This is a genomic window from Vagococcus changpingensis (genome assembly GCF_058211775.1).
Map to the genome: position 1 here is coordinate 57672 of NZ_JBYVZB010000004.1, position 57671 is coordinate 115342.

Annotated in this window: 48 protein-coding genes, 11 tRNA genes, 1 rRNA gene and 1 pseudogene (1 of these 61 only partly in view); 5 read left to right on the forward strand and 56 right to left on the reverse strand. The window is 34.5% G+C overall.

Translation table 11 applies throughout. The features are described 5' to 3' along the window. From recG to AC37UB_RS08635, 3 genes are all read right to left on the reverse strand, one after another. Positions 1 to 887, reverse strand: the beginning of a protein-coding gene (gene recG, locus AC37UB_RS08625; RefSeq protein WP_490685614.1) for an ATP-dependent DNA helicase RecG. It extends 1153 nt beyond the left edge of the window; 887 of the gene's 2040 nt are visible here — the first part of the coding sequence; it begins with the start codon at positions 885 to 887; its stop codon lies beyond the left edge, outside the window. Between the two features lie 58 nt (positions 888 to 945). Further along, on the reverse strand, positions 946 to 2583 hold the full coding sequence (locus tag AC37UB_RS08630) for a DAK2 domain-containing protein (protein ID WP_490685623.1): 1638 nt from the start codon (positions 2581 to 2583) through the stop codon (positions 946 to 948). An 84-nt stretch (positions 2584 to 2667) separates the two neighbouring features. Continuing rightward, positions 2668 to 3030, reverse strand: a complete 363-nt coding sequence (locus AC37UB_RS08635) for an Asp23/Gls24 family envelope stress response protein (protein WP_071456054.1) — start codon at positions 3028 to 3030, stop codon at positions 2668 to 2670. Between the two features lie 218 nt (positions 3031 to 3248). On the opposite strand from AC37UB_RS08635, the gene rpmB reads away from it, so the two are divergent. Beyond that, positions 3249 to 3437: a 50S ribosomal protein L28 gene (gene rpmB / locus AC37UB_RS08640; protein WP_071456053.1), complete on the forward strand. Its 189-nt coding sequence runs from the start codon at positions 3249 to 3251 to the stop codon at positions 3435 to 3437. A gap of 44 nt (positions 3438 to 3481) precedes the next feature. Here the strand turns inward: rpmB and AC37UB_RS08645 are convergent, their stop codons facing one another. The 14 genes from AC37UB_RS08645 to AC37UB_RS08710 all read right to left on the reverse strand — a co-directional run bounded on the left by AC37UB_RS08645 (position 3482) and on the right by AC37UB_RS08710 (position 17770). Continuing rightward, on the reverse strand, positions 3482 to 4132 hold the full coding sequence (locus tag AC37UB_RS08645; protein WP_117973489.1) for a thiamine diphosphokinase: 651 nt from the start codon (positions 4130 to 4132) through the stop codon (positions 3482 to 3484). Then, complete coding sequence (rpe, locus tag AC37UB_RS08650) at positions 4132 to 4785, reverse strand: ribulose-phosphate 3-epimerase (protein ID WP_233519198.1); 654 nt, start codon at positions 4783 to 4785, stop codon at positions 4132 to 4134. Before rpe ends, AC37UB_RS08645 begins: the two co-directional genes overlap by 1 nt. 16 nt (positions 4786 to 4801) lie before the next feature. Continuing rightward, a complete protein-coding gene (gene rsgA, locus AC37UB_RS08655; RefSeq protein ID WP_117973490.1) occupies positions 4802 to 5686 on the reverse strand; it encodes a ribosome small subunit-dependent GTPase A in 885 nt (294 codons plus the stop codon). A 344-nt stretch (positions 5687 to 6030) separates the two neighbouring features. Next, a complete protein-coding gene (pknB, locus tag AC37UB_RS08660) occupies positions 6031 to 7890 on the reverse strand; it encodes a Stk1 family PASTA domain-containing Ser/Thr kinase (protein ID WP_117973491.1) in 1860 nt (619 codons plus the stop codon). Further along, positions 7887 to 8639 carry a Stp1/IreP family PP2C-type Ser/Thr phosphatase gene (locus tag AC37UB_RS08665; protein WP_117973492.1) on the reverse strand — a complete coding sequence of 251 codons (753 nt, stop codon included), beginning with the start codon at positions 8637 to 8639 and terminating at the stop codon, positions 7887 to 7889. The genes pknB and AC37UB_RS08665 overlap by 4 nt, the downstream gene beginning before the upstream one ends. A gap of 17 nt (positions 8640 to 8656) precedes the next feature. After that, positions 8657 to 10027, reverse strand: coding sequence for a 16S rRNA (cytosine(967)-C(5))-methyltransferase RsmB (rsmB, locus tag AC37UB_RS08670; protein ID WP_233519199.1), 1371 nt, complete (start codon positions 10025 to 10027; stop codon positions 8657 to 8659). Further along, on the reverse strand, positions 10020 to 10964 hold the full coding sequence (fmt, locus tag AC37UB_RS08675) for a methionyl-tRNA formyltransferase (protein WP_117973493.1): 945 nt from the start codon (positions 10962 to 10964) through the stop codon (positions 10020 to 10022). The genes rsmB and fmt overlap by 8 nt, the downstream gene beginning before the upstream one ends. Next, complete coding sequence (gene def, locus AC37UB_RS08680; protein ID WP_117973494.1) at positions 10957 to 11448, reverse strand: peptide deformylase; 492 nt, start codon at positions 11446 to 11448, stop codon at positions 10957 to 10959. Before def ends, fmt begins: the two co-directional genes overlap by 8 nt. 23 nt (positions 11449 to 11471) lie before the next feature. Continuing rightward, positions 11472 to 13886, reverse strand: a complete 2415-nt coding sequence (gene priA, locus AC37UB_RS08685) for a primosomal protein N' (RefSeq protein WP_241699573.1) — start codon at positions 13884 to 13886, stop codon at positions 11472 to 11474. A gap of 72 nt (positions 13887 to 13958) precedes the next feature. Next, positions 13959 to 14267, reverse strand: coding sequence for a DNA-directed RNA polymerase subunit omega (gene rpoZ, locus AC37UB_RS08690; protein ID WP_071456043.1), 309 nt, complete (start codon positions 14265 to 14267; stop codon positions 13959 to 13961). A 3-nt stretch (positions 14268 to 14270) separates the two neighbouring features. Next, positions 14271 to 14885, reverse strand: coding sequence for a guanylate kinase (gene gmk, locus AC37UB_RS08695; RefSeq protein ID WP_117973496.1), 615 nt, complete (start codon positions 14883 to 14885; stop codon positions 14271 to 14273). A 93-nt stretch (positions 14886 to 14978) separates the two neighbouring features. Then, complete coding sequence (locus AC37UB_RS08700) at positions 14979 to 15866, reverse strand: YicC/YloC family endoribonuclease (RefSeq protein ID WP_490685615.1); 888 nt, start codon at positions 15864 to 15866, stop codon at positions 14979 to 14981. A gap of 9 nt (positions 15867 to 15875) precedes the next feature. Beyond that, positions 15876 to 16094 (reverse strand): YdbC family protein, encoded by a 219-nt coding sequence (locus AC37UB_RS08705; RefSeq protein ID WP_071456040.1) that lies wholly within the window; start codon positions 16092 to 16094, stop codon positions 15876 to 15878. After that, on the reverse strand, positions 16091 to 17770 hold the full coding sequence (locus AC37UB_RS08710) for a patatin-like phospholipase family protein (RefSeq protein WP_490685616.1): 1680 nt from the start codon (positions 17768 to 17770) through the stop codon (positions 16091 to 16093). The genes AC37UB_RS08705 and AC37UB_RS08710 overlap by 4 nt, the downstream gene beginning before the upstream one ends. Positions 17771 to 17894: 124 nt before the next feature. Between AC37UB_RS08710 and AC37UB_RS08715 the strand changes: the two genes are divergently transcribed. Next, positions 17895 to 18278 (forward strand): hypothetical protein, encoded by a 384-nt coding sequence (locus AC37UB_RS08715; RefSeq protein WP_071456038.1) that lies wholly within the window; start codon positions 17895 to 17897, stop codon positions 18276 to 18278. A 29-nt stretch (positions 18279 to 18307) separates the two neighbouring features. Here AC37UB_RS08715 and acpS read toward each other — a convergent pair whose 3' ends face one another. The 5 genes from acpS to AC37UB_RS08740 form a co-directional block, all read right to left on the reverse strand. Further along, positions 18308 to 18658, reverse strand: a complete 351-nt coding sequence (acpS, locus tag AC37UB_RS08720) for a holo-ACP synthase (RefSeq protein WP_490685617.1) — start codon at positions 18656 to 18658, stop codon at positions 18308 to 18310. 118 nt (positions 18659 to 18776) lie between these two features. Beyond that, the gene (gene cshA, locus AC37UB_RS08725) at positions 18777 to 20324 is read right to left on the reverse strand and encodes a degradosome RNA helicase CshA (RefSeq protein ID WP_117973500.1); all 1548 of its coding nucleotides are present in this window, start codon (positions 20322 to 20324) and stop codon (positions 18777 to 18779) included. A 121-nt stretch (positions 20325 to 20445) separates the two neighbouring features. Continuing rightward, entirely contained in the window at positions 20446 to 21819 is a 1374-nt protein-coding gene (locus AC37UB_RS08730) for a UDP-N-acetylmuramoyl-tripeptide--D-alanyl-D-alanine ligase (RefSeq protein ID WP_117973501.1), read from the reverse strand. A 51-nt stretch (positions 21820 to 21870) separates the two neighbouring features. Beyond that, complete coding sequence (locus tag AC37UB_RS08735) at positions 21871 to 22920, reverse strand: D-alanine--D-alanine ligase (RefSeq protein ID WP_241699576.1); 1050 nt, start codon at positions 22918 to 22920, stop codon at positions 21871 to 21873. 98 nt (positions 22921 to 23018) lie between these two features. After that, positions 23019 to 23783, reverse strand: coding sequence for a hypothetical protein (locus AC37UB_RS08740; RefSeq protein ID WP_117973503.1), 765 nt, complete (start codon positions 23781 to 23783; stop codon positions 23019 to 23021). A gap of 217 nt (positions 23784 to 24000) precedes the next feature. Here AC37UB_RS08740 and AC37UB_RS08745 point away from each other — a divergent pair, with 217 nt between their 5' ends. Beyond that, positions 24001 to 24792, forward strand: a complete 792-nt coding sequence (locus AC37UB_RS08745; RefSeq protein ID WP_117973504.1) for a class A sortase — start codon at positions 24001 to 24003, stop codon at positions 24790 to 24792. A gap of 49 nt (positions 24793 to 24841) precedes the next feature. On the opposite strand, the gene AC37UB_RS08750 is transcribed toward AC37UB_RS08745, so the two are convergent. The 5 genes from AC37UB_RS08750 to AC37UB_RS08770 all read right to left on the reverse strand — a co-directional run bounded on the left by AC37UB_RS08750 (position 24842) and on the right by AC37UB_RS08770 (position 32435). Then, a complete protein-coding gene (locus tag AC37UB_RS08750) occupies positions 24842 to 25783 on the reverse strand; it encodes a 3'-5' exoribonuclease YhaM family protein (protein ID WP_241699577.1) in 942 nt (313 codons plus the stop codon). Beyond that, positions 25780 to 28548 (reverse strand): AAA family ATPase, encoded by a 2769-nt coding sequence (locus AC37UB_RS08755; protein WP_490685618.1) that lies wholly within the window; start codon positions 28546 to 28548, stop codon positions 25780 to 25782. Before AC37UB_RS08755 ends, AC37UB_RS08750 begins: the two co-directional genes overlap by 4 nt. Further along, on the reverse strand, positions 28545 to 29759 hold the full coding sequence (locus AC37UB_RS08760) for a metallophosphoesterase family protein (protein WP_241699579.1): 1215 nt from the start codon (positions 29757 to 29759) through the stop codon (positions 28545 to 28547). Before AC37UB_RS08760 ends, AC37UB_RS08755 begins: the two co-directional genes overlap by 4 nt. A gap of 102 nt (positions 29760 to 29861) precedes the next feature. Further along, positions 29862 to 30209 carry a YlbF/YmcA family competence regulator gene (locus AC37UB_RS08765; protein WP_241699580.1) on the reverse strand — a complete coding sequence of 116 codons (348 nt, stop codon included), beginning with the start codon at positions 30207 to 30209 and terminating at the stop codon, positions 29862 to 29864. A 69-nt stretch (positions 30210 to 30278) separates the two neighbouring features. Beyond that, positions 30279 to 32435, reverse strand: a complete 2157-nt coding sequence (locus tag AC37UB_RS08770; protein WP_490685619.1) for a PBP1A family penicillin-binding protein — start codon at positions 32433 to 32435, stop codon at positions 30279 to 30281. Between the two features lie 169 nt (positions 32436 to 32604). Between AC37UB_RS08770 and AC37UB_RS08775 the strand changes: the two genes are divergently transcribed. Then, complete coding sequence (locus AC37UB_RS08775; RefSeq protein ID WP_490685620.1) at positions 32605 to 33468, forward strand: RluA family pseudouridine synthase; 864 nt, start codon at positions 32605 to 32607, stop codon at positions 33466 to 33468. A gap of 50 nt (positions 33469 to 33518) precedes the next feature. Further along, positions 33519 to 34082, forward strand: a pseudogene (locus AC37UB_RS08780) (histidine phosphatase family protein). Between the two features lie 40 nt (positions 34083 to 34122). On the opposite strand, the gene proS reads toward AC37UB_RS08780, so the two are convergent. The 29 genes from proS to rrf all read right to left on the reverse strand — a co-directional run bounded on the left by proS (position 34123) and on the right by rrf (position 57643). After that, a complete protein-coding gene (gene proS / locus AC37UB_RS08785; protein ID WP_117973511.1) occupies positions 34123 to 35568 on the reverse strand; it encodes a proline--tRNA ligase in 1446 nt (481 codons plus the stop codon). Positions 35569 to 36295: 727 nt separating this feature from the next. Beyond that, a complete protein-coding gene (locus AC37UB_RS08790; protein WP_117973512.1) occupies positions 36296 to 36841 on the reverse strand; it encodes a hypothetical protein in 546 nt (181 codons plus the stop codon). 70 nt (positions 36842 to 36911) lie between these two features. Next, a complete protein-coding gene (locus AC37UB_RS08795) occupies positions 36912 to 37223 on the reverse strand; it encodes a nucleotide pyrophosphohydrolase (protein ID WP_117973513.1) in 312 nt (103 codons plus the stop codon). A 62-nt stretch (positions 37224 to 37285) separates the two neighbouring features. Continuing rightward, the gene (locus tag AC37UB_RS08800) at positions 37286 to 37570 is read right to left on the reverse strand and encodes a hypothetical protein (protein WP_117973514.1); all 285 of its coding nucleotides are present in this window, start codon (positions 37568 to 37570) and stop codon (positions 37286 to 37288) included. Between the two features lie 141 nt (positions 37571 to 37711). Continuing rightward, positions 37712 to 39037 carry a CHAP domain-containing protein gene (locus AC37UB_RS08805; protein ID WP_117973515.1) on the reverse strand — a complete coding sequence of 442 codons (1326 nt, stop codon included), beginning with the start codon at positions 39035 to 39037 and terminating at the stop codon, positions 37712 to 37714. Positions 39038 to 39450: 413 nt separating this feature from the next. Beyond that, a complete protein-coding gene (locus AC37UB_RS08810) occupies positions 39451 to 40047 on the reverse strand; it encodes a nitroreductase family protein (RefSeq protein WP_117973516.1) in 597 nt (198 codons plus the stop codon). Positions 40048 to 40171: 124 nt separating this feature from the next. Beyond that, positions 40172 to 41323 carry a cation:proton antiporter gene (locus AC37UB_RS08815; RefSeq protein WP_117973517.1) on the reverse strand — a complete coding sequence of 384 codons (1152 nt, stop codon included), beginning with the start codon at positions 41321 to 41323 and terminating at the stop codon, positions 40172 to 40174. A gap of 134 nt (positions 41324 to 41457) precedes the next feature. Next, the gene (locus AC37UB_RS08820; protein WP_490685621.1) at positions 41458 to 43605 is read right to left on the reverse strand and encodes a coiled-coil domain-containing protein; all 2148 of its coding nucleotides are present in this window, start codon (positions 43603 to 43605) and stop codon (positions 41458 to 41460) included. A 188-nt stretch (positions 43606 to 43793) separates the two neighbouring features. Beyond that, positions 43794 to 45548 (reverse strand): thiol reductant ABC exporter subunit CydC, encoded by a 1755-nt coding sequence (cydC, locus tag AC37UB_RS08825; protein ID WP_241699583.1) that lies wholly within the window; start codon positions 45546 to 45548, stop codon positions 43794 to 43796. Positions 45549 to 45550: 2 nt separating this feature from the next. Next, positions 45551 to 47281, reverse strand: a complete 1731-nt coding sequence (cydD, locus tag AC37UB_RS08830; protein WP_241699584.1) for a thiol reductant ABC exporter subunit CydD — start codon at positions 47279 to 47281, stop codon at positions 45551 to 45553. Positions 47282 to 47297: 16 nt separating this feature from the next. Further along, positions 47298 to 48302, reverse strand: coding sequence for a cytochrome d ubiquinol oxidase subunit II (cydB, locus tag AC37UB_RS08835; RefSeq protein ID WP_199500922.1), 1005 nt, complete (start codon positions 48300 to 48302; stop codon positions 47298 to 47300). Then, positions 48303 to 49709 carry a cytochrome ubiquinol oxidase subunit I gene (locus AC37UB_RS08840; RefSeq protein WP_199500923.1) on the reverse strand — a complete coding sequence of 469 codons (1407 nt, stop codon included), beginning with the start codon at positions 49707 to 49709 and terminating at the stop codon, positions 48303 to 48305. It lies immediately after the preceding gene. A 123-nt stretch (positions 49710 to 49832) separates the two neighbouring features. Continuing rightward, positions 49833 to 51176, reverse strand: coding sequence for a glutathione-disulfide reductase (gene gor, locus AC37UB_RS08845; protein WP_241699586.1), 1344 nt, complete (start codon positions 51174 to 51176; stop codon positions 49833 to 49835). A gap of 15 nt (positions 51177 to 51191) precedes the next feature. Beyond that, positions 51192 to 52427 (reverse strand): peptidase U32 family protein, encoded by a 1236-nt coding sequence (locus AC37UB_RS08850; RefSeq protein WP_241699587.1) that lies wholly within the window; start codon positions 52425 to 52427, stop codon positions 51192 to 51194. A 12-nt stretch (positions 52428 to 52439) separates the two neighbouring features. After that, positions 52440 to 53360 carry a peptidase U32 family protein gene (locus AC37UB_RS08855; protein WP_241699588.1) on the reverse strand — a complete coding sequence of 307 codons (921 nt, stop codon included), beginning with the start codon at positions 53358 to 53360 and terminating at the stop codon, positions 52440 to 52442. Positions 53361 to 53473: 113 nt separating this feature from the next. After that, positions 53474 to 55930: an ATP-dependent Clp protease ATP-binding subunit gene (locus AC37UB_RS08860; protein ID WP_241699589.1), complete on the reverse strand. Its 2457-nt coding sequence runs from the start codon at positions 55928 to 55930 to the stop codon at positions 53474 to 53476. Between the two features lie 11 nt (positions 55931 to 55941). Next, positions 55942 to 56406, reverse strand: a complete 465-nt coding sequence (locus tag AC37UB_RS08865; protein WP_117973525.1) for a CtsR family transcriptional regulator — start codon at positions 56404 to 56406, stop codon at positions 55942 to 55944. A gap of 149 nt (positions 56407 to 56555) precedes the next feature. Further along, positions 56556 to 56640: transfer RNA gene (locus AC37UB_RS08870), tRNA-Leu, on the reverse strand. Positions 56641 to 56648: 8 nt separating this feature from the next. Beyond that, positions 56649 to 56719, reverse strand: a tRNA-Cys gene (locus AC37UB_RS08875). Between the two features lie 9 nt (positions 56720 to 56728). Beyond that, positions 56729 to 56800 (reverse strand) — tRNA-Gln (locus tag AC37UB_RS08880). 10 nt (positions 56801 to 56810) lie between these two features. Continuing rightward, positions 56811 to 56883 (reverse strand) — tRNA-His (locus AC37UB_RS08885). Positions 56884 to 56894: 11 nt separating this feature from the next. Continuing rightward, positions 56895 to 56965 (reverse strand) — tRNA-Trp (locus AC37UB_RS08890). Between the two features lie 7 nt (positions 56966 to 56972). After that, a tRNA-Tyr gene (locus AC37UB_RS08895) sits at positions 56973 to 57053 on the reverse strand. A gap of 3 nt (positions 57054 to 57056) precedes the next feature. Beyond that, a tRNA-Phe gene (locus tag AC37UB_RS08900) sits at positions 57057 to 57129 on the reverse strand. Between the two features lie 5 nt (positions 57130 to 57134). Beyond that, positions 57135 to 57207 (reverse strand) — tRNA-Asp (locus AC37UB_RS08905). Between the two features lie 25 nt (positions 57208 to 57232). After that, a tRNA-Glu gene (locus AC37UB_RS08910) sits at positions 57233 to 57304 on the reverse strand. Between the two features lie 24 nt (positions 57305 to 57328). After that, positions 57329 to 57418, reverse strand: a tRNA-Ser gene (locus AC37UB_RS08915). A gap of 24 nt (positions 57419 to 57442) precedes the next feature. After that, positions 57443 to 57516 (reverse strand) — tRNA-Asn (locus tag AC37UB_RS08920). An 11-nt stretch (positions 57517 to 57527) separates the two neighbouring features. After that, a 5S ribosomal RNA gene (gene rrf, locus AC37UB_RS08925) occupies positions 57528 to 57643 on the reverse strand. Positions 57644 to 57671: the final 28 nt, after the last annotated feature.

Below are 57671 nucleotides of genomic sequence, written 5' to 3' on the forward strand. Positions count from 1 at the left end.
AAAGCCAGCGCTGCCACCATCGTTTTCCCGCTACCAACATCTCCTTGCAGTAAGCGATGCATATGATAAGGACTTCTCATGTCAGCACAAATTTCGTTGACAACTCGTTTTTGAGCATTCGTTAATTCAAACGGTAATGTCTTAATAAACTGTTTCAACTCATCCACATCATATAAAATAGGATTGCCGTGTTCTTTGGCTGTTTCTTCCTCCTTTAATTGAATCATCTTTAATTGGAATAAGAAAAATTCTTCAAAAGCTAATCGCCTTTTGGCTAAACGATTTTCTTCAATTGATTCTGGAAAATGCATCGCTCTAACAGCTTGTTGTTTAGGCATCAGCTTATATTTGTCCAATAAATAATCTGGTAAGTTTTCTTCAACCAACTCACCGTACCCTTCAAACCCCTGTTTAATCAGTTGAACCAGTGTTTGTTGTTTGATATGTTTATTCACACTATAAATGGGAGTAAACTCTTCTTCTTGCTGCTGTGTCGCCATTATTTTTAGACCTGTTAACGACTTTCTCTTTGCATCCCATTTACCAAAAATGGCAATTTCTTCTGACGAACGAATTTTATTTTTTAAAAAGGGTTGATTGAAAAACGTCACAGTTATAACAGCTTGCTCCACCATCATTCGAAAAACTAAACGGCTTTTTTTATGCCCATAGTAATTGACTACCCCATCAGAAAGGGCAATACCTTTTAAGACTACTTTTTCTTGGTCACTAATTTCTTCTAACTTTTTTTCTTGGATATCGTCATAGCGAAACGGATAATGTGTCAGTAAATCATTAATCGTTTCTATGTGTAATGTTTTGAGCGTCTCCACACGCTTTGGACCAACACCATTAAGTGTCGCGATACTATCACTTAACTGTTTCACTTTGACTCCTCCTTTTTAACTGTTAAAAAAAGTCAAACCAATGTTTGACTTTTTTATCTTATTCAGCTGCAAATAAATATGGATAAACTGGTTGATCTCCTTGATGAATCTCAACTTCTAAATCACTATCCATTTCAAGCAACGCTTCTTCTAATAATGATGCTTCTTCATTTGTTCCATCTTCTCCAATTAAGATTGTCACAATTTCAGTGTCATCATCAATCATTTGTTTTAATGTTTCTAAACATGCATCAAAACGACTTGGAGTTGATACCACAATTTTTCCTTCAACCATGCCCAAGTTATCGTCTTTTTTAATTTCAACGCCATCAATGCTTGTGTCACGAACAGCCGTTGTGACTTGACCGCTTGTTACACCATCAAGCATTTCTAACATGTTTTTTTGGTTTTCTTCAAGTGATACTTGATCGTTAAATCCTAATAGTGCCGTCATTCCTTGAGAAATTGTTTTCGATGGAATCACGATCGTTGGCACATCACTGACTTCTGCTGCTTGATCAGCTGCCATGAAGATATTTTTATTATTAGGTAAGATAATCACGTTTTCAGCGTTCACTGATTGGATTGCTAACATAATATCTTCTGTACTTGGATTCATTGTTTGTCCACCACTAATCACATGATTAACACCCATGCTACTAAACAAGTCTTGAACTCCTTTACCAGCAGCAATTGAAATAATACCATAAGGTACTTTTTCTTTTGGTTCTTCTGCAACTGGTGCACTTGGAGTGTCAAGTAATGATTCGTGTTGCAAGCGCATGTTATCTACTTTAATTTTGATTAATGAACCAAATTTTTGACCATAATTCATGACTTTACCAGGTTGCTCTGTATGAACATGAACTTTGATGATTTCATCATCGGCTACAACTAATAATGAATCACCAATTTCATTTAAGTAATTTCTAAATGTGTCATAATCAAACGTACTATCAACTGTTGGTCCTTCACCAATTTTTACCATAATTTCTGTACAGTAGCCAAATTTAATGTCTTCAGTTGACATATGGCTTTGAACACTACGATGATGTTCAGCATTAACCATCTCTTCCATTTGAGCTGGTGATGGTTGATAAATTTCACTTTCAACTACTTTGCCAGATAAAGACTCAACGAAACCTTCATAGATAAAAACAAGTCCTTGTCCACCACTATCGACAACACCAACTTCTTTTAAGACAGGCAACATATCAGGTGTTTTAGCTAACGCTTTTTTAGCACCTTTTAGAGCAGCTTCCATGACTTCTAATGCATCATCACTCTCTTTTGCTTTTTTCTCAGCGGCAATCGCAGCACCTCTAGAGACAGTTAAAATTGTTCCTTCAACAGGTTTCATCACTGCTTTATACGCAACTTCTACACCATTTTTAAACGCATCTGCTAAGTCTTGTGCGTTTAATTCTTCTTTATCTTCAATTTTTTTTGAGAATCCTCTGAATAATTGTGACAAGATAACGCCAGAGTTACCACGTGCACCCATTAAAAGGCCTTTAGATAAGATTGCAGCTAATTCTCCAGCATGTTCCGTTGTTGCCTCTCTAACAGCTTTTGCTCCACTAGTCATCGATAAATCCATATTTGTTCCCGTGTCACCATCTGGTACCGGGAAAACATTTAAAGAATTGACAAATTCGGCGTTTTGGTTCAGTCTATTGGCTCCAACTTGTACCATTGCTTGAAATTGCCCTCCGTTGATTGCTTTTAGTTCCACTAAAATGTTCCTCCTCGTATGTTTAACACTTAATAGCACATGATTTTATTCAGGTTGCACACGCACGCCTTGTATAAAAACATTTACTGAGTTTGCAACAACGCCAAGCATTGTTTCAAGATTGTATTTGACTTTTTCTTGCACATTACGACTTACTTCAGAAATTTTTGTTCCGTAACTTACCATGATGTACACATCCACTGCTACACCGTTTTCTTCTTGGCGTACTACTACCCCACGAGAATAGTTTTCTTTACCTAAAATATCATTTAAATTGTCTTTAATTTGATTTTTGCTTGCCATACCAACAATCCCGTAAATATCTGTGGCAGCACCACCGACAACTGTTGCTATAACATCATTTGAAATTTCAATGGTTCCAGCTTGTGTTTTAATTTTTACAGCCATTTTACTACCTCCTCAAAGTCAGTATTACCCATTATCATTCTTTAGTTTATCATAAACACGATTTTTATTAAAGAATAATTATCTTTAAACGCTTATAACATCGCTTTTATTGTAACTTTATCATATTTTTTATTGCTTTTTGTTTCTTTTTATGATAAATTGTTTTAGTATGATTAATAGAATCGTAAAAATGCCAGCAAAGCAAAGGAGGGAATATCATGGCAAAACAATGTTATATAACTGGTCGTAAAGCAAGAACTGGTAACAACCGTTCTCACGCAATGAACGCATCTAAACGTACTTGGGGAGCTAATCTTCAAAAAGTTCGTATTTTAGTTGACGGTAAACCAAAAAAAGTTTGGGTTTCTGCTCGTGCTTTGAAATCTGGTAAAGTTGAACGCGTTTAATAAAATAGATATTAAAAAAGCAACCTAACTAGAGGCTGCTTTTTTTATTTGTCTTTAGATTGAATGACACACATCATGCCACTTGAAAATGAAAATCTTGTTGTTTTACCAATGAATTCATTACTTGCATAGGAAGTTGGTTGCATCACATCAACATCATCTAAACGATACTTCGCATCATATAACGATAAATGTGTCATAGGTGTTAAACAAACATATGCTAAATATTTTTTATCTGGCTCTTTTTCAATTGTATAATCTCCTGGCAGAAAATAAGAAATCGTATTTTGATTGTCTTTTATCACAAGCCTTGTAGCGACTGATTTAAAGCGATCTTGCAATGGCAACCATAGATTAGCTAGAAAATGATCTATTCGCCCGCCAGTACCACCTATTAGGATGATTTTAGCGTCTTCTGATAGTTCACTAGCGACAGAAATACCAATTTCAGTATCCGTTTCATCTTTTTCAGCTGGGTATTGTGTCACTTTTTCTACATGTTCTTTAACATAAGACAGTTCTTCAGAACTTAGTGAGTCAAAATCACCTACCGCCACATCAACAGATAACCCATGACGAACACCTTCGTAAGCTCCCCTATCAACCCCAATAATATGACTTGCTTCATCAAATCTATCCATGCTTGGCCATAATGATTTATCACTACCGGCCAACACAATAACCGACTTTTTCATTACTTACCTGCTTCTTTTAATTTTTTAATCGGCTCAGCGACATCATCATATTTATAAACATATGATCCGGCCACTAACACATCTGCTCCTGCTTCAACACATTCTTTTGCAGTCTTATCATCCACGCCACCGTCAACTTCAATTTCATAAGTGTATCCTTTAGCTTGTCGTAACTCTGCTAGTTCACTTACTTTATCTAAACATTCTGAGATGAATTTTTGACCACCAAATCCTGGGTTAACTGTCATTACTAAGACTAAATCAACCATTGATAAAACAGGCTTAATCATCTCAACTGGTGTTCCTGGGTTAATGACAACTCCTGCTTTTACACCACTTGCTTTAATTTGTTGAATGACACGGTGTAAATGTTTCGTACTTTCAGCATGTACGGTAATAATATCAGATCCTATCTTAGCAAACTCTTCAATAAAACGCTCTGGTTCAACCATCATCAAATGTACGTCAAACACTAAATCAGTGACTGGTCTAATAGATGAAATAAGTGCCGGACCAAATGTAATATTGGGAACAAACTGGCCATCCATGACATCAATGTGAATATAATCTGCTCCTGCTTTATCAACACGTTTAACATCTTCTCCCAATTTTGAAAAATCTGCACTTAATATTGATGGTGCTATCTTTACCATAGTTTTTTCCTCACTTTTATTTATTTTTTTTATATACTGGTTTTCGGTTATCAATCTCATCATAAAATTGTAAATAGTGATCATATCGACTAGATAATATTTCACCTATTTCAACTCTTCTTTTCACTTCACATTTTGGTTCATGACGATGTTTGCATTCTCTAAATTTACAGTAAACTGACGCTTCAACAAATTCTGGAAAACGTTTCGGCAATTCATCCAATGTCATTTCTAAGAAATCAATTGAACTAAAACCAGGAGTATCTGCTACTAATCCGCCAAATAAATCAATCAGTTCAACATGTCTCGTTGTATGGCGACCACGTCCCAAACTTTCGGAAATCTCTCCTACTTTTAATGATAAATCTGGTGATAATTGATTTAACAAAGTCGACTTACCTGCACCTGATTGTCCCATAAACACAGTTAGTTTGTCTTTAAAAAAACGCGTTAAATCCTCTAATGAGTTTTTTTCAGCTAATAAAACAGGATAGCCTATTTTTTCATATTCTGTTTGAATGACTGCTATATGATTACGTTCTTCTTCATTGGCTAAATCCATTTTAGTCACATAAATAATCGGGTCGATGTCTTTTTCAGATAGAGTAACTAAAAAGCGATCTAAAAGATTCGTTGAAAAATTAGGTTCAACACAGCTTGATACGACAACGCCCTGATCAATATTAGCGACTGGTGGTCTAACTAAATCATTTTTACGCTCATAAACATCTAAAATATAACCGTCTGTTTCATTTGTACTCTCAAATTCTACCCAATCTCCGACAAGTGGTGTAATATTTCGATTTCTAAAATTACCTCGTGCTCGTGTTTGATAACGTTTACCTTTATAATCAATGTAATAAAACCCGCTTAATGCTTTACATATCTGTCCTTTAGGCATTTATTTCCTCCTTTAGTAGTCATATCATTCTAGGGTTATTGTACCATATTTCACTTTTATTTAAGAAAAAATATAGCATAATAACACTTAATAGAAAACCCCACTGACATTACAGTAAATATAAAAGCCGTCACAACATCAAATTCGTCTTCAGAAAAGCCAAGAAATCCTAATAAAACTTTACTAAAAACGTCAGATAGCCATTCACAATCACTTATACTTTTAGGTGCTTCTACCATTATTACTAGTGTAGGTACTTTTATTCTCAGAAGAAAATTAGTTTAATCAATAAAAAATACCCAAGAGATAGGTTGTTACGACCTTTTACTCTTGGGTATTTTTCATTAATCTTTTTTATCTTTTGGCTCACTTTGACTAGGTTTGGTGTTACTACCTTTATTGTGATTATTATGATTTTCTTCGTTTTCAGGTTCTGAACTCTGAGTCGTTTCACTTGATTCAGTGGTTTCACTTGAAGACGTCGTTGAACTACTTGGTTGTGTTTTAACTGGTTCTGGACCCATTGAGTAAACAACTTGAATATAATCACCTTTTTTAACAGGTGTTCCACCAGCAGGAGATGTATAAATAACCTGACCTTGTGGAACAGTCGCACTGTATTCTTGCGATTCACCTTGAAGGATTAATCCTTCGCTATCAATATAACGAAGAACTTGATCCCTAGTATAACCCGCTAAATAAGCTAAAGAAAAGTTGTCTGGTCCTTTGCTAATTGTTAAGGTGATTGTCTCGTTCTCAGGAACAATATCTGTTCCTTGCTTAATACTTTGAGAAATAACAGTATCTTTTTCCACTTCATTCGATGACTCGTTTTTCTCAAGTATATTGTCTTCTTTAAAACCTAACTCTAATAAGGCTTTTTTTGCCTTATTAGAAGCTAATCCTTCCACTTCAATCATCGAAACAGTCTGCTTACCTTTACTTACATACAAAGTTACTTCAGATTTTTTTTTGACTCGGGTGCCAATTGGCGGTTGTGTCTTAACAACATTACCTTCTGCTATTTTATCATCTGACACTTTTTCTATTTTCGAATTAACTTTTATTTTTTTTGCATCTAATGCATTGATAGCTTCTGTCTGTGACATATTTTCGACATCAGGGATTTCTACCTCATCTTGTCGTGTCCCTAATGCAAATAATCCCACGCCAATCGCCACCAAGATAGCAAGGAGACTAAAAATAACCTTATTTCTTTTAGACGAAGACTTTTTCTTTGGTTTTTCTTCTTCAGATAAATCTAGTTCAGATTCTTTCAAAGGTATCTTTGAAACGATTGGATCGGGTTCTTTTACAGGTGTTAACATAATCGTTTCATCTGTCATAGAGCTTGGTGTATAGATTGGTTCATTTGCTCTTTCTGGACTTAAGGATGTACTTAAATCAGAATACATGTCATTTACTGTTTTATATCGATCTGAAATTTCTTTTGCTGTAGCATGGAGCACCACATTTTCCAATGCCTGTGGAATATTAGGGTTATATTGTCGAACAGATGGAACGTCTTTTTGAAAATGTTTCAAAGCTATTGAAACAGCCGATTCCCCCTCAAACGGTACAGTTCCTGTCAATAACTCATATAAAATAATCCCTAATGCATAAATGTCAGATTGTCTTGTTGACATACCACCTCTTGCTTGTTCTGGTGACAGGTAATGTACTGACCCGAGCAATGTATTAGTTTGAGTCAATGATGTTTCTGATAGAGCAATCGCAATCCCAAAATCTGTAATCTTTACATTTCCTTGTTCATCAACTAAAACATTTTGTGGTTTTAAGTCTCTATGAATAATACCATGTTCATGTGCCAAAGACACTGCTGATAAAATCTGTTCCATCATGTAAACGACTGTATCTAATGGGATAGGAGAATAATTGCGAATATAATGTTTTAAGTCAGTTCCTCGAACATATTCCATGACAATATATTGCATGCCATTTTCTTCTCCTACATCATACACACTAACAATATTAGGATGAACCATTTCTGTTGCGGCAAGAGCTTCACGTTGAAACCGTCGAATCGCATTTTGATCATCTTGAAAATCGAAACGTAATACTTTAATTGCCACTTCACGATTTAAAATCAAATCACGTGCCAAATAAACATTTGCCATTCCACCACTACCAATATTCCCTATTATTTCATAGCGTTCCCCTATTTTTGTCCCTATATTTATCATGGTGTATCCTCCTGTAACTCATCATCAAAGTCTATCAGTAGCACAGTAATATTATCTGTTCCGCCAGCTTCATTTGCTTGTTCGATTAACTCATTAACCCGACTATTCAGTGACTTGCCATTTGACATAATCATTTTAATATCTTCATTAGATAACATATTAGTTAACCCATCTGAACATAATAAAATTATATCTTTTTCCTGACAATTGATCAGTGATATATCAACTTCAACTTCACCTGGTACGCCAATTGATCTTACTAAAATATTTTTTTTCGGATGATTTTGAGCCATTTCAACAGATATTTCACCTGTTTTAATTAGTTCATTAACCAGCGAATGATCTTCAGTCAATTGTTTAATTTCCTGATTCCTCACAATATAAGCTCGGCTATCACCTACATGTGCTAAAATTAATTCTTTTTCTAAAATAACAGTTGATACAATAGTCGTACCCATCCCAAACATCTCTGGATTGGTACTGCCTTTATCAAAAATTCGTGTATTTTCTTCTTGAATGTGAGAAACTAACCACTCACATACCTCGTCTTTTTGAGTTAACATGGTTTCTTCCCAAACTTCGCCTAATCCAGTAACGGCAAGATAACTTGCTGTATCTCCAGCTTGGTGTCCTCCCATTCCATCTGCGACAATCGCTAATGTAATGTCTTTTTTATTTTGATAAACACCAACTGTATCTTGATTATTTTTTCTTTTACGTCCTACACTCGTTTGGAATTCAATTTGCATGCTTACACTCCCTTAATCTATGCTTTTCGTCTAAAACAACTGATAAAAAATCCATCTGTGTGATAATGATGTGGGTACAACTGCAACTGTTTATCATGATAGCTCTTAGATAAATGCGCTGCTTCTAAAACATCTATTAGCTCAAATTCAGGATGTTTGTTTAAAAATATCGCTACCACATCTTTATTTTCTTCATGAGTCAATGTACATGTGCTATATGTAATTATACCCCATTGTGCTACTTTTGGCACAATACTTTCTAAAATTTCCAATTGAATCCGTTGTAAATTCATAAAATCTTCGGGAGTTTTATGGTATTTAATGTCTGGTTTTCGACGTAATAATCCTAATCCAGAACACGGTGCGTCAATTAAGACACGGTCAAAATAATCATCTGGAAAATTATTTTTCACTTCTCTTGCATCTAGTAATATCGCCTCAACAACATCTTCAACATGTAATCTTTCCGCATTTGACTTGATCAATTTTATTTTGTGTTGATGAATGTCTAATGAAATGACTTTTCCACCTTTATCCGCTTCTAAAAAAGTCGCGATATGTGTCGTCTTCCCACCAGGTGCTGCACAGGCATCTAACACAGTATCATTTGCATTGATTTGCATACTTGGTGCAACTAACATAGAACTTTCATCTTGAATGGTCATTTTTCCTTCTTTAAACAATGAGCTACTTGCTAAAAATCCTTTTTTAGCAACGACTCCATAAGGTGAGACCTGACTTTCTTCTACGTCTAATCCTTCTTCACACAACACATTTATGGCTTCATCTCTTGCAATGACTCGTGTATCTATTCGTGCACTCACATGACTTGGTGTCAAAAGTGATTCTCCTAGTTGTTTTGTCTCTTCAAATCCAATATCATCTATCAAACGTTTAGTTAACCATAAAGGCATACTAATTTCAATGGATAAACGTTCTACTTCATCTTTAATCTTATCTAAAGAAGGCACTCCATGACGTTGAATGTTACGCAATACACCATTAACAAATTTTCCAATGCCTGGATTTCCTTTTGCTTTAGCAATGGTCACAGCGTCATCAAAAATGCTATATTCTGGTACTTTATCTAAATAAATCATTTGATATATAGATAGACACAATAATTCTTTCACCCATGTATCGACCTTTTTTGCTTTTTTGATAAAAGGAGCAAGGTAATACTCTAATGTTAGTTTGCGACTAATTGTGCCATAAACAATCTCTGTCATTAAACGAGCATCTTTATCAGAGAGTTGATGACGTTTAATGGATTCATTGATTAAAACGTTTGAATAGGCTTGATTGTTCGCAATTTTTGTTAAAAGTTCTAGCGCCGTATAACGAGCTGTATGTTTAATGTGCTTCGGTACTTGTTTTTGTTTACTCAAGAATGTCTCCTACTTCCACTGTTTTTCCGACACCATTTAGAAAATCTGTCACATTTAATCGACCCTTTCCTGCTGGTTGGATAGTATTTAATTGTAAAACACTCGACTTACCACATGCTACTTGCAAACAATGCTTATCTTTTAAAATAATTGTCCCTGGCGATTTATCTGTTGTTTTTTCTGGCAATGGGGTTACATCCCACATTTTCCATCTCTTATCTTGATACATTGCGTAAGCTACTGGCCATGGGCGCATGCCTCTAACTTGGCAGTCGATTTCTTGGGCTGTTTTATTCCAATCAATTCTTTCTTCTTCACGTGAAATATTTGGAGAAAAACTGACCAGTGATTCATCTTGTGGCGTTGGTGTCATCTTGTTAGCTAATAAATCTGGCAATGTTTTTAATAACAATTCCTTGCCTAAAAGACTTAATTTATCAAACATACTTCCAACATCATCTGTTCCTAAAATCGGGATCGCTTCTTGTGCTAAAATATCTCCTGCATCCATTTTTTTAATCATTTCCATAATCGTGACACCAGTTTCTTTGTCACCATTGATGATTGAATAGTGAACAGGTGCTCCTCCACGATACTTTGGTAACAATGATGCATGGACATTAATCGCACCAAATTTAGGAGTCTTTAACAAGCGTTCAGGTAAAAATTGACCGAATGCTGCCGTGACGATTAAATCTGGATTAAGCGCGATAATCTCTTCTAATTCAGCTGATTGACTGATTTTTTCTGGTTGATATACTGGTAATTTTAAATCAAGAGCTGCTTGCTTTACTGGAGGCGGAGTTAACACACGTTTTCTTCCAACTGGTCTATCTGGTTGAGTTACAACGCCAACCACATCATACCCTTCACTCACTAATCCTTCTAAAATTGGCACTGAAAACGCCGGTGTTCCCATAAATACTATTTTAGTCATAACCATGTTCCTCCATGTAATCAATTAATTCATCTGGTGATAGCCTTTTTATTATTTTATCAATAAATAGCCCACCATCCAAATGTTCTATCTCATGCTGCATCACACGCGATAAATAATCTGAGGCCTCAACCTCAACTTCATATCCTTCTCTGTCAACAAATCTCACTGTAATATCATCAAATCTCTCCACTGTTCCATAAACTTCCGGAAAGCTTAAACACCCTTCGACATCGATGGTTTTTCCTGATTTTTTTATAATTTCTGGATTAATCATCTCAAAGATACCTGATTCGTCATCTATATGGACAATAGCCACTCGAGATGACACGCCAACTTGGTTAGCTGCAAGTCCTATTCCATCCTTTTCAAGCATAATGGCATGCATTTCATCTAATAAATCTATCAACTCATCATCAATTTCTGTCACTTTTTTTGTCGGGGTAGTTAATACAGTGTTAGGATATTTTATTATGTCTCTCATGTCAAACTCCTTTATTTTAAGCACTAAATAAAATGCTGTGGTTCCATATCGATACTAACGCGCAAGCCGCTTCTAATATCTTTTTGACTCTCTTGTAATATTTCTTCTAGTACTCGCCCTAAATTTTCTTCAAATCGATATTTTATCACCGTTTGATAAAAGTAACGACGATTCATCCTTGCCATTGGTTTTGGTGTTGGACCTAAAATGACGGCTTGTGGGGTTAAGGCTTGTTTGATTTTATTTGCTATCTCGTGCATTTTTTTTGCTGCTTGAAGCTCTTCTTCATGGCTCACCACAAGTTGTACGGTGTAATAGTAAGGTGGGTATTTCCCTTGTCTTCGCAAATTCATCTCATGCTGATAAAATGCTTCGTAATGCTGATTTTTTGCTAAAGTAATCGCGTAATGTTCTGGGTTAAAGGTTTGAATAATCACTTGACCTAGTTTTTCTCCACGTCCGGCACGACCACTTACTTGTGTTAATAACTGAAACGTCCGCTCACTTGAACGAAAATCAGGTAGATTTAATGCTGTATCTGCGTTTAACACACCAACTAATGTCACATTTGGAAAATCGAGCCCTTTTGCTATCATTTGTGTGCCAAGTAAAATATCTGCTTCTTTGGCTTCGAATTTTTGTAATAATCGTTCGTGACTTCCTTTTTTACGTGTTGTATCAACATCCATGCGCAAAATTCTAGCATCTGGTAATAATTGTTGCAATTCTTCTTCGACTTTTTGTGTCCCTGTTCCATAATAACGAATTTTTTTACTATCACAAATTGGGCAACATTGTGGAATACCTTCTTCATGGCCGCAATAATGACACTTCATTGATTTTGTATCCATGTGAAGCGTTAATGAGATATCACAGTTTGGACAAGGCAACACGTAACCACAATCTCGACACATCATAAAGGAAGAATACCCACGACGATTTAACATCAAGACCGACTGCTCTTTTTTCTCTAGACGCTCAGTCAATTCATTTAATAAAGATGTTGAAAAACTACCTGTGACACCTTGTTTCAACTCACGTCGCATGTCTACCACTGATACAGTTGGTAAAATAGCATTATCCGAAGCTCGTTTGGTTAACTGCAACAAGTGATACACATTTTTTTGTGCCCTTGCTCGTGATTCTAAAGATGGCGTCGCACTTCCAAGTAACACTGGACAGCGATGATACTCTCCTCGCCAAATTGCTAAGTTTCTAGCATGATACCTCGGTGATTCATCTTGTTTATAACTTGTTTCATGTTCCTCATCAATAATAATTAACCCGATATTTTCTAGTGGAGCAAAAACAGCTGACCTAGCCCCAACGACGACTTGTGCTTCTTTACGCTCAATTTTTCGCCACTCATCGTATTTTTCACCTTGAGACAAGCCGCTATGTAACACTGCGACTTTATCTCCAAAGCGTCGTTTAAATCGTGTTACGGTTTGAGGAGTTAGGGAGATTTCTGGAACAAGCATAATAGCTGTTTTTCCTTCTTCCAATACATGGGAAATAGCCTGTAAATAAACTTCAGTTTTTCCACTACCTGTAATGCCTTCTAATAAGAACACATCATTTTGATGATCTGAAACAGATTGGCTGACAGCATCTAAAGCAACTTGTTGCTCTTTATTTAATACCAATGCGTCATCTTGTTGAAACAACCGATTTTTATATGGATCTCGGTAAACTTCTCGTTCATCTTGTACTAACCAACCTAATTCCACTGCTTCTTTAATCACTTGTCTGGATAAGTCATAATGCTCAACTAATTCTTTTACTGAGAATTCACCGGTTTGTTCAGAAATAAACAAATCTAATAATTTGTGTTTTTGATGAGCATTTTTCCTAATGTGCGTTTGAATGTCTTGCAGTGTTTCTTTGGGTAAGTTTGCTTGCACAACTTTCATCGTTTTAACTTTATTTTTGGTTGTCACTTCATAACGAATATCAACTGCTCCCTCTTGCCTCAAACGATGTAGCTCGGACAAATAAGGGGTATCCTTTATTTCTTCCCAATCACGCTCTGCTAATCCTAAAAACACCTCTTCTTCAATATGAGTCGGGATATCTCCCACTGATACTAACCATTTTTTGTAAGTTGAACGCATCACACTGGGTAACATCGTTTGAAGACACGTAATTTTAAATGAAAAAGTCGTCTTTGCCATTTCTTCAGCCAAGAGCAACAACTCATCATTCACTACAGGGTGTAAATCTAAAACAGCTTTTATTGGTTTTAAGTTATCTACCTCTTTTTCACTTTCTATATCAACAACAAAACCTTGTATTCGACGATTTCCATTACCAAATGGCACATCGACTCTCACACCTACTTCAATGGCTTCTTCCATATCATTTGGAATTAAATAAGTAAAAGGTTGATCTGTTTGCATCGTTGGAACATCAACTATCACATGTGCTATTTTGGGCATTTCTTCACCTTCTTTTTTTGCATTCTACTCGAATAAAAAAACCCAAGAGGTCTATCTCTTAGGTTTTATATGTTACATTTTTTTCTCAAATTGGATACGTGCTTCAAGTTCTTGATGTTCACGGCGTTTTAATGCTTTTTTCTCTTCTTCTTGTCTTCTAAGTAATTCTCTTTTTAGCTCTGGATTTGGGTCAATAACCACATCTCCTACAGCGATTTCTTCAAGAGCACGACCGACATTTTTGACAGAGACAAATTTATCTGGTTCAATCATTGGTTGCGCACCTTCGTCTAATTCATGAGCTCTCTTACTTGCTAAAATAACCAATGAATATTTTGAATCGACTTGCTCTAATAATGAATCTATTGATGGATATAACATAGTTTATAACTCCTTTAACATATTTTCATAGCGATCAATCACGTGATCTACACGGTAATGTTCGCTTTCGATAATTTTTTTAATCCGTTGTACTGCTAATTCAACCTCATCGTTGACTACAGCATAGTCATAATGACGCATCATTTCAATTTCTTCTTTTGCTTTCGACATACGCTTTTCTATCACTGATAACGCATCTGTTCCACGATTAACGATTCGTGCTTTTAATTCACTAAAATCTGGAGGGGTTAAAAAAATAAAGACACCATCTGGCATTTTTTCTTTGACTTTCATGGCTCCTTGCACTTCAATTTCTAAAAAGACATCTTTGCCTTCATCTAATGTCTGATTAACATAATCTAATGGCGTACCATAATAATTACCAACATACTCGGCATATTCTAACATTTTTCCTTCAGATATTAATTGCTCAAATTCTTCTTTTGATCGAAAGAAATAATCTACACCTTCCACTTCACCTTGACGCATTTGGCGTGTTGTCATTGAAATAGAATACTCAAATTGATTGTCATCTTTTTCAAATAACGCCTTTCTAACTGTCCCTTTTCCAACACCGGATGGACCTGATAATACAATTAGTAACCCTCGTTCTGACATCGTGTCGTCCTCTCACTTACAATTTTCTTAGTTTACCTTCTATAATGCACCCTAGAGAATATTTTTGCAAGTGTCTATGATAATTTTTATCAATTATTCAATATTTTGAACTTGTTCTCTAATTTGTTCAATCAACGTTTTCAATTGAATCACACTAGATTTAACATCTAAATTAGTTGACTTTGATCCAATTGTATTGACTTCTCGATTCATCTCTTGAATTAAAAAATCTAGTTCTTTCCCAACTGGTCCCTCTTTTTTTAGTAATTGTGCCATAGAATTCAAATGCACATTCAATCGATCCAACTCTTCAGATATATCTCCCTTATCAATTAAAATAGCCACTTCACTTAATAACCTAGACTCATCAATAGGAATATCTTCCATCAAACTAGTCATTTTTTGTTTCAGTTTATCGTAATGTTCTTGTTTTATGGTCTCTGTTTTTTTTGATATCATTGATATCTCTTGGTTAATTAAGTTGACATATTCATAAAAAAAGGATTGAATTCCCTCTCCTTCAGTTTGTCTACTTCCATTTAGTGCTTCTAACGCTTGCTTAAATACTGCCAATAAATCTACTTCAATATCACTTGTCGCATCATTTTTTTCTACTACTTCAATTAATGCAGGATGTAATATTCCTCCTTCTAAAAATCGCTCAGCAGAAAATGGTTGCTTTTTATAACGATGAAATTCAGCATCACCTAAATCCTGAACTAATCTATCTAATACAGGCCAATTAATCATTAACTCCTTAGAAGATGAGCTTTCTTTTGTTAAAGTGATGAAGCATTCTACTCTTCCTCTAGATAATTTATTTTTTAGTACTTTTTTCATCTCCATTTCAAGATGATTGTACTCTCTTGGTAAACGAACTTGTGTATCTAAAAAACGGTGGTTGACTGATTTTATCTCAACCACTATCTGATAATCTTCTCTTTGACATTCTCCATGCCCATAGCCTGTCATACTCTTCATATTTTACCCCTACATGTTAGTTAGAGTTTCTTTTAATACAGCAAACTCTTCGTTAGTTAACGTTATGCCTTTTCCCATTTTTTCATGATTGGGCGCCCAATCACGTAAATCAAATTTTGCTGGTCGATTATTCCAGCTAATAAGATTTAATTCTTTTGTCCATCCTTTATTATTTTCAGATAATACGGCAATTTCTTCCAAAATTTCATAAGAAAATTCTTGACTCATATTTTTCTCTCCTTTAAAAAATGAATAAATAACGCTTGTAAGACTGGTTTCCAACTAATATCAAATAGCCTACCAATTATTTCTACTTTTGTTTCAATCAAATGATAATTATATGTCAAAACAGTTTTTTCAGACAGTGGGACAGTTTGTTTCACATAATCTGCTAACCATTCACTGAGTGATAAAAGCATTTGATCGTTGACGTCATCATTTTTCTCATTAAATACTGTGACAATTTCATCTGATAATTCATCTATAGTATATACTCTTGAAGGATCTACCGATAATATACGGGCAGTCTCTTCTAACAAATAAATGCTAAATAATTCTGGTTGAACATGATGTTGAACCATCCATCGAGGAGTTACTTTCTTACCTAACTGTTTAATGGCTTCTTGTGATTTAAGGTACATTAAAAAATGTTTAGTTAATTTCACCGCTTCTTTTTTATAATTATTTGGTTCTAGAGCATACCAATTTCCCTCATATCGGTGGAAAGTTCTCATTGTATCCAAATAGCCTAGTTGCATATTCCAAATAGCTCGTTCTTTATCAAACAATAATACCGTGCCTAATCCCCATTTACTACTAATCGTAATCTCGCAAATATCACGAGGGATTTTTACAGGTTTAATAACACCCGGTCCTTTCACATCGATTACAATTAATTCTTTTGCTCCATGATTAAGCAAGATATCTTTAGGTATATTATTACGATAACCACCATCTACATAATACTGTCCATTGATTTCACATGCCCTCATCGCAGGGTAAAATGACGATGTAGCTAATAGCCATTTACTTAATTCATCCTTTGGTACATCTTTTAATGACTTCACTATCTCTTCCATTTTTGGTGCAAGAGTTATCACAAAATAAAAATCAATTGGTTTTTTATCTGGATCAAACATTTGGTCTTCATCAATCATCGTTTCAATCATATGGTACAAAGGTGTGCTATCAGCGCCGTTTTCTTTTAGTGCGGATAAAGTAAGGTTTTTGACACCTTGAATCAAGTTTTCTCTTGTTTTATTTTCTTTATCATTAAGCGATAAGTTTAATATTTTATTTGTCGCAATATCACGCCACATATCTTCAGCGTCATTTAAATTACCTTGTACCATAAACGCTCCATTTAATGCACCTACTGATGTTCCACTTATCATACTATAGGTAACACCTAACTCTTTTAACGCGCGCCATGCACCTATTTGATAAGATCCTCTAGCACCACCACCACCTAAAACAATTCCAGTATGATAGTTTACGTGATAATAATACCCTGGTTTGGGATGATTTTTTCTAACAAAACCTAAATCTAACAATTTATTTTTGACCAATGAAACATCCGAAAAATCAGGTAAATACACTTCTGATAAAAGACGACTCTTGGCAATCTCATCAAGCAACATCATACATTCACTAAATCCAAATAAATAGGACGTACTTACAATATTTGTTACACAAAAAACATTATCCTTAATTTCACCATCACATACAGCCAATAATTGATTTCCTTTATACCATCCAACTACTAGATAATCATCTCGCAATGAAAGACTATTTTTATAAAGTGCTTTTAATGCTTTTTTATGACTATTTTGAAATGGTAACCACTCTTTAGTTTGATAACGACTTAATTTATATAAATCTGATGGAAGCCACTCTTTTAACATTATATCACCACCTTTTCACTTTTTTTCACAAATATCCCACTGTTTTCACTACTATTATTTGTTTGACTAACCTATCTCTGCTCCGTATAATAAGAGAAAGAAAGACTTAAAAGGAGAATGACTGATGATAAAAAAGCAACCGTCTACAAAGCCTAATAAAGAAAATCATGTCAAAAAGTTTACTCGTTTTATCTCCCGTTCATCACAGAGATTTATTTCTTCTTTTTTAGATGATGAGTCAGAAAAGGAAAAGCATTTAGCTCTTATCCAGCAACAAATTAGTAAAGCCATACTTCAAAAGAGTCTGGTGGTTCTTCAATATCAAGAGCCATCACAAGCTAGTTATGAAACACTTGTTGGCAGAATTTACCAACATGCGATTAATCGCAATGCCTTAGTCATTAAATTACAAAAATCGAATGAAATCCGTATGATTTCAGCTAACTATATAAGGAAAATATCCATCATCCACCCTAATCATTCTCAAAATTTATCAATTAGTAAATAAGCGAAACGACAACGATTGTTTCGTTTATTTTATTTTTCTAAAATAATCTGAGCAAAGGCTACTTTGTCTGTATGAGTAATGGACACATGAACCTTCCCTTCAAATATAGACTGATACACTATTGGTCGACCACTTTCTTCTGATAACACCTCAATATCTTGAAATCCTACTTTTCCAATTCCTGTCCCATACGCTTTTGAGAAAGCTTCTTTACACGCAAAACGACCCCCTAGAAATTCTGTTTGTCTCTTTATTTTTAACGTTTCAAAAATTTCCAACTCACGAGACGTTAGCACACGGGAAATAAATTTAGGATTATTCTTTATAATATCTTCTATGCGATATAGCTCTACAGCATCTATACCAATTCCCATAATCATATTAGCACTCCCTTTTGACGATAATGTTATTATAACGACATTAAAACAAAAAAGCGAATAGAATCATTTTATTACAAATAAAAAATACCAATCTAATCTTATTAGATTGGTATAACTATTATTTATCGTTGTTACGAATAACAAATCCACGGCCACCATCTTTTTTCTGCGAAGGTTTGTTGTTTGATTTGTTGTTATTATTTTTTTTAGGTGCATCAGAATTGTTATAACGTTTTTTCTTGTTATATTGTTCCTTGCCACCACGGCCGCCACCTTTGTTGTTATTACGACGGTTATAGTTACCACCTTTACCACGGCCACTATTTTTATTATTACCACGACGGTTTGGTAATGGGCGTTCTGGTGTGATTTTTACAGGGACTTCAGCTGCATCATCTTTAGAAATTTGTTTAATTAACAACGCCACTAAATCTTCTGCTGTGTAGTCTTCTAATAAATCACTTGCTGCTAATTGATATTTTTCTAAGCCATTAGCTGCTAATAAATCTTTAATTTCAGTAATCGCTGCACCAATTTGTCCTTCTACTGCTTCTTTTTTAGAAGGTGGACGAAGTGGTGTCATACGTTTTTTCGTTAAGTCTTCAATAACATGTAAATAACCCATTTCATTAGGTGTAACAAAGGTTACTGACATACCTTCTTTGCCAGCACGACCTGTACGACCGATACGGTGAACATAACTTTCTGGATCTTGTGGAATATCATAGTTGTAAACATGACTCACACCAGAAATATCTAATCCACGAGCTGCGACGTCTGTTGCAACTAAGATATCTAATTCGCCATTTTTAAAGGCTTTTAAAATACTCATACGTTTGTGCTGTGGTAAGTCTCCATGGATACCTTCTGCTTTATAACCACGCATTTCAAGTCCACGAGCCAATTCATCGACGCGACGTTTTGTACGGCCAAAAACAATTGTCAACTCAGGTGATTGTACATCAAACAAACGAGTCATAATATCAAATTTCTCAAATTCTTTACAACGAACGTAATATTGATCAATTAGGTTAGCTGTCATTTCTTTTGCTTTGATACGAACATGTTCAGGGTCTTGCATGAATTTAACCCCAATACGTTTGATTGAATCTGGCATTGTTGCTGAGAATAATAATGTTTGGCGTTCTGCTGGAACTTTTGAGATGATGGCTTCGATATCATCTAAGAATCCCATATTTAACATTTCATCAGCTTCATCTAATACAAGAGTTTCCACTGTATCTAGTTTCAACGTACGACGATTAATATGGTCTAATAAACGGCCAGGAGTTCCCACAACAATATGTGGTTTGTTTTTTAACGCACGAATTTGTCGACCAATATCTGCCCCACCATAAACTGATTGAACTTTAACTTTTTTTTCTTTACCTAAACGGTATAATTCTTCTTGTGTTTGAATAGCTAATTCACGTGTTGGTGCAATAACTAATGCTTGTAACTCAGGTCTATTAGAGTCAATTTTATTTAACATTGGTAACCCAAAAGCGGCTGTTTTACCAGTACCAGTTTGAGCTTGACCAATAACATCTCTTCCTTCTAACGCTAATGGTATTGTCGCACTCTGTACAGGTGTTGCTTCCTCAAACCCAATATTTTCGATAGCTTGTAATAAACTTTTTTCTAACTGTAATTCACTAAATTTCAAATGATATCCTCCTAGTTTGTTGCTAAATCGACTGCTTTTCTTTTTATATAATGAAAAAAAATGAAAATAGGCATTCGTATAATACTATCACATTCTTAAATAATTAACAATAAAACCTTGCCTATTCATGGTTTTTTAATAAAAAATCAACAACTTCATTTAATCCCATTCCATTGCTTGCTTTCAGAAAAACCGTATCTTTTGATTGCAGTTGACTTGATAAATGTTTCATTAATTCTTTTTTTTCTGTTTTATGGTAAAAATGAAGAGAACCTTTTGGCATTCTATCATTTAACAGATTATAAAGAGCGTTCATTTGCTCGCCATACAAATAAACTTGATCAATATGATTTGGTGAAATATGCTCGGAGATACTTTCATGCATCTGGCTAGATAGTTCCCCTAATTCTAGCATGTCACCTAACACAATATATTTCTTGCCTTCTAATTCTAACGCAGAAAATGTGTCTAACACTAATTTCATTGCAGTTGGATTGGCATTGTATACATCACTTAAGATATCAATGCCGTCATTTGTTTTCAACCATTCTGTTCTATTTTTAGTTAAATCAAATGTTTCTAGCCCATTTTTCATTTTTGAAACAGGTATGCCAAAATGATTTCCAATCAATAAAGCAATCAAAGCATTTTTGACATTATAGCCACCCAAAACCGGAATTGAAAATACTTCACCTTCAAATAGATTAGTTTCAAACTGTGTATCAACTTTCGTTTCTGAAAGTATGGAAGCTGATAAAGTTGCTTGCGTATCTATCCCAAAACTTTCAACCTCTTGTGAGATATCCACTATCAATCGTTTTAACAATGGCTCATCATTTGGGATAATTAAAATGCCTTCTTTTTTAAGACCTGAAGTGATTTCCATTTTAGCTTCAGCAATGCCAGCTCGTGATCCTAAGTATTCGATATGAGATTCCCCAATCAATGTGATGGCTGCAATATCTGGTGTCGCAAGATTTGACAAGACTTCAATTTCACCTTTATGATCCATCCCCATCTCTAAAACTAACATCTCTGTATCTTCTGGCATGGATAAAATCGTGTAAGGCAAGCCAATATGATTATTATAATTACCTTGTGTTTTATATGTTTTAAATGCTTGTGATAACACAGCTGCCGTCATATCTTTTGTTGTTGTTTTCCCGTTACTCCCTGTAATTCCTATTACTTTAGGTGCACTTTTTTCTAAATAAAAACGAGATAATTTTTGTAAGGCAATTAATGTATCTTCGACTTTAATATACGCAATATCTTCAGATAACTCTTTTTCTGATAAAACTAAAGAAGCTCCGTTATCAATGGCTTGCGGAATAAAATCATGACCATCTCTTGCTCCTTTTAGTGGAACAAACAAGCTATTTTCTCGCACTTTTCGTGTATCAAACTCAACAGAGGAAATCGTTTGGTCATCTAAATGTTGAGCATAATTGATGCCTTCTACCGCCGCGACAATCTCTTTAATTAATAAGTTCATAGCTCTCCTTCTTTCTCTTATCAACAAAAAAAGCTGAACAAGCGTCCAACTCTACAACTGCTCAACTTCAATTTGTTGTTTTTTTTCAAAACGTAGTTTAGCTAATTGAATCAATTCTTCTAGCAAGTCACCATAATTTAATCCCATATTTTTCCATAGTAACGGATACATACTAAATGGTGTAAAACCTGGCATCGTATTCACTTCATTTAGGAATACCTCATTATTAGCTGTTAAAAAGAAGTCACAGCGACTCAATCCACTACCATCTAGTGTTTGGTACGCTTTTTTAGCATAATATTGTAATGTTTCTTGTAATTCAGCTGAAATATCTGCTGGAATTTGTAATTCCACTTTATTGTCCAAATATTTTGATTCGTATGTATAAAATGCCACATCTTTAACAATCTCTCCAGCTAAAGTTGTTCTGATTTCATCATTACCCAATACGGCAACTTCTAATTCGCGTGCTTCAATTCCTTGCTCCACAATGACACGTCGATCAAAACGGAATGCCTCATCTATTGCCTGAACTAATTCTTCACGAGATTCAGCTTTATTAATACCGACACTTGAACCCATGTTAGCTGGTTTAACAAACATTGGGTAAATCAAACTACCTTCACACTCTAACAAAATGTCTTCTTGGTGATCTTTATAGCCCGTTTTAGTTACTGCAACATATGGTAATTGAGGAATACCGACTTGCTGGAATAACTGTTTACCAATGATTTTATCCATAGCACATGCACTAGCCAAAACTCCCGCACCAACATACGGCATATTTAATACTTCAAATAATCCTTGAATCGTACCATCTTCTCCATTAGGACCATGTAATACTGGAAAAATAACCGCATTTCCTTCTTTTAAATCACTTGGTAAAATAGGTTGAGCATTGGCAATCGTTAAGTGTAGAGATTCTTTATTTAAAGGTGCCTCATGATACACAGGTCCCTTTAGCCAATTACCATCTTTCGTAATATAAACTAATTGAACTGAATAATAGTTATAATAAATTGCTTGTAAAATTGAAAAGGCCGATAGAATTGATACATCATGTTCAGCACTTTTACCACCATATACTAAAAAAATCTTCATGGTTGTCCTCCTAAATTTACTAGGACTTAATTATACTCCAGTTTTCAGCAAAATTCTATTCCTTATTTTTTATCTATATAAATAAAAGAAGCACTGCACTAAAACAATATCGGGTTATCTACCGTCTTAAAATACCATGACATCTTTTGATGTTGATAGATTAAAACACCTACTTTTTCTTCCAAAAATAATTGATTACTCTCAATTTTTCTAAGATTATCTTCAACAACATGTACGGGTATTTTATACTCCCCATTATCTAGACCAACTTGTGAAAACTCAAATACAGTCCCTTCTTGCATAATACTTTTTAACTCTTTTACTATATCGTATGGTAAAGGCGTTATATTAGTATAGCGTTTTGAGAATAGAGAGCGATTAGCATTTAATTGGTATAAAACTTTATCAGTAATTTTTTGAGATAAAGACTGATAAAATTCGTCTATATTTCGATAATATACTTTCATCACTTCTTGTTCTGTCTCAAAAAAAGCATAATTGTTTTGTAATTTATAAAAAAAAGGCGAACGCAATTGCATCTTCATATGGGATAAATACAATATTTCAGCAATTTCATTTGCTGTCAAACGTTTTAATGTATCATATTCTTCAAAATCTAACCATTTAATTTCTCGCCTTTTATTATAATTTAAATTGCTTAAATATCGATCAACATTTTCCTGGCCGCGTATTACCCTAAATCCAGTATGCGCTTCATACTCCCCCTCTAGCTCACTAGCATCTAGCAATAGTAAGTTTTTGGGACGATGAATAGTATAACGATCAAAGTCTTGATGGCTAAGTCCCTTTGTTAAAACCGAGTTACTAATACCATCTAAATGAACATATATATTTCGTCGCAACACCTTCACCTATCTTTCTTCTACTAGTAATTTCCATTAATACAACTATACCATTTTTCCTTAACAAAATGAACACATAAACCCTAGCAGTTTAATTACGTTTGTATTACAAATCTAGTGAGGTATTTAAAAAAACGGCATAATAACGTAATGTTGTTTTATCACCCTACTTTCTTTATTTTTAAAATTATTATGGTATGATAGTTGATAGAATTACATGAAAAAGGGGGCTAATATCATCTCTAACAAAAATGATTCATCACAAAAAAAACGTTCAACAAAACATCAAACCAAAAAAAAATCGATTGGGCAACGATTTAAACATTTCTTTTTTAATCTAATCATGATTATTCTTTTTTTAGTAGGGATTGCATTAATTTTTAATAACCAGATTAAAAATTATCTTGTAAAAGAAAATACGGCACAATATCAAGTCAATAAAATAACTCGAGATGATGTTGTTAAAAATGAACAAAAAGAAGCAACTTTTGATTTTGATCAAGTAGAATCGCTAGATTTCAATACTGTCACTAAATCACGTGGTCGTGATGTCGGAGATGTTGTGGGTGGTATTGCTATACCCAGTGTGGATTTAAATTTACCGATTCTAAAAGGGGTTTCTAATTACGTTATTTCTGTTGGAGCTGGAACGATGAAACCCGATCAGAAAATGGGGTTTGGAAACTATGCTTTAGCTAGTCATTATATGTATGATCCTACTTTGTTATTTGCTCCTTTAGTCCGAGTGGAACTTGGATCTTCTATTTATCTCACAGATTTAGAGTATATCTATGAATATAAAGTTACCATGAAAGAATATGTAGAACCAACAAGAGTAGATGTTATTGAAGATGTTCCTGAAAAACGTCAGGTTACTTTAGTCACTTGTGATACATCTGGTGAACACCGTCTTATTTTACAAGGTGAACTCGTAAAAAAAGTGAATGGAAAAAAAGCACCAAAGGATATGCGTGATGCTTTTGAATTAGCACAAAACAATTATTATTAATATAGTAAAAAGCATTGAACACAAGAATGTTTCTTATGTTCAATGCTTTTTAAATATTTGGTAAATAAAAATTTCGATTGTCCAATCCAAAAATACGTTCTGTATACTCCCCAGGATTTACTTGTTTTAATGATCCTAACATCATTTGCATTGATGCGTCTAAATTATCTAAATGATGCAATATTTCTGCTTCCATAATTTTAGGCCTAACAGGTGATCCATATTCCAACAAACCATGGTGTGCTAATACAACATGCTTAAGAACTAGTACTTCCTCATCTAGTTCTGAAATATTTAATTCTATACAAGCCTTTGTTATTTCTTCATCAATCATCACAATATGTCCTAATAAATTTCCTGCTAAGGTATACTCTGTTGCGACAGGACCTGATAGTTCATGTACTTTCCCCAAGTCATGCAACATAACACCTGCATATAACAAAGACGGATTTAGTTCTGTGTATTCTTGTGAGACAGATTTTGCTAAGCGTAACATGGTTAAAGTATGGAAAGCCAACCCTCCTGCAAACGCATGATGGTTTCGTTTTGCTGCTGGGTATTCAAAAAATTCTTTTTGATACTTACTAAGAATATGACGGACAATACGGTGCCATTTTGCTTGAGTAATATCTAGTAAGTAATCATTAAATTCCTGTTTCATCTCATCAATATCAATAGGTGCTTTTTCCATGTATAAAGACGGATCAACCGGTTCATCATTTTTAGCTAAACGCATATGAAGAATTTTGACTTGAGGCATATTTTGATACAGCTCACGTTTACCATTTAAGAACACAACTTTACCAGTTGTAAATAGCTCAATATCTTCTTCTGATGCTCCCCAGTACTTACCATCTATCGTGCCTGAATTATCTTGGAATGTAAACGCAATGAATTTTTTTCCATTTCTCGCTACTCGAACATCCGCTGTTTTTAATAAGACAAATGCTTCAAATGTTTCATCTACAGAAAGTTCCCTTAATTTTTTCATGCTGTTTCTTCCTCTCCAATAACCAAAACAGATTGATCTTTCATTTTAAAATATTCTCTCATTGCTTTATCAGATGTTAAACAAATAACTTGATTATCTTTTCCTAACATATCTAATAAATTAAATAAAGTTGCCTTACGTGAATCATCAAAATGGAGCCAGCCATCATCTATAACAATTGGTGAACCGTAATCCTCACTATGTAAATGAATAAAAGCTAGACGAAAAGCCATATATAATTGATCTTTTGTCCCAGTAGATAGTTGATCAATTGTCCAAGACTGTTGCGTTGTATCAACGACCCATAATCTACCATCTTCTATTAATACCTTATGATATTTTTTATTAGTTAATAGATTGAAATAACCTGTGACTGTACCAAGTAATGTTGGTAATTGTTGATCTGATAAGTATTGAAATAGCCGTTGAATCAACTCTTCAGAAAATCGTAACGTTAACCATTGCTCTGTCATTTCTTCAATTTTTGCTAATTGAGTGGCTCTTTCTTGTCTCAAATCATCTAATGAGCCATTTTTTTCCATTTGCTTCATATCATAATCAATTTGTTGCCATTCTATTTGATACATTCGTTGTTTATCTTTCAGTTCATCCTGAATTTCTTTTACCTTCATTACTTCGCGGTTGATTGAAAGTAATTTGTATTCTTTAGATAAATCGAACACGTGCTCTAACTGACGTTCTAATTCGCTTAAACGTTTAGCATTTTGATTTAGCTGTTCTTGATGATTTAACCATTCTTTAGCTATATCAATTGGCGTAGCCTCATGTTGATCAATTAATTGATTAACCAATTGTTGACTAGCCGCTTTTTGATGTCGAATAGAGGCTAGTTCACTTTGAATATTGCTTGTTTCACTACCTTCCAGACGATTAATTGCTTCTTTTTGTGCCTCAACAAATTGTTTGACTTCTTTAAAGCCATCACGAATATTTTTATCTTCTAAAGGAATCCACTCTTTAGCAAAAGAAAGTGATTGTTTATAAGAATCAATTGCTTTATCAATCGTTTCAAGCTGTTGTTGCATCTCTTGTTCATTTTTTTGAATGTCACGTAATTGACTAAAAACAGGTAATGTAGTTAACCACATTGAAACCGTCTCATCTGTAGAGAAGCCATATGCTGTCGCCCATTGTTCTTTTTGTTTTTTTACTAACGCATCCTGTTCTTCAAAATTAGCTAGTTCTTTTTCCAATTCATATAACTCGCCAGCTAGTTGATCCGCCTCGCCTAATTGTTGTTTATATAATGTTTTGGCTTCTTCTGGGGTCACAGATGACGACTTTGGTACCCTAGATGTATTCATAAAACCATAAATACCTAACCCCGCAAAAATAACGACAATCACATATAGCCATGATACACCTAACACAATTGCCAGTAGTAGCATCATAATAGCAATCGCTATTGAGAGCCCTGAAAACATTTTTATCGTAAATGAATCAAGAAATGGGCTATTATCTAGATGTTCCTCATTAATCGATGCAGATGAAGTATCTAATTGATTTTCTGATTCAGATAATTCATAATCTAGTTTTCGCTGACGAATGGATAATCGGCTTTGTTCATTGGATAATATCACTTGTTTCCGTAATAATTCTTCCTCAACTTCTGCCAATTCTTTTAATGATATTTCTTCCTGTTCTTCAATTACCACATCAAGTAATGCATCTGATAAACGATATTTTTCATATAATTCTTTTTTATTTGATGTATAGGCATCGAGTTGCTGTTGCATAACCTCTTGTCGCTCACTGATTGATTGAACACTCAATTGATCATCTAATAATTGTTCAAATAATTCTTGATTCTCAAGATAAAATTGAACAGCTGGAGTAATGTCTTTAATGATTTCACTTTGATTTTCTAATAGTTCAGTCTCTTTTTTTGTTAAAAAACGATATTCCTGTAATGCGTCTGACACACTCTTAATGGTTGTTTGTGAGGCAGCGTCTTTTTCTTTCTTTCCACCGGTCTCCCTGTTCAATGTTTGCCATTCGGTGTATAGAGGAAAATATTTTTGCTGATCTAGCAATGTCTTTTCTAAGGAATAGCTATCTTCCAACTCCTTACGTTCTTTTTCCAACAACTCTTCTAATTCTATTCGTCGATCCCATTTATTTTGGTAAGTTTGTTCTTGTTCTTCAACTAAACGAATACTCTGTTCCAAACGGTTGAATTCTTTTAATTGTTGATTTAATAACGGAATTCGTCCAGAAGGTTTATATATTTGTTGTCTATCTTTTAGAAAATCATTTGATATGGCAGTTAGTCGTTCACTTCCTGTTAAACCAACTGTCAACAGTAAACGTTGCAATCTAACTTCATTTAAATCATCTAAATCAACCAACTGTTCTTGCTGAAAGCTAAACACCTCATCAAAAATTTCACGTGTTAAAGGTGATAAAATAGTTGTTAGAAGTCTCTCGTCTCCTACTTGACCATCTTCTAAACGCACATATGCCTGCCCTTTATTTTTTTCTTTAAATCGCTCAACGTAAATTTCACCATGAACTGGGTGATCGATAATTAAATGCCCACCATATGTCGCTCCAGCTACTGGTGTAAAATCACGTGTCATATCACGTTTTTTAGGAAAACCAAATAAAATAGTCCGTATAAAATGATATAATGTGGATTTTCCTGATTCATTATCACCAAAAATGAGTTGATTATCTTCTTTTAAGTTAAATACTTGATTATTAAATTTTCCAAATCCATTAATGTATAATCGTCTTATTTTCATTGGCCTACTCCATTTTTAAAAATCATTTTGTCCTTCACTAATTGGCTACTTTCTTCTACAATACGTTCCATATCTTCTTCATCAAATACAATATTCGTTCCAATTACTGGTTGTTGCACAATATCCTTCGCAACATCATTAAATTCATTACGCTTCAAGAAATGTTGTGCTAAATCATCGACTAAACTTGAATCAAATCCCATAATAAGTTGATCTATCTCGATTGGCTCAATCATTATATCGACTAACCAAATATAATAAGAAGTTTTTCTTAATAATTGACGTTGAAGATAACCTAATATTTCTTCTTTATTTAAAAGTAGCTCACTTAGTCCTTCTTCAGAAGATGGACTCAATTTTACTACTAGTAAGGTTACCTCTTTTGTATATTTTGCTGCCATGATTTCTTTTTCAATTTTTGTTAGTTGATCTGATCGTATTATTTCTTTTAATGAGATATCTTGTTGCACCCATGCTGCTTTACTTACATCGATAAATTTTTGCGATACACTAGAGCCATTGACTTCAACCAGACTAACTCCCTTAGTCTGTCTCTCTTTTCGAGTATGTCCTTGAGGAGTTCCTGGATAAATAGTTAGTGGTTTATCTGTTAACACCTCTGTCTTATGAATATGCCCTAATGCCCAATAATCATATGTTGGTTTTAAATCAGATAAAAGAAACGGAGCATATTTTCCTTCTTGTGCTATCTCACCATGATAAAATCCAATGTGATAATCTGTTTCCATACTTCTACTTGGATAATCTAACGCTTTATTGCCTTTAATCCACTGATGTTCATAAGAAAAACCACTAATAGAAACACTTTGTCCATTTGTCATTTGTAGAACCTTTGTCGTAACTTCTTCAGTATCAAATAATATGACGTTTTGTGGCCATTCAAACCAGTAACGACTTTTCGTATAATAATCATGATTTCCAAAAGACATCACTACTTTGATTTGTTCTTTTTCTAGACGCCTAAATTGATCCATTACAAATTTTTGTGTATAGATAGACGATGTTGCTTGATGGAACGTATCTCCAACTATCAATAAGAAATCAACTGACTCCTTAATACAATTTTCTATAATGGTCTCAAACACTTTATAATTTATTTGTTGTATCTCTTTTTGAAATGTTACATCTTCTGTTGTAATACCAGAAAAAGGTTGATCGATATGCAAATCTGCCATATGAATAAATTTCATGTGTCACACTCCTTTTAGCCATTCATAATGTTTAATCAGAATAAGTTCTATAAAAAATATAGGTGGTTAAGCTCTTTGCTTAACCACCCATTATTGTGTCGATTAATCTAACGTATATAAATCTTGAACTGGTTGCATAATGATGCGGTTTAAGTCATTAACAATCATGCTAAATGCTTGTTCTTTTTGCATTAAATCTTGAATTAATGCTTCACCTTGAACTTTTTCAGCCATTTCTTGTGCTTGCTTAGCATCTTCATCCGAAAATTCTTCACCTTGCATTTGTTTTTGTTGTAATGTCATTTGCAATTCTTGAAAAGCTTTGAATAATTCAAAAGCTTCTTCATTTTCTTTCACTGCGTCAAAAGCATCACTCAATGCTAAAAATTCATCCATTTGGCGAATTTCACGTTCAATTTGGTTAGCACTATCATAAATATTATTTGACATATATAAGCTCCTTTAAATAGAAATTTATTCTCCTAATATTGTAACATGTTTCAAAGAAAAAGCCTAATATTATTGAGTTACCTTACCCCAGATACCTTGCCAAACTTCACCCACTTTGTCTAATCCTTTTTTGATGCCGTCTCCTACAGTGTCTGCACCTTGTTTAATTTTTCCACCAACATCGTTTAGTTTGTCACCAATTCCATCTAATTTACCATCAGTCCTTGTATCATTTTCTTGATTATCGATATAATCCGTTGACTGTGTCACATCTTTCACTGGAAATGGTGTGTTTGGAGAAGCTCCTAATATACTTTGCATCTCTGTTCTGAAAATATTAGAAATATAACTACTGTCATTACCTGGCAAATAATGATCCGGCCCACTTTTATCAAAACCAATCCATGTTGCGACCACCACGTCAGGAGTATAACCAATCATCCATTGATCTTTCGACATACCATCTGCATTAATATTCTCAGTCGTTCCTGTTTTACCGGCTATTTGATAACCATACGGCTGAGCTGCAGCACCTGTTCCCGTACTATAAACCCCTTGAAGCATGCTAGTCATCTCTTCAGCTACTTCAGGCGTTGTCACGCGTGTAGATTTCGGCTTTTGATTTTCATAAATAATCACACCATGTGAATCCTCAATCTTGGTAATAAAATGTGTTTCGTTTCTAACTCCCTCATTAGCAAATACGGTGTATGCACTTGCCATATCAATTGGTCTAGCTCCTTTGGTTAGTCCACCTAACGCTAAACCGTAATATTTATCTTTTTCATCTAGTTTAACACCAAATTGTTCCACTTTTTTATACCCTCTATCAATGCCAATTTCATGCATTAACCAAACAGCAGGAGCATTTAAACTATGAATCAAGGCATTCGTCATAGATGTCTCACCACTATATGTATGCGAAAAATTATGTACATCATAATAAGGTAATTCTTCATCTTTTAACATATCATCTGGTTTATACCCTGCTTCTAATGCCGATGTATAAACAGATAAAGGCTTCATTGTTGATCCTGGTGATAAATAAGAGTTAGTCGCACGATTCCAGCCCCGATAAGTATACTCACCACGTCCCCCGACAATCCCCATCACACCACCAGAACTAGGATTAATCGCAACAGATGTCCCTTCTACAATTTCACCATCTGATGCTGCTGGTGGAAATAAACTATCATTAGCAAAGGTTTGATCCATTCCCTGTTGATACACTTGATCTAGTGCTGTGTATATTTTGTAACCACCACTTGAAATGTCAGCGTCAGTCAATTTCGTTTTATCAACCGCTTCAGAAATGACCGCGTCAAAATAATAAGGATATTTATAGGTATCTTTATCCGGGACATATGTATCTGTTAAATATATCGGTTCTTTCATCAGCCTATCTGCGGTTGCTTTATCTAATTTTCCATTATCCACCATCACAGATAAGACTGTATTACGTCTGTTTACAGCATAGTCCATATGATCAATCGGGTTATATAAACTAGGACCTTTCAAGGCGCCGACTAATACAGCTGCTTCATCAACAGTCAAATCTTTAGCATCTTTACCAAAATATTTTTTTGACGCGTCTTGAATTCCCCAAACCCCACTACCAAAGTAAGATTTATTCAAGTACATTTCCAATATTTCATCTTTTGAGTACTCTTTTTCAAGTTCGATTGCTAGAAAAAGTTCTTTTGCTTTACGAGTAAAATTTTGCTGTTGGTCTAAAAAGGCATTTTTAGCTAGCTGTTGTGTAATGGTACTACCGCCACCGCCACTATTATTTCGTCTAATGACCTTCCTAACAGCCGCTCTCATAATTCCTTTTACATCATATCCCTTATGTTTATAAAACCGACGATCTTCTGTTGAGATAAGTGCGTCTACTACATGAGGGGAAATATTATCTAGCGTTACAAATGTCCCACCATTTTTTCGAAGCTTACCTGCCTCATCTCCATCTTTATCATAAATCGTCGTTGATTGTTCCAAACCAGCTTTTAAGCCTGACACATTCATACTTTTAGCCAGGTAAAATAAATAAAGACTTGTGACTAAAATAACGGTTAATGTCACTAACAAAATAATTTTATTAATATGATATTTTTTCCATATTCTTTTTTGATGGATACGAAACGTTTGCCAGTGAGGCTGCAACCACGTACCAAACCTTATTAACCAGGATTTTATCACTTCAAAATACTTCTTAATATGCTCCATGATAACGTCCTTTCTATTAAATTTTATAAATTTAGTGTATCATATTATCAGAAATAACTAATACGTCTAAAGACTTATCTTCATAAGTCACTTTAATATACCATTTAAAAATTAAATTACTACATGTTATTTTTTAAAAAACGTTTAAATTAGAAAAAGGAGTCTACATATGCAACTTTCTATTACTCTACCTCCCTCAACAACTCAAATAACTGTTCGAGAACTCTTAGAAACAGAGTGGCTTATTCCTAGAAAAGTAAGACATTTTCTTAGAACGCGTAAAAATGTGTTAAAAAATAATGCTCCCGTCATGTTTCACGAAACTGTCGAGTCTGGAGATAAGATTACGTTAATCTTTGAAGAAGATGATTACACTATTCCTCATATTATTTCTGGTAATGCCAAGGCTATTAATGTGCTATGGGAAGATGACCATCTAATTATTGTGAATAAACCTCACGGACAAAAAACACATCCAAACCAACCAAAAGAAACCGATACATTATTAAATGACCTTACTGCTTACTTAAAGCCTAAAAATCAACTCCCATATGTTGTCCATCGATTAGATAAGGAAACCAGTGGAGCGATTGTATTTGCAAAAAATCCTGTTATATTACCAGTTTTAAGTAGATTACTTGAACAAAAAGAAATAAATAGGTATTATGAAGCAGAGGTAAGTGGTTTAATAAAAAAGACACACTTTACAATCAATCAACCTATCGGAAGGCATCGCCACGATCGTAGGAAACGAGTCATTGATTCCAAAAAAGGAGATAAAGCCACTACACATGTAACAGTCGTAGAGCGATTAAATAACAAAACGCGAATAGAATGTCAATTAGATACTGGTCGCACACATCAAATACGTGTTCATTTGGAAAGTATTCATCATCCAATTATCGGTGACCCACTATACAATCCAACGTCGCATGCAAAGAGACTTCAATTACATGCTAAATCTCTCCATCTCATTCATCCTTTTACTAAGGAAGAAATAAACGTACAAGCGACACCTTTTTTATTTGACTAATTACCTATTAAAGAAAGGACTGATGTTAATTGGCAAAGACACTTTATTTAATGAGGCACGGTCAAACACTGTTTAACCAACTTGGCAAGGTGCAAGGAGCTTGTGATTCACCATTAACCGATGAAGGGATTAGACAGGCAACTATCGCTAAAAAGTATTTTGATGACAACAATATCAACATCGATTCATTTTATTCTTCTACTCAAGAACGAGCATGCGACACGCTAGAAATCATCGCCGGACACACTGAATACACACGATTAAAAGGAATAAAAGAATGGAATTTTGGTTTATTTTAAGGCGAAAGTGAACGACTCAACCCTAAACGAAAAAAAGGTGACACCTCGTTTGGAGATTCATTTGTAGCCTATGGTGGCGAGTCGTCTAAAGACGTCCAACAACGAATGGTAGACACTCTAACAGATGTTATGACAAATGATCCTCAAGATACTGTGTTGGCTGTTAGCCATGGTGGTGCGATGTATTTGTTTATTCAAGCATGGTTAGAGTACGAAAAAGTAACATCCATCTCGTTTTCAAATTGTTGTATTTTAAAATTTGCCTTTGATAACGGAAAATTTGAATTTATAGAAGCAATTAACCACACATTTTAAAAAGACAGCACCTGTTTAGGTGACTGTCTTTTTGTTATTATTAATAAGCTTTTGCCCAATGCATCATGTACTTAGCGGGCTTACCGTTCCATAAATCTTTCAATCCTGTTAAATCATCTTGTTGATGATCAAAACTCCAGCAACGAGACGTAGCACCTGTTTGTTCTTTGATTAACTCTTCCACAGCTTCATCACCTGACCATGGTGCTAATACAAATCCGCCTTCTTCGATTAATCGATTAAACTCTTCTTTTGTTGTGGCAATACGCGTTTTTTCTTCTTGACGTTTTCGTGCTTTAGCTAACATGTCATGGTGAATGGCTTCTAATAATTCAGAGATAACGGTTGGCAATGTGTCATCAAACGGTACGGTTATTTTTTCTAGGGTATCTCGTCGAACGACAATAACTTGATTATTTTCAATATCTTTAGGTCCCATTTCAATACGAATAGGATAGCCTTTCATTTCAGCTTCACTAAATTTCCAGCCAGGTTGCTTGTCGCTATCGTCTACTTTAATCGTTGCCACATCTGATAACATACCTTTTAATTCATCTGCTTTATCTAAGACACCTTCTTTATGTTGGGCGATAGGGATGATGATAACCTGTATTGGAGCAATTCTTGGAGGTAAAACTAACCCACGATCGTCACTATGAACCATAATCATTCCACCAATAGTACGTGTTGTTAGCCCCCATGACGTTGTATAAACAAACTGCTCTTTTCCTTCCTTATCTGTGTAAGTGATGTCAAATGCTTTACCAAAATGATCTCCTAAATGATGAGAGGTATTAATTTGCAATGCTTTTCCATCATACATCAACGTTTCATTTGTATAGGTTTTTTCTGCTCCAGCAAATTTTTCACTTTCTGATTTAACACCTGTTACTACGGGGATAGCTAGAATATTTTCACAAACATCCACATACATATCAAGAATCATTAACGCTTCTTTCTCTGCTTCTTCATGACTCACATGACAAGTATGACCCTCTTGCCAAAAAAATTCTGTTGTGCGTAAAAACGGGCGAGTATTTTTTTCCCAACGCATGACATTCGCCCATTGATTATACAAGACTGGTAAATCACGATGAGAATGAATCACTGTTTTAAAATGCTCACAAAACAACACTTCTGACGTTGGACGAATCGCTAAGCGTTCACTTAACTTTGTTTCACCGCCCATTGTTACCCAAGCAACTTCTGGAGCAAATCCCTCAACATGCTCCGCTTCTTTTAATAATAAATGTTCTGGGACAAGTAGTGGCATCATCACATTTTGATGCCCTGTTTCCTTTAACCTGGCATCCACTACATCACGGATTTTTTCCCAAATTGCGGTTCCTGTTGGTCGGATAACCATTGATCCTTTTACGCTAGAGTAATCACACAGTTCCGACTTAAGGCAAACATCTGTATACCATTTTGCAAAATCATCCTCTCTACTTGTAATTTGTTTGACAAAGCCTTGTTTTTTAGCCATTTAATCTCTTCTCCTGTCTATTTTTATGTATAAAAAAAGACTCTACTTTGCAAGGACCAAAATAGGCGGTGCCACCTTGCTTTAAAGTAGAATCATACTTTACAACTTCATTAGTTGATAACGTTAACTAAACGATGCTTCTTGGTAGGTTCAAGGGGGCTTGATAGAGTCTTTCCACCACCCGACTCCTCTCTAAAATAAAACTCACCCTCTACTATTCCAAGACAATATCTGTATAACGTAAATCTAGCATCTACAATAATTTTTGTCAATCACAAAAATTCCTTAGAAGGACGATCTTTCTAAGGATAAATATTAGTTTCAAAACTAGAGTAACTCTCTAATAACTTATTATCAATAATCAAACTATTTTAGATTCTATGACAAAGTGAATAATTTTTAAGTCAATGCCATGACGATCCTTTCCCCATGGCTGATTTTTTCCAGTACTTTATGGATAATCAGACCGTTAATGTTTAACTTTTTGATCAAAATCTTTTTTAGCTTGTTAATTAATTGAAAGAAAAAAGATACTATCACTTTTAGACATACCTTGTCGTAATCTTGAATAAATCTCTTGCTCTATAAAACGATAATCCTTAATTTTTACAGTTTTTCATTTAATTAATAGCAAATAAAAATAAAAGACACGCGAACTTACCTACAAAGCACTGCTATTAACCTTTTTTGATTATTGAATGAAAAAACCGACTCATAAATTTTATGTTTATATGGTGTCTTTACCTTCAAATACATTTTTTTTAGGTAACTTATACTGAGTGATATCTTCACCATCAGCTATTAGTGCTTCTTTAAAATCTTCGATACTCAAATCAATTTTTCTAGATAAATCAAATACGATGTGTAGCATGTCGTGAAAATACATTGAATTTCCTTGTTCAAAATATTCTTTATATTCTTTAGAGGTATTAGAAAAACCTGTCTCCTTTTCAAATTTATGTGCTTCTTTCACATAAATATCAAAGTTTAATTTTGTATATTCAGCAAAATGATTAAAGATTTCTATAGCCAATGATAAATCATGATACCACATATCATAACTTTTTTTAGCCAATCCTCCTTTAGCTTCAATTAATCGAAATTTATCATCACGTATATATTGTGTAATTAACATTTCTATATTTAAACTAATACCTGTATAAGAAATATTTTCAAATTCAAACTGTTTTAAATCTGATAATTCTGCTAGTAAACTTTGCGGAGTAAACTGCCTATTTTCCAAACTTTTGTATACTTTTTTTTGTTCAAACATTTCTTCTCCTCCAATACCTTTATTTACTCTTATATTATAACTTAAACACAAAAAAAGACATACTGTTATATCATCTGTTAACAGGATATTTTTGAGCATTCTTTATCAGTTTTTTCTCAATGATATCATCTATGTTAAACCCTAGTTTATCTGCTAAAGTATAAGAATAAATTAATACGTCTGCTAATTCTTCTTCGAGACGCTCTGTTTGTTTCACTGCTTCTGAATTATCTAACCATTGAAATAATTCTAGTAACTCATTAGCTTCTAAAGAAATAGAAATAGCTAAATCCTTTTCCTTGCTTGCATGATTCCACCCACGTGCTTTTCTAAATTCATTGATTCTCTCTATCGATGTCAACCTTATCACACTTTCTATCATTTATTTCTATTATAACAAAAAACCCTACACATATTGGTAGGGGGCTACTCGAATTTTTATCGTTAATATTTAATTTTAATATGTCCATCTGGTTGTTTAATTAAATGAACATCACATATAAAAACTTTTTGTGGAGAAAAATATTGACTAGATAACACAACTGTCAATATATTCCATTTGTCGTTCTCTTTAATATCAAGATCTTTGATTCCATTTTCTATTTTTTCCTTTAATTCATCTAATACAATCGCTAGTTTACTTTCATCACTAAGTTTTTCTTCCACTGCTTTTAAAAACAAGTCATAATTTTCTTTTGAGATAAACAATGTATCTAAACCATTTATCATACTAATTCCTCCTTTTTTTCCTATCATACAATACTATACTACTAAAAAATGATAAAAAGTCGATTTATTTAAGAAATATTTTTATAAAAAAACACACAACATATAGCATATAATATGTTGTGTGTTTCAAATTATTTAATCTTAGCGATGAATATAAGTATATCCTGACGCACTAATTGTTTGGCTGTTTGGTCCAGTTGGTGAAGAAAATCCAGTACCACCTTGCGAAATTGTAATAGTATTATTTGAAGCATTGTAAGAATCAACATAAGCAACATGTCCATAAGAACCATCTGCTGTCCATTGTCCACCAACAGATTGACCTGCTGCAAATACTACTACCGCACCTGCTGCTGGGGTCGAATTAACAGTGTAACCATCTGCCGCAGCAGAAGCTCCCCATTGGCAACCGTTACCCCAATAAGTACCTACCCACGGAGCAACACTTTTCACGTACCAAGTACATTGCCCCACAGCATACATATTTCCTGACCCTGAATGATCTACTCCACTACCGTTAGAAGTTGTATTTCCACTAGGAGTTGAACTTGGTGTCTCATTTGATGATGTAGTTGTTTCACTTGATGACGTAGTTGTTTCAGTAGTTGGTTTTTCTACCGGTTTACTTTCTTGTACTGTTGAACTTGATTGTTCACTTGACGATGATGTACTATTCTGTGTTGTTGTCTCAGTTTTCTTCTCGTCTACTGTTTTTTCTGCTTTAACAGCTTTAACAGCTACAGGTTTTTCAGAAGCTTCTTGTTGCGCTTTTAACACTTTGATTTGTGCAGCTTTTGCTTCTTCTTTTTGTTTATTTAATTTAGCTTTATCGCCTTCAGCTGTTGCTTGTTCCGCTGCTAAAGTTGTTTTTAGTACATTTAATTCAGCTTGTTGTGAAGCTAATGAATCTTTTTGACTTTGTAATTCTTTTTGTGTTGAAGCCATTTCACTTATTTTTGCTTCATTTTCTTGAATATTTTCTTCAACTGATTGTTGATCTCTTTTTTGTTGTTTTACTAAATCGTTGTTTGCATTTACAATGGTACTCATTGCATGAACACGACTAATGGCATCTGATAATGAATCAGCTTCTAAAACAGCATTCACATAGTTTGTACTTTGTCCATTTGTTTGTGCATCACGTGCTTGTTTTTGGATTGATTTTTCACGTTTTGCAATTCTAACTTTTAATGTTGCAATCTCACTCTGTAATTTTTCAGTATCTTGGCTTAATTTAGCTTGTTTAGCTTCTAAAGATGAAACTTTTTCGTTCACAGAAGCTACTTTTGATTCCAAAGCATTAATTTCAGCTTGTGCTTTTTCTTGTTGACCTTTTAAAGCGTTAATTTTTTCATCTTGTTGTTTAATTTGAACATCCACAGAATCTGCTAATGCAATACTTGGACTAGCTACAGCTGTTAATGCAATAGAACATACCATAATCGTTGATAAAATATTCTTCTTCAATTTTCTTCCTCCGAATAACTTGTCTAAATTTATATAAAATGTGTTTAATTATTAATTTCTCTTTCCTTGACGACTCCGTTATTTTAACATAGTGATATGTCAAATAGATAAAGGAAATGTTACAAAAACATTTCATTCTACTTTCGTTATTCTGTTTTTAATCGATTTTCAGATTAATTGAAATGTATTGTTAATCAAAAAAAGAATGTATTTGTTATTTGAATAGCACTTTAATCGTCATAAAAAAGTCACTAGTTTATACTAGTGACTAAAGGAGTTGTTTTATTTACTTTGGAGGAGTAAATAAAATGAAAAAGTTTGTTAGGGTTGTTTTGTTGGTATGCTTATAGAGTAGATAATAAATATGATATTTCTTCTATTCAAATAAGAACTTTTTATAAATCCATCAAGTATTAATTAAAACGTTTAAAACGATCGACATTTTCCATATATTCTTTTTCTAGAGCAGGAGACTCAATGGATCCAATCACTAATTGGCCACGTAATTTCCAATTCTGTGGAATACCCCACTCATTTGATACGGATTCATCAATAATTGGATTGTAATGTTGTAAATTAGCCCCGATATTTTTTTCTGCAAGGGCTGTCCAAACATTGGATTGAGTTAGACCACTTGCCTGTTCCGACCAAATAGGAAAGTTTTCTGCATATAACGCAAATTGTTCTTGTAATCCTTTCACAATATCTGTGTCTTCAAAAAATAAAATGGTTGCTTTTCCATTAGCAAATCCTTTTAATTTTTCTTTTGTATTTTCAAATGCCTCTGGTGGTGTTAAAGGTTTTAATAACTCTTCAGTCATACTCCATAATTTTTCATGTGCACCATCAAATAAAAATACTACACGTTGACTTTGAGAATTAAAAGCAGTAGGAGATTCTCTGACAACTTCTGTTACTAATTCTACAATTTCATCATTAGATAGAGAGATATTTTTCCCAAGATTATATATTGAACGACGTTTTTTTAATAGTTCTACAAAATTTGACATGTGTTAATCAATCCTTTTTATTTATTTGATGTTTATACTATATCAGCTAACATTAAGTAAGTAAAATTATATGCTTACTTAATATAAGAAAAAACAGCCGAAATATTTCGACTGTTTGATTAAATTATTTTTTTGGATATAGTTTCATAAAGTAATGTTTTAACATTGGTGGAGCAATCAACGTTGTTAATATCACTGAAATAATAACTGTTGTGTAATATTCTTGTGATAGTAGGCCTGTTGCTAATCCTGTTGTTCCAATAATCAGGGCTACCTCACCTCGTGATACCATACCTGAACCCACAGCAAGCGATGCATGATTATCAAATCCTGTCATCTTCGCTCCTAAGAAGCCACCAAATAGTTTAGATAAAATAGCTATGATTGTACAAGCAACTAAGAATCCCATTTGACTTAGTACCCCATCAAACGAAATGCTTATACCTACACTGACATAGAAAAATGGTACAAATAAGGCATTCGCAATCGGATCAACTGTTTTTTCCACTTCATGTTGGAAAGACGTCTGAGAAATAAATAATCCTGCTAAAAAGGTTCCAATAATCCCAGCCATACCTAGCATTTCACCAAAATAAGCAAAGCCAAATGCTACAATTAACGCACCTGCTGTTACAGGAGCAGTGACTTTAAACTTTGAAAATAATGTTAGGAATTTAGGAACAATATAAACGCCTACAACAGATGCTACAACAAAGAATAGAACTTTTTTGAATAGTAACAATGGAACAGAAGAACTAGATGTATCTTCTCCCATAAAGGACATCACAAACGCTAACAACGTCACAACTAAAATGTCATCCACAACGGCTGCACCTAATATGGTTGTAGCTTCTCTTGTTTGCATCATGCCCATTTCTTTTAACACTTGAACGGTAATGCTCACACTAGTAGCAGAGAAAAGAACGCCTAAAAAGATTCCTTCATTGAAAGAAAACCCAAATAATTCTCCCATAGCAAAAGCACTAGCAAATGGTACTATGATACCTAATACCGCCACAGCAACTGATGGTTTCCAATTTTCTTTTAACTGATCTGCATCTGTTTCAAGTCCAGCTAAAAACATCAACAATAAAACCCCTATTTCTGAAAATTCTTGAAAAATAGCTGAGTCTTGTACTAATCCTAAAACTGCTGGTCCAATTAAAATACCAATCAGTAGTTTCCCCAAAACTGCTGGTTGACCAAGTCTAACAGATAAATGCCCAGCAACTTTAGTTGAAAATAATATTAAAACAATAGTAAACAATAATTCCATACGTCATCCCCTACTCTTTTTTTATACCTACACTAATAAATCTATCAAATTGTTGCATCTCTTGTAAAGATTTATCGTATTTTTTAATCCCAATATTATAAAAAAGTCCCTTTTAAAAAAGGGGCTTTTTATACTTAACCTTCATAATCTAAAATTGTTTGTAGATGACGACTGATTAGTCCATACGCTTGAATTTCTCCCCAAACTTCTTCGGTCATAACATATTTTCTTGATAACAATTTTGGGGCTTTAATATTTTCATCTAATTTTTTATAAAAGCGATCAAATTGTTTCATTTTGGGTTCAGCCCATTTTTTAAATTTAATGTCTTGCTTGTCAAGTTTTTTCCAACGTTCAGACAATAAATCAAGCTGACTTTCAAATGCTAAAAATTCTTTTTTACGAACTTTTTCTTTGCCTTCTTCATCCTCAGTATCACTTAATATGCTATCAACATCGTCCATAATCGTTTCATCATCATATCCTAAAATATCGTCATCATACTCATAGTCATACTCATCTTCATAGTCATACTCATCTTCATAGTCATAATCCTCTTCATAGTCATAATCCTCTTCATAGTCATACTCATCTTCATAGTCATACTCATCTTCATCATAACTATCCTCTTCATCTGTATAATGATAAGACTGGTTGAGAGTATCGTCCAAATCAATCTGTGATGATGCTTCCAAGTCACTTGATTCAACTGAACTATTTTCTTCTGTCACCATATCTACTGGGTCAAATACGGGAACGTCAGATGCCTTTGGAAGATCAATACTTGGTGTAACAGTTTCATTTTCCAACGAAATAGAAGAAAAATCAGAATTTTGCATATTCAATTTGGCATAATTTGATTGTTTTAGTTTAGCTAATTCTTTTTCTAAATCAAATACTCGACTAGCTGCCGTTCGATAATTAGACTCCAAACGAGTATAGTTATCTTGCCATTTAGCTTGCGTTAATTCTTGTGAATTCATTAACTGATTAACTAGTTCTTGTTGTTTTTCTAATCTTTGTGATAATCGCTTAATTTCTTCATTTTTAGAATAATTAAGATTTTCAAATTCTTTATCCTTTTGATCTAACTGATATTGATATTCTTGCACTGCTTGTTGATGTTCAAACGTTAGTTTCTTCATTTCTTGTTCTTTATGAGTCAACTCATCAGTTAATTGTTGAATAATCATTTGTCTTTCTTCAAGTAATCGATCTAGTTTATCTTGTTGATCTTGAAGACGTTCATTTTCTGAATGTAGCTGTTGTTCTCTTAGTTGCGATTCTTTTTGACTTAGATTATTTTCTTGTATAAGATTCGCTAATTCATCTTCCTTTTGTTTAAGTTTAAGAGTCGCTTCTCGTAATGATTCTTGTACTTGTTCTTCAAATTGTTGATTTTCAGTAATAACTAAGCGAAGTTCTTCATTTTCATATTGAGTTTGTTGGTATCTTTGCTTCCAAGACTCTACATCTTGTTCAAGTGATGAGTTTAGCTCGTTCACGTTATTTTTTAAATCTAATATTTCAGATTGCTTTATTTGTAGTTGTTGTCTGTAATCAATCTCGTTATCTTGATATGAGATTACTTTTTGTTTTAAGCTGTCATTTTCTTGACTCATTTGATTGATTTTTAATTCATACTCACGTTGTGCTGTTTTTAAATCCAATTCAAATGATTTAATGACTTGAGCATTTTCTGCAATTTTTTGTTCTAACTCATAAATTCTTTGTTGCTTTTCTAATAATCCATCATCTAAAAAATCTTGTGAATGATGATTTTTCGGTGTAGATGTTGATTGACTAATACTAGGTACTCTTGCTTGAGTGTTATCGTAATTATCATAGTCCATACTAGTAAAAGTACCATTAATTTGGGATGGTTGTTCTAAAATTCCTAATTGATCATATGCTTCTCTCATCGTCTCTTTGAAAATTCTTGGAGCGTTCGTTTTTATATTTCTAATTTGAGTATTAGAATATAATCTACTTGCATCAAACGTGACTAACAGTTCTATTCTTTCATGTGCAGTATAGTCTAAGAACACACGGTCAATAGGATATAATGAAAATATTTTTTCCCACTCAGCCATAAATAACGTTACTGCTTTTGTAATAATTGATTGTGATAATTTTTGTTTACGATTTGACCACTTTAATAATAATTGATTTTTCTTAGTCGTAATATTCTGAACAGGTAATAAGATAATACTTCGTTCAGTTGGTTTTTTCGTTTCATCTTGATATAATTGAACGTCTATAACAGACTCCTCTAACGGCATAATACTATGCTCCCTCCACTATTCATCTTACTCACTAACGTGTATCAGTATTAATTGGATACTCGTATTAATACTACCTTTTCTGTTGGTAATTGTAAAGTTGTTTTAGTATATTGAATCAATCAAAAATATATATTTTGTTTAATTTTTAATAAAAAAGACACTCCCATTAGTCAGGAGTGTCTTTTTTACTCGTAAACGTCCATTTGATAAAGTTGTTCAAATCGATTATTAGTCTCTAATAACTCCTTAGGGATACCTGACATATCAATGTTACCATCTTCAATAAAGACCACTTTATCAGCGTGATGGATGCCAACTAAGTGATGAGTAATCCAAATAACTGTTTTATTCTTTAATGCTACAAAGACAGTTTCTAACAACTGCTTTTCAGTTAATGGGTCTAATCCTATGGTTGGTTCATCAATAATAACAATAGGTACATCTTGTAATAAAATTCTTGCTAATGCAATACGCTGCTGTTCTCCACCAGAAAACCTTTTACCACCTTCTTCAACTAACGTATCCATTCCTTGGGGAAGACGTTCAACCACGCGTTTTAACCCTGCTGCTTCAATCGCTTCTAATACTTCCTCATCTGTCGCATCCAAATTACCTAGACGCACGTTATTTTTCAAACTTGTGTTAAATAAGTAAGGGTGTTGATTTAATACGCCAAAATAGTTTGCTTGTTGTCCTACTAATTCTTTTATATCTATGCCACCTACTAAAACTTTCCCAGTAGTTGGTACTAAATCACCCCGAATAATCTGAGTTAACGTTGTTTTTCCTGTTCCACTTTTTCCAAGTAACGCCACAACTTGTCCTTCTGGTATAGTCAGATTAAAATGGGATAATAACGCTCTTTTCCCTTGAGGATATTTAAAACTAACAGCTTCTAATTCAATTGTTGTATTAGTTAATGTCATCTCTTCTTTTACTTCATGCATTTCTTTCTTTTCAGGATTTGGTAACTTAGATAAACGTTGCACAGTGTCTTCATAGATTGGCAACTCTTTTACCGAATCACTTACTGGACTAAAAGCATCTAGCAATGGAAAAAAAGATAAAACAAAGGCTGCTATCCAATTTAAGGCTGCTTGATTACCTTGGCTAATAAAATAATTACCTGCCCATATAAATAAAACAACAGCTATGATACCAAAAATCAATTGCTTCATAATACCTTCTAAACGAGAGTAACGATTTAATTGGTAATCCTCTTTTCTAACGTTCGCTTCTGCTTCATTGTACTGTGTTAGAAATTCTTCATAACGTCCGCTATATTGCCAATCAGCAACACCTAATACTGCGTCTGTTAAATCATTATAGAGATCATGTTTTTTTGCTTTTTTACGATATACTCTAGCATTATTAACCAACACTGCTGCTAGTGGTAATACCACTAAAATCAATGCGAATAATAATAGCATTAACCCAGCAAATGGTAATGAGAAATAACCTAGTCCAATAATAATAAAAAGATACAAAATATACGACGTACAAATTGGGAAAATCGTTCTCAAATAGAGGTTTTGAATATGATTAATATCCTCTGATAATATACCCAATAAACTTCCTGACTGATAATTTTCTTTCGTGTTTGCCGCTTCAGTTTCAAGAGAACGATATAAACGAACACGTATATCAGAGGTCATTTTTAACACCCAATTGTGGCTCCCTAAACGCTCAATATATCGAAATGTTGGTCTTGCTATACCAAATGCACGTGTTAGCACAATTGGAACATAAACTAACAAAATATTTTCAGGTTTTGCAGCGGACTTACTGATTAAATAGCCTGAAGTAAACATTAACGCTGCTGCTGAAAAAAAGGTTAAAAAACCAAGAAATAAAACCAAAGCTAACAATTTTTTATATTTTTTAAAAAACGGTCTAACCCATTGATCTTTTTTAGTTAACAATAGATAATCCTGTTTCATTTCTATAACCCTCCTTTCAATTGATCCACAAAGTTTTGATAGGCACCATTTTTAGCTCGCAGTTCATGATAGGTTCCTTGTTCAACAATTTTTCCATCTTCCATTACTAAAATATAGTCCATCTCTCTCATCCAATGTAGACGATGTGTCGCAAAAAATACTAACTTATTTTCAAATAATGGCAATATCGTTTCTTTTAGTTCATACTCTGTTTCCACATCCAAATGGGCGGTAGGTTCATCAAATAATAAAATATTTCGCTCTTCATCTAATAAAGCTCTAGCAACAGCAATACGTTGATACTGCCCACCACTTAATAGGTGACCACCTTCACCAATCACTGTATCCCATCCTTCTGGTAATTCTTCTATGACATCAATTAGACCCGCTTGTTTCACTGCTTCAGCACATTCTTCAAAGCTAGCGTCAGGTCGGTAAAATGTAATATTTTCTTTTAATGAACCATGGAATATATAAGGGTCTTGCGGAATATAAAACAATTGATCTTGCCATGCTTTTTTGTGTAGATTTGTCATGGCAGACTGATTAATATGAATACTTGGCTCTGTCGCTTCTAAAAATCCGCCTAGTAGCTTAATCAACGTTGACTTACCAGATCCTGATAACCCAACAATTCCAATTTTCCCACTACCTTGCCAGTCAAAAGAAATATCCGTCAAGGTTGTTCCTTCTTGTGATTCATTATATTTTAACGACATATTTTTTAATGATAATTTATCTGATTCATTCCATGAACCTTTTAAGTCAATTGTTTCATCATTTGCTAATTCTTTTTGATCCAGTATTGAAAAAATAGATTTTAATGTATTTCCACCATCTAATGTCGCATGGTAGTCATTTGAAAAATCTCGTAATGGTAAAAAGAAATCTGGAGCTAATACTAATGTTGTTAAAGCAGGCCACAACTCAATTTGACCATTCATTAACTTAAAACCTAAAAATACAGCGACGATAGCAACTGATAATGTAGTAAAGAAATCCAACGCAAAGGTTGATAAGATGGCTATTTTCAACGTACTCATTGTTGCTTTTCGATAATCTTCGCTTATTTCATATACTTTTTTCTCATATTTTTTACTAAGCCCTAAAAAATAGAGTGTTTCAATTCCTCGCAGTGAGTCCAAAAAATGGTTGCTTAATAGTTGAAATCCCTCATATTGTCTATCTGCTTTTGCTCGTGCCGCATATCCTAAAATAATCATAAATAAGATGATAATTGGAAAGACAAGTAATAAAATGACACCAGAACGAATATCCTGCGTGAAAACAAACAATAAAATAAGCCAAGGAATCACCATCATATTCGTTAATTTCGGTAAAATTAACGTAATATAATTCTCCACTTGGTCAATGCCTTCAATCGTCATCGTGACCATATTTCCAGTTCCTTCTTTTTGAACAAAGTTAGGCCCTAAACGAAATATTTTCTGTAGCAATTGTTGTCGGACTTTTCTTGCTTCTTGATACGCATACTTATCAAGAGATTTATCTCGTACATACAACACTAACTGTCTACCAAAAAAACAAGAAAAAAACCAAATAAGCGACATCGTTTGCGATGCGACAGATTCTCCGTTCCATAACGCACTAATCCCTTTTGATAAAAAATAAGCCTGTCCGATAATTAATAAGGCTTGTAGGATTCCTAATCCTACAAGCCCAATTAAGACTGACCTAATTTTATCAATACGAAATAAATTCTTATCAATCAATTAGGTACAACTCCTTTTATCTATCAATTTTGACACGTTTTGTAAATTGTTTATATGCCCAAGCCACATAAAGTAACACAATTGGTAATAAGATAACTGTAACAATTGTCATTACTTTCAATGTATACGGTGTACTTGATGCATTTTCAATTAATAAACTAAATTGTGAGTCTTTGGCAATCATAACACGTGGGAATAATCCATTAAATAAGAATGCTACAATCCCAACGAAGACTAATCCAGTTGAAATAAATGATAATCCTTCTTTATCTTTATAAGTGCCATAAGCAGAAAGTGCGGCAAAAACAACAATTAAAACTAAAAGGACCAATGAAGATGTAAAACGTTCAGTAAAGAAATCTGTTTTCAAATAAGCTAAGATCGCAAAAACGACTAAACCAGCAAATAATACTGGGTATAATTTTTTTGCCATAGCCAATGAACGTTCACGGACATTTCCTTCTGTTTTAAGACGTAAGTAGTTTAAGCCATGTAAAAAGCTCACTAACGTCACGGCCACACCACCTACGATAGAAAATAAATTAATATAATCAGTAAAGGTGGCATTCATCACATTTTTAGTAGCATCTAGTGGAAGACCTATAACTAAGTCGACAAACATCATACCAAATAGAAATGGTACAATCACACTACCTAAAAATAATGCCCATTCCCAAGTATTACGCTCTTTTGCATTTTCAGAACTACTTCTAAATTTAAAAGATACACCACGAATAATTAAACCAACTAAAATAAATAGTAAAATTAAATAGAACCCACTAAATAAAGATGCATACCACTCTGGAAATGAAGCAAACATTGCACCTCCAGCAGTAATTAACCAAACCAGATTACTTTCCCAAACGGGCCCAATTGTTTCAATGACTTGATCACGTTCACGCTTGTTACGAGCAACTAGCTTAGTAGCCATTCCAACACCAAAGTCGAATCCTTCTAAGAAAAAGAATCCTGAAAATAGAACGCCGATTAAAATGAACCATAAAAATTGTAAATTACTCATTTACAGAACCCCCTTTGCAAATGGGTCAATACCATCTTTTTTCGCTTCAGATGGATTAACGTAGTAAGGTCCTTTTTTCACTGCACGTTTACAGAAAATAAACATCACATAACCTAATACACTGAATAATAAGAAGTAAACAATATTACTAATTAACAATGATGTTGCTGATACACCAGGAGACACACTATCTGCGATTGTAAATAGTCCATAAACAGTCCATGGTGAACGTCCTAATTCAGTCACTAACCAACCAAATGTATTAGAAATGAATGGGAAACTAATACCTGCTACAAATAGCCATAGCATCCATTTCAAACTTTGAATTTTATTTTTACGAAGGAGATATAATCCCACTATGGCCATCAATGCCATTAAAGAACCAAAACCAGCCATAAATCTGAATCCCCAGAAAAGAGTCTTAACTGGTAAATAGTAATCCATCTCTGAACCAAATTTGGCATCATATTCATCATGTAGTTCTTTATTGGCTTGATCCATCCCAATATATTTATCTTCCCCACCTAAAATAGTTAATAAATAAGGAACAGAAATTTCCCATTTTGTTTCTTTATCTTTCGTATCGATTGATGCAATAATGTTCCAAGGAGCTGGTGAAGAAGTATCTTCATAGATACCTTCCATTGCTGCAAATTTCATTGGTTGATCATTTGCAACAGCAATCATTTGTTGGTGTCCAGCAACAATGGTTAAAATTGAACCAACCAAACCAATAATTAAACCGATTTTCATTGATTTTTTGAAGAATTCCATGTCCTTATTTTTTAGCATTTTCCATGCTGATGAGCCAGCAATGACAAAACCACCTGTCACAATCGCTCCAAATAAGACGTGAGGGTATTCTACCCATAATTGATGATTTTTTAATAAACCAACAAAACTTGTTAATTCTGCACGATTTGTTGCTTCATTAATTGAATAGGCCACTGGATTTTGCATAAATGAGTTTGCCGCAAGAATCCATAACGCGGATAAAGCTGTTCCGATTGATACTAACCAAATAAATAATAAGTGCAGTTTCTCATTGAATTTGTCCCAACCAAACATCCATAGTCCAATAAACGTTGATTCCATAAAGAAAGCAAGTAATGCTTCAACTGCTAAAGGTGCTCCAAAAATATCCCCCATAAAACGAGAGTATTCAGACCAGTTCATTCCAAATTGAAACTCTTGGATAAGCCCTGTTACAACCCCTACAGCAAAACCTATTAAGAAAATATTTCCCCAAAATTTTGCCATATCTTTATAGATTTGTTCTTTTTTAACAACATACATTGTCTCCATTACCGCAACAGCGAATGCCATCCCGATAGACATTGGCACGAAAAAGAAATGGAAGACAGTTGTCATACCAAACTGGAATCGTGCCAAAAATTCGATATCCATAAATAATCCTCCTTATATATATCTATTTAACAAACCCATTATACCCGATAGGTCAAGTAGTTTCAAAACTTTTTCAACTCGTTATCAAGTAATAATAAATTTAAACAACGTTTTTTACACACATTATCTCATTGTGACAAATTCTTCTGCTCCTGTTGGATGTATGGCAACAGTTTGATCAAAATCAGCTTTAGTTGCACCCATTCTTACAGCAACTGCAAATCCCTGTAGCATCTCATCAACACCCAATCCAATACCGTGTAATCCAACAATTCTTTCTTCTTTTCCGACACACACAAGTTTCATCCAACATTTTTCGCGAACTTCAGTAATCGCAAACTGCATTGGTGTAAATCTAGACGTATATATTTTAACATCCTCACCATATTGTTCTCTAGCTTCTTTTTCTGTTAAACCAACTGTTCCAATCGCTGGATGTGAAAATACAACTGTTGGAACGGTATGATACTCTAAATATAAATTATCTTGATTATTAAATAAGCGTTCGGATAATCTTCGTCCTGCTGCAATTGCTACAGGTGTTAAATTAATTTTATCAATGACATCTCCAACAGCATAAATACCTTCTTGTGTGGTATTTTGATACTGGTCTACCTTTATTGCACCTTTATCCGTTAATTCAACATCTGTCACATCAAGGTTTAACCCATCCATATTTGGTACTCGACCGATTGCCCAGACAATTTCATCTACCTCGATTGATTTTCCGTTTTCAAAGGACAAAACATAACCAGAAGCTGTTTTTTCAACACTCTTTGGTACACTATTTGCATGTAAATTCATGCCACTTTTCTCATAACTTTCAGTTAATCCTTGAATTAATAAGTCATCGAATTCACGTAAAAATGTGTCACGTCTAAATGCCAAATGAGTCGTTGCACCTAAGCCATGTAATACGCCAGCGATTTCCACTGCGATATATCCAGCTCCAACTACTGCCACTCGTTTTGGTAGTTCTGTTAATTCAAAAAATCCATTTGAATCAATACCATATTCTGCTCCAGGAATATTCGGGCGAACAATTTTCCCACCTGTCGCAATTAAAATATGAGGAGCAGTAAATGTTTCTCCATTTACTTCGACCACCTTTTTTTCTTTAAATTTAGCGTAACCCTTAATATGAGTCACTCCATTACTTTCTAGCCCTTTTAAATACAAACCATTTAATCGTTTGATATACGTTTGGCGATTTTCTACCAAACGTGCCATATCAAATCCGTCAATTGTTATATCAAAACCATATTCATAGGCTTGATGATGCAGCATATCATTCATTTGAGATGCTGACCACATGACTTTTTTAGGAACACATCCAACATTGACACATGTCCCACCAAGCTCGTTTCCTTCTATTAATAGTACTTTAGCCCCATGCATCCCAGCTCTATTAGCAGAAGCTATTCCACCGCTACCTCCACCAATCACTATATAATCAAATGTTTTCATATACTTTCTCCCTTCTTACTTCTGTTTACGAATCATATCACCAGGTTTAACTGGTTGTGCGACTGGCATTTTGACAATCATCATAGCGTTTGGCGCTTTTTCAATTGACTCACCGTCTTCATTCCACATCTCTTTGATATCTTGTTCAAAGTGAGTAAATCCAGGTCCGTAAAATTCAATACGATCTTCGATTCTGAAATGATTTCGTTGTCGGATAGTAGCAATTTTAGTTTCGTCATCATATTCTAACACTTCACCAATGAACTTATACACTGGGATTTTCCGACGTTTTCCAAATAATTGTTCCTCATCTGTTGGAATATGATAATAAAAACCAGTTGCTAATTCTCGTTGTGCCACTTTCCACAGTTCATCAATCCACTCTTGTTTACACACATAATTTTCCGGATCAGCCATGTAGCTATCAACTGCTTTTTTATAGACATTAGATACCGTTGATACATAATGAATCGACTTCATGCGTCCTTCAATTTTTAGACTATCGACACCGTTTTTTACTAAATCAGGAATGTGTTCGATCATTGACATGTCCACCGCACTCATTGAAAACGGCTCACTCACTTCACCAGTGTCTGTTAATGAACGTCTTTCTTCACCAAATGGCATATCAAACAAATCATATTTCCAACGACATGATTGTGAACACCCACCACGGTTAGCATCTCTGTGACTCATATGATTTGATAAGGTACAACGACCTGAATAGGAAATACACATCGCACCATGAATAAAGGCTTCAATTTCAATATCCGTATTCTCACGAATTTTCGCTACCTCGTCCATTGAGACCTCACGACCTAACACCACTCGTTCTAGTCCTTCATTTTTCCAAAACTCTAATGTTTCAAAATTTGTCGCAGAAGATTGTGTCGACAAATGAACCGGTAAACCAGGTGCTTCGGTAATGCATACTTCAATTAATGCTGGGTCAGAGATGATTACCGCACTAATGCCAATATCTCGCAATTTTCTAAAAAACTCACCAGCTCCTTTGGCATCTCCTTCATGCGTCACCATGTTAGCTGCCACATAAACTTTTGCTCCTCGTTCTTTGGCAAACGCGACACCTTCTTCCATTTCTTCATAAGAAAAGTTCCCAGCACGACTTCTTAGGCCGTAAGCATTCCCACCAATATACACAGCATCTGCCCCGTAATGTATCGCAATTTTCAATTTTTCAAGCGTACCAGCTGGAGCCAGTACTTCTGGTCGTTTCAATGTATTTGTCATCTTTACTCTCTCCTATTTTATTTCCTCAGGATCTAAATAATAAAAGCCAGTATCCAAACTTCTTCCTTTTGGATGATGTTCCATAATCGTTTTTTGTAGCGATTTTGCCAAATCCTGTGCCCAAGTGTCTCCAATCAACGCTTTTTTAGCTGTAATAAAACTTGAAACAATACTCACAAAATCTTCCCCAGGAGTATACATACCATCTAATTTCCAATGTCTTAAACCAGCATCATATAATTCTTTTAATTCAAACATTAAGTCTACATCATTTGTGGCATAAATGTGTGTCCCATGCTTATCCTCGAAAATAGAATAATGCGTTTCTTCATCTTTAGGTTCAGATATAAACAACCCATCTTCTTTAGAAACATTGTCTTGTTGCTTCGTAAAATTAAAATAATTTGTAATCAATGGGCGTTTTGAGTGATGGATACACGTCGCACCATACACTAAAACTTCAGTAAAGACTTGCGTATCTTTGGCAATTTGTTGCAACTCCTCAAATGGAATTTCTCTAGCTAAAATTGCACCAGTTGCCCCACGTTTTGCCCAAAAGTTTACTTGCCTTGAACTAGTCACCATTGTTTCAGCATTATATACATAAGGTAGTTTATATCCATCTCGTTGTAAGACATAAATCACACCAGGATCGCCTACAATAATATCATCTACTCCAATTGATTCTAAAAAAACCAAATATTCAGGAATAAGCTCCATTTTATCTGGATGCATAATGGCACTTACTGCTACACGTGCTTTTTTTCCTTTGCTATGAGCTAATTGAACCAATTCAGTCATTTCTTCTCTTGTGAAATAATGCGGTAAACGTAACCCAAATTCTTCTTCTCCAAAACAAATTACATCAATATCCAATTCGACCAGTTGACGTGCCTGTTCTAATGAGTCCACTGTCGTACTTATCTCTATCATTCTAGACACTCCTATCCTTTATAAACACTTTTTATCCTAACATATTGCATAGATAAACCGCAATCTTTCACAAGGTAAAAGCGCTAGTTATTTAACTAACTAACGCTTGTTTGTTACACTTTTTCTACCTTTTTTACTTTTGTATTAATTTTCCCTTTTGATGCACCAAGAGTCACTATATCTCCTGTTTGAAGTTCACCTGACAAGAGTAATTCACTTAGTCTATCTTCGACTTCTTTTTGCAAAGCACGACGAATTGGACGAGCTCCGTATTCCGGATCAAACCCTTCACTACTGATAACATCAATAGCTGCTGAAGTTAATTTTAATGTAATATCTTGTTCTTTTAATCTCTCAACAACATCTTTAGACATGATTTTCACGATATCATGTAATTGTTGTTTATTTAATGAGTGGAATACGACCACTTCATCTACACGATTTAAAAATTCCGGTCTAAATGATTTTTTCAATTCTTCTAATATACGAGATTTCATCGCTTTATAATCTTTGGTTTCATCTGCTACACCAAATCCAACAGTCTTTTCATCTCGTAAAGAAGTAGCGCCGATATTTGATGTCATGATAATAATTGTATTTTTAAAATCTACTTTACGACCTTTGGCATCAGTTAAATGCCCATCATCTAGTACTTGCAACAACACATTAAACACATCAGGATGGGCTTTTTCTACCTCATCAAGTAATACAACAGAATATGGTTTTTGACGGATTCGCTCAGTCAATTGTCCTCCTTCATCATAACCAACATACCCTGGAGGGGAGCCGACTAAACGACTTGTACTATGTTTTTCCATAAATTCAGACATATCCACTCGAATCAAGGCATCTTCTGAACCAAACATCACTTCAGCAATTGTTTTAGCTAATTCTGTTTTTCCAACACCTGTTGGCCCTAAAAACATAAATGACCCAATTGGACGATTTGGACTCTTCAACCCACTTCTCGCACGTCGAATAGCACGTGAAACAGATTCTACAGCCTCTTCTTGGCCGATAACACGTTCATGCATAACCTTTTCTAAATCAAGTAATCGTTCACTCTCTTTTTTCTCTAACTGTGTTAAAGGAATACCAGTCCATTGAGAAATGACAGATTCAATATCTTCTTCGGTCAATTTTTGTGTATAACCAGCTGATTCTTTTTCTTGTTTTTCAACTAATTTTGCTAATTTTTTTAAGGCTTTCTTTTCTATCTCTCGAATTTCAACCACTTCGGCAAATTTTTGTGAGATAATCGCTTCTTCTTTTTCCTTATAGATATCAGCTAATACCCGTTGTTGTTTCACTATTGGAGATGGTTTTTCCGTTTGGTTCAAGCGTACTTTGGCAGCTGCCTCATCTATCAAATCAATAGCTTTATCAGGAAGCTGACGATCATTAATGTAACGAATAGATAATTTTACAGCTGCTTCAACAGCCTCTTGAGTTATGGTTACTTGATGATGTTCTTCATACTGAGATTTCAACCCTGTCAAAATATCAATGGTTTCTTCTTCAGTGGGTTCATCAACCATAATTTTAGCAAATCGGCGCTCTAACGCAGAATCTTTTTCAATATATTTTTGATATTCATCTAATGTTGTTGCCCCTATTGTTTGAAGTTCTCCACGTGCTAATGCAGGTTTTAAAATATTAGATGCATCAATCGCTCCTTCAGCACCACCAGCACCAATCAACGTATGTAATTCATCAATAAACAAAATAACTTCGCCATCATGGTAAATTTCATCCACCAATTTTTTCATGCGATCCTCAAATTCACCACGATACTTAGTCCCAGCAACTACTGCTCCCATATCAAGCATCATCACACGTTTATTTTGCATATCTTTTGGTACATTAGATTCGATAATCCGTTGCGCTAAACCTTCAGCAATAGCTGTTTTCCCAACACCAGGTTCTCCAACAAGTACCGGATTATTTTTAGTTCGACGACTTAAAATTTGTATCAATCGTTCAACTTCTATCTCGCGACCAACTAAAGGATCTAATCGTTTTTCTCTAGCACTCTGTGTCAAATCTCGTGCCAAAGAATCTAGTGTAGGAGTCCCTTCACCAACTGAATTCTTAATCGCTTTTCTATTTTTACCATTTTTATTATTGTCTGTAATACCAATTCTTCTCATTATATCTTTGCGTAACTTGGGAAGTTCCACTCCTAAATTTTTTAAAATTCTAGCAGATAATAATGTATCTTCTCTAACCAAAGCAAGTAAAATGTGTTCTGTTCCAATGCTTGGCGCCCCTAGTCGTTTAGCCTCTTCACCTGCGAAAGCTAACACATCCTTAGTTCGCGGAGAATAAGGAAGCAATTCGTTTTCTTTAGATTTATAACGTCCATATTGAACAATCTGTTCAACTTCCTCAAACAGATAAGTATCATCAATATCAAAATATCTCATTACTTTTCCACCAATACCTCTTGGTTCCTTCGCTAAAGCAAGTAACAAATCCTCTGTTCCAACTACATCATGTCTAAAATATTTAGCACTTTCTTGTGCAAGATTCAGAACTTCATTAGCCCTTTTAGTAAATAATTCACCCATACCTATCACTCCTATTCTTCATAAGTTAGTCGTTCTAATACATCAATCATCATGTTCGATCTCAATAATTTTTCTTCTTCCGAGCGACTAATACCAGTTAATTTAAACGCTGAATTAAGTAAATACTTTTCACGTACAGTTATTAGATTATTATCTTGCAGTTCATTTAAAATAGCAAATGCTTCACTGTCTGTCAAACCATTACTTATCATATCTGGAATTTCTTCACATATTCTGGTTTTATATTTTATCAATTTAACTTTTACAATACGAATATACCCACCACCACCACGTTTACTTTCTACCCGATAACCTTTTGGAACAGTAAACCTTGTGTTAATAACATAATTAATTTGTGATGGTACACAATTAAATTGATTAGCAATTTCAGCTCGTTTTATTTCAATAATATCCTCATTCTTCAATAGTTCTTTTAAATAATCTTCTATAATATCAGACATATTTTTATTTTGCATAAAAATCTCACCCTTCAAACGTAACATAAAACAATTGACTTATATTGACCTTTATTATACATAATATATCTAGATATTTATACTAATTAGCTTTGTATATACCAAAAGAGCTTTGAATGAAATCATTCAAAGCTCTTTTTACTAAATTATACCGGCGGCCGGGGTCGAACCGGCACGCCCTCAATGGGCACTGGATTTTGAGTCCAGCGCGTCTGCCAATTCCGCCACGCCGGCAAAACAAGAGGCGGTAACCGGATTTGAACCGATGATAAAGGTTTTGCAGACCTCTGCCTTACCACTTGGCTATACCGCCTTTAAAAAACTGGGCTAGCTGGATTCGAACCAACGAATGACGGAGTCAAAGTCCGTTGCCTTACCGCTTGGCTATAGCCCAATAATAAAAAGGCGACTGATGGGAATCGAACCCACGAATGCCGGAGCCACAATCCGGTGCGTTAACCACTTCGCCACAGTCGCCATATTATTAACAGGGGTAGTAGGAATCGAACCCACGCTGACGGTTTTGGAGACCGTAGTTCTACCGCTAAACTATACCCCTTTAAATATGGAGGGGGGCAGATTCGAACTGCCGAACCCGAAGGAGCGGATTTACAGTCCGCCGCGTTTAGCCACTTCGCTACCCCTCCAAATGGCGCAAGACAGAATCGAACTGCCGACACACGGAGCTTCAATCCGTTGCTCTACCAACTGAGCTACTGCGCCAATAACGGTTCCGACGGGAATCGAACCCGCGATCTCCTGCGTGACAGGCAGGCATGTTAACCCCTACACCACGGAACCTAATTATGGTTTCTATTATATTTTATGACCCGTACGGGAATCGAACCCGTGTTACCGCCGTGAAAGGGCGGTGTCTTAACCGCTTGACCAACGGGCCAGTATCATAATTTCTTTTAGTATACGGAGAGTAAGGGATTCGAACCCTTGAGACAGTTATTACCGCCTACATGATTTCCAATCATGCTCCTTCGGCCAACTCGGACAACTCTCCTGAGTTTTACCTTAATTAAAAGAACTCCGGCAGTAGGACTCGAACCTACGACATCATGATTAACAGTCATGCGCTACTACCAACTGAGCTATGCCGGATAATAATATAAGCACGGCAACGTCCTACTCTCACAAAGGGAAACCCTTCACTACCCTCGGCGCTAAGAAACTTAACTTCTGTGTTCGGCATGGTTACAGGTGTATCCTTCTTGCCATCGTCACCGCACTTATATGTTTTTTATTGAGTGATGATT

Bases quoted from the DNA above. Each gene is read 5' to 3' on its own strand.
- AC37UB_RS08815 (WP_117973517.1), bottom strand. From the start codon at position 41,323: ATGGAATTATTGTTTACTATTGTTTTAATATTATTTTCAACTAAAGTT.
- AC37UB_RS08810 (WP_117973516.1), bottom strand. From the start codon at position 40,047: ATGTCAAATTTTGTAGAACTATTAAAAAAACGTCGTTCAATATATAAT.
- AC37UB_RS08710 (WP_490685616.1), bottom strand. From the start codon at position 17,770: ATGTTAAAAGAGTGGCTTCCATCAGATTTATATAAATTAAGTCGTTAT.
- AC37UB_RS08840 (WP_199500923.1), bottom strand. From the start codon at position 49,709: ATGGATATCGAATTTTTGGCACGATTCCAGTTTGGTATGACAACTGTC.
- acpS (WP_490685617.1), bottom strand. From the start codon at position 18,658: ATGATTATGGGAATTGGTATAGATGCTGTAGAGCTATATCGCATAGAA.
- AC37UB_RS08715 (WP_071456038.1), top strand. From the start codon at position 17,895: ATGATAAAAAAGCAACCGTCTACAAAGCCTAATAAAGAAAATCATGTC.
- priA (WP_241699573.1), bottom strand. From the start codon at position 13,886: ATGCCCAAAATAGCACATGTGATAGTTGATGTTCCAACGATGCAAACA.
- AC37UB_RS08700 (WP_490685615.1), bottom strand. From the start codon at position 15,866: ATGAAGAGTATGACAGGCTATGGGCATGGAGAATGTCAAAGAGAAGAT.
- AC37UB_RS08855 (WP_241699588.1), bottom strand. From the start codon at position 53,360: ATGATAGAGATAAGTACGACAGTGGACTCATTAGAACAGGCACGTCAA.
- AC37UB_RS08635 (WP_071456054.1), bottom strand. From the start codon at position 3,030: ATGGCTGTAAAAATTAAAACACAAGCTGGAACCATTGAAATTTCAAAT.
- gmk (WP_117973496.1), bottom strand. From the start codon at position 14,885: ATGTCAGAACGAGGGTTACTAATTGTATTATCAGGTCCATCCGGTGTT.
- gor (WP_241699586.1), bottom strand. From the start codon at position 51,176: ATGAAAACATTTGATTATATAGTGATTGGTGGAGGTAGCGGTGGAATA.
- cydB (WP_199500922.1), bottom strand. From the start codon at position 48,302: ATGAGTAATTTACAATTTTTATGGTTCATTTTAATCGGCGTTCTATTT.
- AC37UB_RS08745 (WP_117973504.1), top strand. From the start codon at position 24,001: ATGAAAAAGGGGGCTAATATCATCTCTAACAAAAATGATTCATCACAA.
- AC37UB_RS08775 (WP_490685620.1), top strand. From the start codon at position 32,605: ATGCAACTTTCTATTACTCTACCTCCCTCAACAACTCAAATAACTGTT.
- AC37UB_RS08860 (WP_241699589.1), bottom strand. From the start codon at position 55,930: ATGGGTGAATTATTTACTAAAAGGGCTAATGAAGTTCTGAATCTTGCA.
- cydC (WP_241699583.1), bottom strand. From the start codon at position 45,548: ATGAAACAGGATTATCTATTGTTAACTAAAAAAGATCAATGGGTTAGA.
- AC37UB_RS08730 (WP_117973501.1), bottom strand. From the start codon at position 21,819: ATGAACTTATTAATTAAAGAGATTGTCGCGGCGGTAGAAGGCATCAAT.
- AC37UB_RS08770 (WP_490685619.1), bottom strand. From the start codon at position 32,435: ATGGAGCATATTAAGAAGTATTTTGAAGTGATAAAATCCTGGTTAATA.
- AC37UB_RS08765 (WP_241699580.1), bottom strand. From the start codon at position 30,209: ATGTCAAATAATATTTATGATAGTGCTAACCAAATTGAACGTGAAATT.
- AC37UB_RS08630 (WP_490685623.1), bottom strand. From the start codon at position 2,583: ATGGTACAAGTTGGAGCCAATAGACTGAACCAAAACGCCGAATTTGTC.
- AC37UB_RS08850 (WP_241699587.1), bottom strand. From the start codon at position 52,427: ATGACAAATACATTGAAACGACCAGAAGTACTGGCTCCAGCTGGTACG.
- AC37UB_RS08755 (WP_490685618.1), bottom strand. From the start codon at position 28,548: ATGAAAATAAGACGATTATACATTAATGGATTTGGAAAATTTAATAAT.
- AC37UB_RS08735 (WP_241699576.1), bottom strand. From the start codon at position 22,920: ATGAAGATTTTTTTAGTATATGGTGGTAAAAGTGCTGAACATGATGTA.
- AC37UB_RS08750 (WP_241699577.1), bottom strand. From the start codon at position 25,783: ATGAAAAAATTAAGGGAACTTTCTGTAGATGAAACATTTGAAGCATTT.
- pknB (WP_117973491.1), bottom strand. From the start codon at position 7,890: ATGATAAATATAGGGACAAAAATAGGGGAACGCTATGAAATAATAGGG.
- AC37UB_RS08865 (WP_117973525.1), bottom strand. From the start codon at position 56,406: ATGCAAAATAAAAATATGTCTGATATTATAGAAGATTATTTAAAAGAA.
- fmt (WP_117973493.1), bottom strand. From the start codon at position 10,964: ATGACTAAAATAGTATTTATGGGAACACCGGCGTTTTCAGTGCCAATT.
- AC37UB_RS08665 (WP_117973492.1), bottom strand. From the start codon at position 8,639: ATGCAAATTGAATTCCAAACGAGTGTAGGACGTAAAAGAAAAAATAAT.
- rpmB (WP_071456053.1), top strand. From the start codon at position 3,249: ATGGCAAAACAATGTTATATAACTGGTCGTAAAGCAAGAACTGGTAAC.
- def (WP_117973494.1), bottom strand. From the start codon at position 11,448: ATGAGAGACATAATAAAATATCCTAACACTGTATTAACTACCCCGACA.
- AC37UB_RS08790 (WP_117973512.1), bottom strand. From the start codon at position 36,841: ATGTTTGAACAAAAAAAAGTATACAAAAGTTTGGAAAATAGGCAGTTT.
- AC37UB_RS08800 (WP_117973514.1), bottom strand. From the start codon at position 37,570: ATGATAAATGGTTTAGATACATTGTTTATCTCAAAAGAAAATTATGAC.
- rpe (WP_233519198.1), bottom strand. From the start codon at position 4,785: ATGGTAAAGATAGCACCATCAATATTAAGTGCAGATTTTTCAAAATTG.
- AC37UB_RS08760 (WP_241699579.1), bottom strand. From the start codon at position 29,759: ATGAAATTTATTCATATGGCAGATTTGCATATCGATCAACCTTTTTCT.
- AC37UB_RS08705 (WP_071456040.1), bottom strand. From the start codon at position 16,094: ATGAGTCAAGAATTTTCTTATGAAATTTTGGAAGAAATTGCCGTATTA.
- rsgA (WP_117973490.1), bottom strand. From the start codon at position 5,686: ATGCCTAAAGGACAGATATGTAAAGCATTAAGCGGGTTTTATTACATT.
- proS (WP_117973511.1), bottom strand. From the start codon at position 35,568: ATGGCTAAAAAACAAGGCTTTGTCAAACAAATTACAAGTAGAGAGGAT.
- AC37UB_RS08795 (WP_117973513.1), bottom strand. From the start codon at position 37,223: ATGATAGAAAGTGTGATAAGGTTGACATCGATAGAGAGAATCAATGAA.
- AC37UB_RS08820 (WP_490685621.1), bottom strand. From the start codon at position 43,605: ATGCCGTTAGAGGAGTCTGTTATAGACGTTCAATTATATCAAGATGAA.
- rpoZ (WP_071456043.1), bottom strand. From the start codon at position 14,267: ATGTTATATCCATCAATAGATTCATTATTAGAGCAAGTCGATTCAAAA.
- AC37UB_RS08645 (WP_117973489.1), bottom strand. From the start codon at position 4,132: ATGAAAAAGTCGGTTATTGTGTTGGCCGGTAGTGATAAATCATTATGG.